The organism is Halobacillus rhizosphaerae, assembly GCF_046719735.1.
GTDB lineage: Bacteria > Bacillota > Bacilli > Bacillales > Halobacillaceae > Halobacillus_B > Halobacillus_B rhizosphaerae.
Window position 1 is genome coordinate 57,672 of record NZ_JAUTWQ010000014.1, and the last position, 57,671, is coordinate 115,342.

A 57,671-nucleotide genomic window follows, 5' to 3' on the forward strand; every position below is an offset into this window, starting at 1 on the left:
TTGCTTCCGGCAAACGGGCCGGCACTTAGAGCGTCAGCAAACTTCTCACCAGTTGCTACAAATACACCACTGTCATTTAGACCAAAACCTAGTGATCCAAGTTTGTTAACAACTGCGCGGTTGGTTTCGTAACGGTTGTCTCCTGACAGGCGCTCTACATCATTTGCATCCATACCCATGTCTCTTAATTGATCTACGACTTCGTCAGTAACAACTCCATCGCCGCCGACAATAAAGGCATTCTCTGCACCTAGGCGCTTGATTTCTTTAATAACTTCATCACTTAATGGTTCACCAGAGTCAGTTAGTAGAATTGGTGCATTCATTACATCCGCTAATGGACCGGCAGATAAAGCATCCGGGAAATTATTAGCGGTTGCAATAACCACTGATTTTTTCTTTACTTCATTTGGAATACCATCTGGATACATTTGTTTAGAAACAGCTACAGACGTTTCGATTCGGTTTGTCCCAGCAACTGTAGTTACTGAATTATCTTGTAAATAAACCGGAAGTGTTGTAATTGTTTCGTCCGTTTGAGCGTCTTTCACGAAAATTCCTGCATAGTACTGCTGGTTATCATCAGGAGTCACAATCTTGACATCAGTCTTAATGTTCCCTGAAACAGGAATATTGTACATTTTCTTCGGTACAGTAATGGAACCTTCTCCATCATCACCTGGATCTAATACTTTAACTTCTTTTGTCATTAGATCGACATTAATTTGACCTGAGAATCCAAAGACAGCAACACGATATTTTCCGTCTGCAAGTCCTTTGAAGGAAACACTTTCATCGGAAGATCCGCCTGCAGACATTGCATAATCCTCATATTTTCCTTTTTCTTTATTGAATTTTTGAACGTACAGATCTACGTCATCACTTGCCACACCTGGATTGTAGGTACGTACATCAAGAGATACGTTGTTCTTAATGTTTAATTCTTTGTAATAGTAATCTTTGCTTGGGGCAGTAATCCTTTTCTCTTCAACTTTTGGTTTGCTGAATTCTCCTGCTTGTAAATAAACGTTCTTATCCTTAGCGAAATAGTTCGTGAAGGATACCTGTTTAGTCAACGTTTTTTGTCCATCAGCCAGACCCAGTTTTAAGATTCCAGGTTCTTTCACCATGCCTTGTCCCATTGCTTTTAACTCAAAGTGGTTCATGGTTTGGTCTTCTTTCGGAGAGGCAGTTCCATAAACAGCAACTTCCCAAGTCCCTGGTTTTGGGCTCTTATATGTGTTTGTTTCTACACTTAATCCATCATCACCATAGCCTGCATAGCCTTTGAACTCATTTACTTGTTTTCCATCTGGATCGAAAACGATCATACGTACACGCCCTTGATAATCCCCATTGTTTTCCTGAAGGGCACGAAGATCGAAACGAACTTCATCAATTCCTCGTTTCACATCAAAGAAATAACTCTTCGTTTTAGAAGATTGGATCTGATCAGTCTTATCCCAGCGATAATGATTATTCTGAGTAAATTCATTTGGTTTTACTACGGTCTGCGGAATTCTTGCTTCGGCATATGGAGTAGATGGATCATTCACTGTGATCAGACCATCATTATATCCCATTGCCAGCTTGCTAGAATCATAGGTTGCAGTAATTGTTTTCCCTTCGCCAGGCTCTAAGGTTACTTGGTCCTGAGATAAGTTGAACCAATCTGCCTCATGAGAAAGCGTTAAGGTCTTCTTAACGTCTGAAGTGTTCTGCAATGTAATTGTTACTTCTTTAGGAAGTTCCTTATTGCGAACGTACAACCCTTTACCTCCAGAAACTTTCTCTCCGTAATTTACAGTGGTATCAACCGTTTTCATATCTTTAATGAAGTTATCTTTCAAATAATCGTAAGCATCTTGAACATTGACTAAACCTGCTCCCTGTGCAGCACGATTATATCCATCAAGAGGCTTTGCCGTCTGAATTAAAGCTTCACGTACTGTCTTGTAAGAATAAGGAACTCTATCTTTTGTAGTCGCATTTCTTAATAAAGAAACGACTCCGGTAACATAAGGGGACGCCATACTTGTTCCCTGAAGTACGGTATAGCTTCCTTGCTGAACCGGGTAGGTAGAATAGGCAGCACCTGGAGCGACAATGTCCGGCTTCTGCCCGCCGTCTTCACGTGGTCCATGGGAAGAAAAGTACCATAGCCCCTCGCCATCCTTGCGCTTTCCATCTTTATCTTTGCCATAAGGGAAGTAACCGTACTCGGTTTCCCACATTTCACTGTTAATATAAGCCCCAACAGAAATGGCATTTTCAGAAGTACCCGGAGAACCAACTGTATCTAATCCTGGTCCGTCGTTACCTGCGGCAATTACATACGTAATACCGAATTGTGCAGACAGCGTATCGATCAGAGAGTTGTAGGCATCTGCTCCATCATTAATATCCGGAAGTGAACCTAAACTCAAGTTTGCTACATCTGATCCATACCCTCCCATTTTTTCAGGAAGAGCGGCATCAACCATGGCACTCATAATAGAGTAACTGGAGGCACCTTCACCTGCACGGAAAACTTTTTGACCTACAAGCTCCGCACCTGGAGCAACCCCGTCCATGTCTGCTTCGTAAATATCATCCGCTGCATCCTCTGGAGAATTTGCTGCCGTTATACCTGATACATGTGTACCATGGCCGCCGCCAGTATCCGCAAAGAAGTTGATAGCTGGAAAGTTTTCTTCTGGTTTGGTAATATCTGGAGTAAATTTTTTATTAAAATGATTTAAACGGAAATTCGCTCCTGGAAGTTCATCTGTTGGGTCAACATCAAATGAATCAGTAGCATCCTTAGCCAGAGGTGTTTCATCTGAAAAGTCATTATCAAGATCTTTATCCACATAAATTTGGCCATCAGCTAATAGAACTCCGAATTTTTCTGTTTGGTCATCGTTCTTCTGACCATCAGCATTTAAATCTTCCGCCTCTTCAGGATCAGCGGCATATTGAAGTTCTCCGAAATAATAGGTATCATCTGCTGCGTCAATTCCTGTAGTATTATATGTACCTGATTCAGAGGTAGAGATTGAACCCCCTTCGTCGAATTGTTCATCAAAGTAAACTTCCCCATCTGACACATAATCACCATAAAATACATTCTGCATCGTATAGTCTTCTACAGCGACAATTTTTTCTTTACCAGATGTAGTCTTCTGAAATGCAGGGTGACCAGGATCAATACCTGTATCAATGATGGAAATTCGAGTACCCGTACCATCATATTTGTTTTTAAATGTATTTACTTCTGTCGGCTTGTGGGTTTCAATGGTGGCAGGCTTTACTACTTCTGCTGCATCTTTACCGACATTTGATTTTAAATCTGAATCCTGTTTTTCGACTGGTTTCATTATATTATTTTTAGAAACCGCAGAAACATGATCAAGATTATAGACTGAAATGACTTTCTCTGTTGGTATTTCCGCGAGATAAACGTATTTGTGCTGATTTTGTAATACTTTAGCACCTAAATCTATTAAAGAAGAAGTTATGTCTTTTTTACCATCTGAAACAACGATGAGAGTCTGGGTTTCCTGTTCACTCGTGGAGAGCGATAGTAATTCTGAACTTAAATGTGGTTTAACAATCTTCTTCGTATCATTTAAAGCTGCTTCTGCTTTCGGAGCATAGTAGCCTGAAAACGAAGAAAATACGAGTGCAGCACCTGCCGCTACGGTCAATGCCGTATTCTTAATTTTCACTAATGATTCCCTCCCAATAATTTTATACTAGAATAATTCTTTCGGGTCTTCCCCCTCCTTTCCAAATTCTATCAAATTACATTACTTTTACATTATATTTAAAATTCTGTCATTTTTCAATAATTAAGAATCTTTTATTTTATCAAACTATTTTATTAGACAATTAAATAGGATAATTTAGTAGAAAGTACGGAAAGAATGGAATATTATTCGACAAAAAACCCGAAACCAATTAATTTTCTGGTTCGGGTTTAATTATTTCTCCACTTATTTAAGTTTTCATCTTATTTAAAGGTGTTTACATTTGTTCTGCCATTATCTAATATCCATTTACATATCGATCAATCGTCCAGGCAGACTGAGGCGAAATAGCTCCCGGACCGCCTAAAATATGATAGGTCTGACCTTTGTGATAGTGAAGATAGGTAAGCTCTTGTTGAATAGTTTTATCTATTTTTTTCGGGGGTACTAGCAGAACTCTATCTTTTTGTTTTCCTGCTAATGCCGCTCCCGTCAGTGCATCATTATATTTCTCTCCAGTAGCAAAGTAAAGATTGCCTTCGCTTGGGGAAAAGTGGAGCAGAACTTGAAAGCTCGTTTCATAGCGATTGGTACCATTGACTCTGGAAGTAGTTATTCCCAGATCGCCAACTGCCCTATCACTAATGGCTCCCGACCCGCCAATCACTATTCCTGAATTAAATTTTTCAGATTGAATATAGTTTTTTACTACAGTCGGTACCTTATTTTCTTTTACAAAAATGATAGGCATTTGGGCATTTTGAGCATAAGCTGCCACTGAAACTGCATCGGGGAAATTTTCCCCGGTTACTATAATTGCTTTCTCACTGTTAAAGGTTAAGGTCTTGTCGATAGCAATTGATGTTTTATAACGCGTGTCGCCCGCTACTCTTATTGTTTTTATTCCATTTTCATTTAGTTTTTCTTTCACCTCAGAAGACAATGCTCCCGGACCGCCGGTAAGCACTACATAATCTGTCTTCAACCGTTTAAGTTCTTTCACATGCTCCGAAGTGATCTGATTATTTTTAACCAGCAGAATAGGCGACTTCAATTGATTAGCAAGAGGAGTAGCGGCTAAACTGTCTGGAAAACGATCTGCGGTCGCCATCACGACGAATTTTCCCGTGTAAGATTCCCCATTAGCCTTATAATTGGTCTCCTCTAAACTATCCCAGCCATTTTTCGAAATAGCTAGGGATGTTTCTACTGAGGTCGTACCGGCAATTCGATTATTCTCATTGATAAGCTGCTTTGACCGCCCGGCATTAATCAGTCCTTCGCCGAGCTGTGCTTCTTCTGTCAGCGGGTGGGCTCCTTTAGATAATAAAGTTTTTATTTGTTCACTCGTTAAATAAGGAGCTGCCGCTTTTAAGCGGGCTGCAAGAGAAACAACAATTGGAGTGGCCATACTCGTTCCATCTAAATATTCATAACTGCCATCCAAGTATGTACTGTAAATGTGAGAGCCAGGCGCAGCCACATCAATATTCGGTCCATAATTAGAGAAATCAGCCCGCTTCTGAGTTCCTGTTTCCGTGGCACCTACAGAAAGTACTGAAGAAAAAGCAGCCGGGAAGGTAGTGCGGTCTACGTCATCATTGCCTGCGGCAGCAATAACAAGCACTCCCGCATTATTCGCGTATTCCACTGCCTCTTGCATGTACTCTGAATTTGAATAGCCGCCAAGGCTCAAATTGATGATATCAGCACCATGGTCTACAGCATAATTGATCCCCTGTGCTACATCTGACATATATCCCTCACGCGCTTCTATCACTTTAATCGGCATGATCTTTGCTCCTTTGGATATAGAAGAAATTCCTATGCCATTAAATGTACCTGCTCCCACGAGTCCCGCTATGTGAGTCCCATGACCAAAATAATCTTCTGGGAGCTTTCCTGGCTCCAGCACGTTATATCCTTTAACCAAGCTGCCTTTAAGATCGGGGTGATCTTCATCTACTCCAGAGTCAATGACAGCAACCGTCACCCCTGTTGAATTCTGGTCGTTGTACCAGCTTTGATCAATATTTACATCTTTAAAGAACTGAAACTGCTTAGAAAATAAGGGATCTTTTTCAGCTTCTCCCCATGCGTAAACCGGAGTATCCAGCTCCGCAAACTGAACATCAGTTTCTTTTCTTAGTTCTTTTATTCTGCTGGATGCCTGTTTTTCAGCAACTTTTAATATGTAAACTTCCCCATCTTTATGAGGCGTCTTTTTTAATACTTTTTCATTGCTCTGTGTATGTATCTTTTGATCATGGTCCTGATTATATTTAACAATAATTCTCACTGTATCATCTGACTGCGCATAAACGGCACTCGTGCAGAGGCAGAAGCTCAATACAAGGCCAAACGTAACCAGAAAAAATGGAAGCCAATTTTTTCGTAACATCCCCACTATCCTCTCCGTTGAAATTACGGTGATTATAACACATTTAAAATTTGTTTAACTAGAGTTATTGGAAGGAATTACAAAAAAGGCCACAGAATATTTCATCTGAGCCTGGACTTACAAAGAGTTTTCTTTTTCAGTGGAGTTGGCCGTGTTTTCATCGTCAAGAGGCGTATCTATGCCTAAATGCTGTTTTAATTCATCTGCAGAATGCTTTAAACTTTGCTCATCCACAGAGTAATACCAGATTCCATCCAGAGTCATTGCTTCTCCTTTCAGCTGCATGGTATCAAATTGAAAATGATCTTGACTGAGAACATAATCTTTAAAGGTAACCAACTGATCAAATGACAAATTCGTTTTAAGATGCTTTCCTAAAGAATCAATCACATCTCCGTAGCTGCCAATCGAACCGGTTTGGGAAGCTTTTTGAACAATCGCTTCTAAGAGGTCCATTTGTCGATTTCCTCTTGCTAAATCACTATCATACTTTCTAGTCCGAGCAAGTGCTAAAGCTTCTTCACCGTTCAATTTCTGACTTCCTTCCTCAAGCACAATAGAATTTTTATTATCTTGACTGTTCTGTTCTTCTATATGGAAGGGCACATCGTAACGGATGCCTCCGAGTGCGTTTACTACATCCACAAAGGAATTAAAGTCCAATCGAACATAGTAGTCTACGGGGATATCCAGCATATTTTCTACAGTACTAACCGCAGCATCCATTCCACCGAACGCATGGGCATGAGTGATTTTATCTTTATAACCTACTTCTGGAATATACACATAGGAATCTCGAGGAATATTTAACATTTTGACGGAGTGATCTTCATTATTAAAGGTGGCTAATATCAATGAATCTGATCTTGAACTCACTTCACCTTCAGGGTTACGTTTATTACTACTGTCGATTCCAACGAATAGTATGGATGTATTATCAATGTCAGGATTAATCGAGGTTTGCCGTTTCTCTGAGGTTTCACCACGAGCTAATTCCATTTGTGATTGCTCCGTCACTTGTACTGCTTTATTTGTCAAATATGCAGAATATCCCAGGATAGATCCAACTCCAAAGAACAGTAAAATAACAGCGAGGCTTAAAATAATTTTCCACTTAGACATGGTATGATTACTCCTTTAAAACACTATGTACAGACTATTCCCTCATTTTTACATTTGTTAACATTTGGAAGTTTTAAAAAAGACATCCCTTAAGTAGGACTTAAAGGATGTCTTGAATATTAGGAAATACTATCTTTTATTTCGATCTCTTATAAAATTCAGTATCGGACGATAATCTTTGCCAATCAAACCTGTCATTTCAACAATTAACTCGATCATAACAATCAGGAAAAGAATGACAAATGCTGCACCAAACAAGGTGGTCTGAGAGAAAATAACTGCAGCTAAGCTGAACAATGCACTCATTGCATAAATCATCAGAACAGTTTCAGGATGGGTATATCCTAAATTTATTAAGCAATGATGCAAGTGAGATTTATCAGGCGCTGACAGCGGTTTTCGCTGAATTGTCCTTCTCACAATGGCAAAAATCGTATCTGAAATTGGAACTCCCAGAATAATTACTGGAATGATGAAGGAAAATAAGGTTACATTCTTAAACCCAAGTAAAGATAACACACCGATCATAAATCCTAAAAATAATGATCCCGTATCACCCATAAAAAGCTTTGCTGGGTAAAAGTTGTATATTAAAAATCCAAGCGTGCTTCCTAACATCATGAAGCCCATAAATACCACAAAAATATTCCCCATTGTGATGGCCATTCCTGAAATAGTCAGTAAAGCAATGGCCGATACGCCAGCGGCTAAGCCATCCAGTCCATCAATTAAGTTAATGGCATTTGTGATGGCAATAATCCAAATAATGGTGATTGGAATGCTTAACAATCCAAATTGTATTTCACCGCCAAAAGGTAAATTAATAAATTCTACTCTTACACCGCCTAATACAACAATTAACGCGGCCAATAATTGACCGGATAATTTCAGCTTGGGCGAAAGTTGAATTAAGTCGTCCAGAACTCCTGTCAGAATAATAATGCCTGCTCCAAATATTACCGGGAGCGCATATTTGCTGTCTGGGAAAAATAAGATAAATCCAACCAGAAAACTTATAAATATGGCAAGACCGCCTAAGCGGGGCATTAATTTCTTATGAACTTTTCTAGCATCGGGTTTATCTGTAGCACCAATTTTTACAGCTAATTTCTTCACAAATGGTGTGATAATCACTGATAATATAAAGCATATTAACAAGGCCTTATATTCCATAAGGACCCTCCTCAAAATTATTCTTTCCATTAATTCATGTAAACATTTGTGTTAGTTATTACCAAATGCCATACCCTGAATAATGCAAGGATTTATATTTTTTAAAACGAATGATCTTTTCTAAATATTAGACGTACCATTAAAGCTAATAGTTTCATATTTTTCATCAAATTCATGTATTTATTTTACATAATGCGACGTATAAACACAACAACAATCTCGCAAGTACCATTAAAAAGTATCCGTATCCCCTAGAGTAATCCACCAATCTTTCTTTCTATGAAACTTACTTGTTAATAGCGGATTTTGGATGACTAGAGTCGCAGCTTCTTTACCTGCCTTAAATCCAGTCGAATGTAAGGCTGCTATTGACACTTGATTTGTTAAATTACCCCACGTTTGAATAATGTCGCAATCACTCAAAAATTCAACGGCCGTCTTAAACAAATGAGGATATATATTCTCCTTTACAGCCAGCCAATCTAAAATAAAGCCCATATTCACGGTTCCCTCTTTATAGGGGACGACAGCTTTCCTGATAATTACATACCCCTTCAAGCATTCACCATCGCTCAAAGCGATTATCCGGTAAGTTCTTTCAGGATGATTGACATATCTCCAATTTAAATAGTTGGAGTCACGCTTTACCACCACATGCGAAAGCTTACGATTGTGTTCACTAAGTTTATCGAACCTAGAATCACATCTTTCTACTTCTTCTACTGTAAAAGGAGCAGGTTCATCAGCATTTTTCCTTATTCTACCTAATTTATTCCCTATATTGTGCAGTCTTGAAACATGGGACAATTTGGGATGGAAACAGGAAAGTAGAGAAAACGGTCTTAAAATAAGACGGAATTTCAATGCATCACCCAGCTCTTGAGCATTCGTGTGTTTAATCAGACCCGCTTTTGCACCCGAAGCTGGAAATCCATATAAATACTCAATACCTTCTTCTTGTGCCTTTTCCATCATTTTAGTAATTAATTGTTTGTATACACCTTTTCCTCTAGCTTTCGGGGAGACCATTGTATCTACTCGAAAACCTATCTTAGAGGATACACCATTGATATAGGCATCCACTACCCACAAAGCTGCATGTCCAAGAATTTCTCCTTGATCTTCATAAATCACACAAAAGGGATTGAAACGATTAGGTGCAGATTGATACTTCCAGTTCCAATGTTCCGCTGAAAAATTTTTGCGGAAGACTTCTTTAAAAAGCTTTCTTATCTTACCTTCATCACCGGGCAGATAGAATCGAACACTCATGATACCACCACGTTTAGTATATTCTTCGTCTATCATACCAGATGAAAAAGAGACAGAGTATAAAATTCCAAAAAAGTACTGGCACCCAGTTCTCTTTTCATAGAATACGACAAGCTTCGTTCGTTTTTGACCGTATTTTTTATAAAAAACGCCGGAACAAGCGTCCCGACGTTTCTTTTATCGTTTTAAATACGTTTCTATTTGATTTCTGGTCTTATTAGAAATAGCATTTTCACCGCCGATGTAATAAAGTTCAGGCTGTAAAACCGCTTTATTTAAATATCCTTCGGTAACCTTAGGAATCCCATCTGTTCTTGTAAGAAGGATAGGGGACTGATAATCGGCAGCTAAAGAAGATGCTGACAGGGCATCTACCGTTTCATCGCCTCTCGTAAATAGTACCTTATCCATCTTACTCTGATCATAATACTTTTGAGCGATGGCAATGCTTGTTTTATAACGATCCGTGCCATATACACGTGTAACTTTTCCGGTTAACTGCTCAAGCTCGCTCTTCACTTGATTGGAGACAGGTGTAGTCCCTCCGATAATCGTTGCTGAAGAAATTGAATTTTCCTTAATAAAATCCTTCACTGATTGACTTAAATGATTGGATTCAGTGAATAAGATTGGGATATTCTTTTCCCCTGCGTAAGGGGCAATGGATAACGCATCTGGGGAATTCTCATCACCAGTCGTTACAAAAATTTGATCAACGCTCGCATGATCGGCCACCTCTGATGCTATAGCATAAGAGGTCTTGTACCTTGTTTCTCCAGCAAGCCTCTTAATGTCACTAGCTGGAAGTAAATCATGCACCTCTTGTTCTACACTTTTCGAAACTGCTCCTGTTTCTCCGCCCAGCAAATAAACTTTCTTAGGGGAAAGACGGCTAAGTTCATGAGAAACCTCTGTTGGAAGTTGATCAGTTTCCGTTAGTAGTAAAGGTGAACTGAATTCAGATGCTAAAACACTTCCCGTTAATGAATCAATTGGTAAATCTCCCCGTCCAATGACTACAGCTTCCGGCTGATTCCAATGCCACCCAAAGTTTGCGAGTGAGGCACTTGTTTCATAACGACGGTCTCCTGACAGTTCATAGCTTGTTACGTCATCTGTTTGGTTTAAATAACTGCCCGCTACATAACCTCTAGTACCGTTACTTGCTTGCACGGGATACCATACAAAATGTGAGGTATTGCTAGAATTCGCTTTAAAATCACCAGTAATGGTTACTTTATCACCAGCATTTAGTTTCATTAGTTTATTGCCGCCTGGAGACGACCTTAAATTCAGATCGTTTACACTCGCGTAAGCAGTTTCCCCAGCAGTAAAGGTGTCCTTCGATTTATGGAGAGGACCATTCATCTTTACGTTTTCTAATCCAAAGTTTAACAATATACTATCCTGGGTAAATAATTTATGCGTTGGAAATGGGGTTACATCTACTAAACTGTAATCGCGAATATTTTTGAAAATATCTTCTTGGTACGCCATAGGGCTGTAGGCATTAGTGATTGGATTATTCCGATCTGATAATCCGTTATAAGCCATAACAGCAAAATACCAATTTTCTATAATATCACGGTCGTTATTATTAATGGTCGGAATATAAGGATAACCATTAGAATACTTTTTACTGCGGACATCATAATAATTCCATTTACTTTCAAGGATTTTTATTCCTTCTTCAATGTTAAAGCGAATATCTTCTTTTAATCGTTTAACGTACTTATTTTTAGATTGCCCTTCTGTTAAATAACGATAATCAGAGACTTGCATTATGCCGATTCCTATACAGTCATATCCCAGTTTCACATTTGTTCCGTCCCAATTACCACATTGATCTGAATACCAGTTTACTGGAGTATTGCCTTTAGACCAATACTGCTGCCACCCGCTTTCCTGAAAAGCAATAGCTTTCAGCACTTCAGCTGGGATGTCGGCTTTCTCTGCTTCTTCGGTTAAAATTCTGCTGATTTCCTGATAAGAAGGATTGGTATAGCGTTCATTAACTTGCGTACTCCCTCCGCTGGATTGTGTGGTTATAGCATTCTTGACTGGAGTTTTAGTTTCCTGCTTTAATTTCACCTTGTCACCATTAATAGTGAATTCCAGACTGGAAATGGAGCTTGGTTCTGATTTATTATCGCCTTGCTCATATGTTGGTACTTCCACTTGAACCTTGCTATTCTCTATGCTTAGTTTTGCTCTTGAATATGTAGAGGATTGATAAATTTCATCCACCTGGTCAGACTTAATGCTTAAAATACGAAAGAAAAGTGCCTGTCCGCTTCCATCCATCCGGTAAGCTACTGCTAAATACTGCTGGTTATCTTTATTAATAATATAAAGATCAGACAGCTTAGCGAATTCTTCGTTGGAGTAAACCTTTTCCCCATTCCGAGTGACAATTACACTCGCTTTCTCTTTATTATTCACTTTCACTTCTATTTGATTGGTTAATTTCACGGTGCGTTCTCCATTAGTAAAACTGTAATGGTTTTCTTTAGAAGCGGCTTCCGCGTGACTGTAAGACATCATACAAACAATAAATAACGTTACCAAAAATAATGGAATAATTTTTTTACTAGTCATCTTCATGTCTCTCATTATTCTCCCTCTCTTTCAATAGTCCCTAAATTTATTCAAGCAAGCAGACAATAAATGCAGCATTCCCAGCAGATCCTAAATACTCCTCTCTTGCCAAAAATTACACTTATGATAGATAGTAGTACATTTTTATTATTTCTTCTACATTCTTTTCGTAAATACGACAAAATTAAGTCTTTTTATCTAAGTGAATTTTTCCACTTATCTCTATTTTCGACACGTTTGTATCGGATGTTAATACCTGTATTCAAAAAAAATAAGCCTTCTCAAAAGAGAAGGCTTACATTCATTACACAATCGTGCTTAATTTGTCATTCACTGCTTGCTTTATGTCAGCGAGGCGTTTTTCACTATTTTCCCGAGAAGATGATTTTACTCCGAAATAGAACTTAATTTTCGGCTCCGTGCCGGAAGGACGAAGACAGAACCAGCAATTATCTTCTAAAATAAACTTAAGCACATTCGCTTTTGGCAGATTGATGGTTTCTGAAGAATGGTCCTCAGTGAATTCTCTTGTCAGGGTAGTATAATCCTCTACTGATAGAACCTTTACTCCTCCAACTTCATTCAAGGATTCATTACGGAAACTGTCCATAATATCCTGGATTTTCTCAGCTCCAGACTTTCCTTCCATTTTAATAGACTGAAGATCTTCAAGAAAATATCCGTGACGCTGATACAACTCATCTAAAGCTTCTAGCAGAGTTTTACCCTTAGATTTCCAGTAAGCAGCTAATTCAGCGGATAACATAGCTGCCTGGACAGCATCTTTATCTCTAGCAAATTCTTTAATTAAATATCCATAGCTCTCTTCATAACCGAAAATAAATTGGTATTCCCCAGACTCTTCATATTCTTTAATTTTTTCACCGATGAATTTAAATCCGGTCAGCGTATCAAGACTTGCTACATCATAGGAGTCTGCAATAATTCTGCCAAATTCTGAAGTTACAATGGTTTTAATCATGATCGCATTTTCAGGGAGATCTGTTTTTTGAGATAGCAAATAATCCAGCATAAGGGCACCAGTCTGATTTCCAGTCAGTACCTTATACTCTCCACTCTCATCAGGAACCGCAACCCCCATTCTATCAGCATCAGGATCAGTTCCGATCAAGATATCGGCACCGATAAGCTTCCCTTGCTCAATGGCCATCGTAAAAGCTTGATGTTCCTCAGGGTTAGGTGACTCCACTGTAGAGAATTCAGGATCAGGAGCTGCCTGCTCTTCTACAATATGAACGTTTTCCAGCCCCATTTGCTTTAGACCATCTTCTACTAAAGTACGGGCCGTTCCATGAAGTGGGGTGAAGACAATATTCAAATCTGAAGCTTGCTTGGTCAGCTGTGGATTAACATTCACACTCTTCAAGGCTTCCATATAAGGGTTATCTACTTCTTTATCAATCCACTTAAGCAGCCCTGAAGCTTCAAGCTCTTCTTGATCTGCTGCTTCGACGGAAAGTTCATTGTCTACTTGATTAACAAAATCAATCATTTCCTTCGCCTGATCGGGAGGAAGCTGTCCTCCGTCTTCATTGTACGCTTTGAAGCCGTTGTATTCAGGAGGATTGTGACTAGCAGTAATGACTACTCCGCCCGCAGCATGAAGGTATCGGACAGCAAAAGATAATTCAGGAGTAGGACGTAATGAAGTAAATACGTAAGCTTGAATACCATGCCTTCCAAGAACACGAGCTGTTTCTACTGAAAATTCTTTAGACATGTACCTGGAATCATACGCAATGACAACTCCACGACTTTTCCATTGTTCCCCTTTTTCACTTATGTAACGAGCCATTCCTTCAGCTGCACGCCGAATCGTATAAATATTCATCCGGTTTGTGCCCGGTCCTAATTTTCCTCGCATTCCTCCCGTTCCAAATTCGAGATTTTTATAGAATGCATCTTCCAGTGCCTGTTCATCATCGCTGATCGTAACCAGATTTTCTTTTAAATCAGCGTCCAAGTCCTCAAATTGATCCCATCGGGCATATTCGTTTTTCCACTCCATTTCATCACTCCTAAAGGTTTTTTTATATTATGTATTCTTTAGTTTAACATGTTTTCCACTCGCTTACATTTTTAAATTTTGATCTGCTTCTTGCTGTGTACACGATACGACTTGAATTTCCAAAAGCAATCCATTGGTAAATCCAGAAGACCCGGACCATAGTAATAAATGGTCCGGGTCTTCTAATGAATAAACTACTTCATTTCCAGTAATTGACTACAATACTTTCCATTTTAGAAATAGTGATCTCTGCTCAACCTATTCCAGGAAGATAGGTGAACCTTTGAACTTGCAAAAAGCTTCTCATTCCATTTCAGTCCATAGCCCGAATAATCAAATCTATGAATGTGCTTATAAATTACTTCCGTATCCGGTCCTTTATTTGAAAACGTATAGAAAACGATCACCGGATGTTGTAAAGAATCATAGAAAAAGACTGGATTTAGAGAGAAACTAAATAATTCAAATGGCCATTCGCCCAGTAGATCAAGATATCGGATAAAGGAGTCATCTACTAAGCTCTTCACATACCACCTTTCTCCCATTCCATTTGTGAAATGAAGAAGTTCATGGTAGCATATTGCCGCTTGAAGATAGGATAGTGGGGATTCATCCCCTATTATTCCTGCCATTACGTTCTTCTTTTGCTCGGGTTCTTTGTGGGAGAATGAGTAGACCTTTCCGTCATGAAGCCAAAGATTCCAGCCGGATTTCACGAGTAACTGCGAGAATTGATGTACGAATGAATCTAATTTACAGATGATGCCTTCTTCCTTTATAAAAGAGGGCATCCGTTTTCCAGCTACATTAGGTTCTGCAGCTTTTTTTGTAAAAAAGATTTTTTGTCTCATGACCATCCTCCTCAGCTGAATCTCATTACTCGCATTATGAATCTTGATTTTCCATATAATTCTGTATGTCCCTTATGCTGAGGCCAAGGTCTCTGGCTTCTTCTATAAGGACGAGCCATTCTTCATCTAATTGCTTCTGTTCACTAGAATCAGCCATATTTTCCCCCTTTCCCAACCATAGGAATTACTTGATGTCCTTTTGCTCATCCTGGTACTTATAGGTTAATAAGTCCTCTAATGACACTTCTAAAGTTGCCGCTAGTTTCCGCATAACGATCAAGGATGGATTTTTTTGAACTTCGCGCTCGATGTTGCTGATATATGACTTAGAAACCCCTGATTGGTTTGCGAGCTGATTTACTGACAGCCTCTTTCCTACTCTGAGTATCCTAATTCTTTCTCCAATGCCGCCCAAAGTTAATTTTCCCCTTCCTGGTACGTATCCACCTCAATTAATAGAGAGAAGATCCCTTTACTTAGTTTTTCATTATTTATTTCAATATGTTCTTTATAACGAATTTAATAAAAATTATAAAGGAGGTTTTACAAATTGAAAACCCTTAAAAATACCCTATATTTCTCTATAAAGAACACTTTCCGTCAATAACCTTATTTTTCCTTCTCTTTTCTCTATTTTTCTTTAAAAGAGCTGGGCCAGCTCCTGAATTATAAATTTCTCAACTGTTTTATTTATGAACTTGGACGTAATTTCTAAATTCAACCGGCCCCATGCCTACTTCTTTTTTAAAAACTCTCGTAAAATAACTTTGGCTGTTGTATCCAAGGAGAATACTAATTTCCAAAACGGTGTAATGAGAAATACTCAATAATTCTTTTGCTTCTTTAATTCTTTCCATATTAATAAACTGAGAAATAGAATCTCCCATTTCCTGTGCAAATACACTAGATAAATAATTTGGATGAACCTGTAGTTCGCTTGCAATTATTTTTAAACTGATGGGTTCCGTGAGATTTTTATAAATATAGCGTTTTGCCCGCTCTACAATGGGAGATTTTACTCTGATTTTGTGCAGTTCTTGTATCCGTTCCAGATAAGACTTGACCATGTATGTACCTAAATCTTTCATATTATTAAGCGTGGATTGCATTTCAATGTAATTTGTATAGAAATCGCTCAATGATAGAACTTCCTGCCTCTCCACCCCTGCTTCCATACAGCAGCGGGTAAGCTCAGCATTTAATACAATCATCCTGTTTTTCTCGGAACGCAAGGGATCACTGTTCACAATAGAACTCTCGTACTTCACCCTGGAAAATTGATCAACTGCCCGCGGATCGCCCTCTTTAAATAACTTCATAAATTCCTTTTCCGTTTCATAAGGATGGGCTTGATCTCTTACTGGCTCTAGATTTTCTTTATAAGCTCTTTTTTCAATAAACTCTTTTCCGGAAGAAAGGACAGACTTTTGGGATACGATCCCAGGGAGTACTCTCTCCAGCGCTCGCAGTTGATTTAAAGTATAGACAGGCAGTTGTCTGTAATATTTCACCAAAGTTTCTTCATAAGCAGCGTCTAAGTTATTCTGGATGAGAACCTTTTTAATCTGGTTAGGGCTGACTTCATCCATCACTACTGGACCCACGCAAATATATACCCAATCTTCCTTATTTTCCAATAAGGGATAGACAAAGAAATACTGATAATTAATGTTTGAAAACAGCTGCACTCTCCAAGGTGTCTGCTTGCTATCTTCTAAACATTGTTCAATCGATTGACGAATTATTTTAGGAGGCCATCGAAAGTGATGAGGAAATTGAACAAGCACTTCAAATTGATGACTGCATATAAAAGCAGGCGCCTTAAATAAAATGGCACTATCGCTTACTATTTGTTTGTACTGGTAAAAGCTTGTCATTCATACTTGGCCTCCTTCAAAAAATTTAAGTCCTCATTGAATATTCGTGCTATATAAAACAGCTGTAGTTTCAGGAGTAATGATACTTTGGAAAACAGGATTACTGGTAGTCTTTAATAAATTCTTTCACTTCCTCTAAAGTTAACCCCAGTTCTCTTGCTTCTTCCATAAGTATGATCCATTCTTCATCTAATATTTTTCTTACTGGCTGGATCCCCATAAAAAACCCTCCCCATTACAAGAAAGAATCAGGAGCTTCATTGCACATCCTGGCTGCAGGGTCCTTCTTCCTCTATTTACTATCCCTCTTCATATGTCAAATCTATTTCCATTATAATACATAATTTAGAAATTTCTTTAACTTTTTTAATATAATTTCCATTATAATAAGATTTTTTCAGAATTTACTAACAAAAAGAATGTAAGAGTATGTCGATTGTCGCACATATATGTATAAAGGATTTTTTTACATAGAAAAAAGAGGAGGGTATTATGGTCAATACCCTCCATCGCTTATTAAGAATAGATCCGTTTCCAAGTATCCGTTAAGTTCGTAAATGCTGTCTGGTCCTCTTTATCAATTGCTTGATCAATTAAACGTCTCAGATTATTCTTTTCCAACTCCTTAATAATTTCTCTCGTTTCTTCACTCTCTCCTGCAACTTCCTGTTCCTTGATAAAAGGAGAGATAATAGAATTTAAGCGAGCCAGAAAGTCCGGCATCTTCAGCAAGTCACCCACAGAGACGTAAATCATATTTTTCCCACGTTGAAATACGAAAATATCAAATACATTATGCACACGATTCCGTTCCCGATCAATAATAATCTCTCTGGCTTCCATGGGTACAAATTGGTACAGTTCCTCATCAATTAATAGAGAGAAATATTGATAGGCTAACACCACTCTGATAAAACGCTCATCCTCTTTAACATAATACGGCTTAAGCATCTTAACCAACACTGGCCCCACCCCTTTTTATTAAATCAGAATTTTCAGTATTTTATTCTATTATGCGGGATTTGCCAATAAAATGAAAGCGTTTTATTTAATGCGGGGAGGGTGTTTCCTAATCAAATTTTGTATTGGGATGCTTTTGGACCACAATCGCCTGGCTACCCATTTGTTTCCAAGCCTTTTCGAAATCGACTCTTGGCAATTGCTGATTCTTTTGTCCATAAGGGTTGTTGATGTAAACATACTTCTTCGAATATCCAGTAATCACTACGCTGTGTACACTGAAAGTCACATTTATTTCTCCCTGGGGAGTGGACCAGCGTTCCCAGTTATTCACCGGCTCAAATTCGGTATTGGTCATGATCCACACTGGGAAGCCACGATCAATCTGATCATACAATTCCTGTACGGGGCTACCCGTTAAATCTTTAACAGAGTTTCCTGCAAATTCTTTGGCCAGAGTAAAGATGGGTCCATGATAAACCGATAACCCCGGACCATCTTCAAGGTTGCCCACAAAACCTGCGTTTGGGTTTCCTTTTAAGCCATTGTCGTAAGTTAAGGGCACTCTCGGCAAACGGCGCGCTGCTTCGTTCTTTGATACATCGAATCCTGAATAATTTAAAATCATAGCAAGACTTGTGACTTCGCATCCATTGTACAGCCTTGGATCATCCATTTGATTCAATAAAGGAATATTCAACGGGTTTGAATATTCAGGTTCTTTTCCGATAGCGATGTTGGTCTTGGAACTCTTTTTGTTTATTTTAACTGGATACTTCAGTCGATCCTGAATAAATGAAACAGGCAGATAAAATACTTCATTTTCCACATAAATATTGTTTTGCCGTCTATTTCCTGAGTTTAAAGAGACACTTTTGCCATTTTTAAAAATCGTGCCGCTATCTGCTTCAAATTCCCAATGGTCAGAAGACGTTTGTATAGTCATTACGTTATCCAAAATATTATAATTGGCAGAGTCTCCCATTATTCTGACTACAGTGTCGGCAGGAAGATAATCTTCTCCTTGAATTTGGTACATATCCGCTGTCTCTCTTTTCTTTCCCTGTCCATGGAGAACGACCTCTTTTACTGGCCGGAAGTACGGAGGAAGTTTGGTGATTTGGGAGGAAGAATTTAATAGGTTAGGTAAGTCAATGACTAATTGTGGAGTTGGCCCTTCAGATAGGGAAGAAAAGTTATGGATGCTTTTTTCTTGAACGTTGTGATTAGAAGACCCGAGAAAGAGTCCATTGGATGCTGAGCCCAGAAGAAATAATAACGGAATTAAATATCTCATAGTGACCTCTTTTCTAAAAAATTAACAGTATAATAACACCCTTAAGAAAGAAGAGCCCTCTAAGTAGAAAAGCAGCTCTTCTTTCTTAACCAAACCTATTTTATTTGTTAGATTGCGACACAATAAATGAAGCTTTTCCTTCAAGAAGAAAATGATCGACCGTAGCTGGTACGATAAAATGATCTCCTTTAGTCATAGAGTATTCGTTTCCGCTTATTTCAATTGTGCCATTTCCGCTGAGCACACTTACCAAGAGGTACGAAGCAAGTTCGATATTAGGACTTTTCCCATCCAATTCCCAATGCCATACAGAGAAGTAGTTTTCTTCGACTAATGTTTCTTTAGTTAAACCTTCTTCAATCACTTGTACCCTCTCTATCTGAGGATCCTCATGAGGAACGTTGGTCACTGCAATCGAACGTTCCAGGTGAAGCTCCCGCTTATGACCGTCCTTTCCTACACGGTCATAATCATAAACCCGATAGGTAATATCAGAGCTCTGCTGAGTCTCCAATATTTGAATTCCTGCTCCAATTGCATGAATCGTTCCGCTCGGCACATAGAAAAAGTCCCCTGGCTTCACAGAAATTCTCCGGAGCAGCTGATCCCATCTGCCGTCCTTCACCATCTCAGTCAATTGTTCTTTGGATTCGGCATGATGACCAAATATTATTTCTGAACCTTCCTCACAATCTATCACATACCAGCACTCTGTTTTTCCATAATTCTCTCCCTCTACCTCACGCGCATATTGATCATCTGGATGAACTTGTACGGATAAATCCTTCTTCGAGTCTAGGATCTTAACCAGTAATGGAAATTCTTGTCCTTCTTCGTTACCAAATAATTCGCGATGCTTCTCCCAAGCATCTGCAAGTGTTTGGCCTTCAAGTTCTCCATTGAGGATTTGACTCGGTCCGTTCGTATGTCCTGAAATGCTCCATGCCTCACCTGTTTCATGAGAGGGAATCGCATAATTAAAGATTTCTTCTAGTTTGCTTCCTCCCCAAATTCTTTCTTTAAATTCAGGCTGTAAAAAAATTGGTTCATTATACATGATTCGCACCCCATTATGTAAGATTACTAGATGCATTGTATCACAAATTGCCGGAACATAGACTACGTATCTAATGGCCCTGCCACTCTATAGTAAACTGAGTGATAACTTCACTAAAAAAACCCGAACCAATGAATACAATTGATTCGAGTTTATAGAGGAATTTTCCCAAACGGGATATGTAATCATAAATATGAATTACATGGTATACCTAAAATACTTCTAAAATGTTCCCTGATTTTAAACTCAATGTAATCCTCTCTTGGAAAAATTCTTTGTTTACTATTAAACTGTACATTTTCTTTAACAGCAATCTTCAAACCTTCTTTTAAGAAGTCTTCTTCCTTTCCTGTAACTCCCATTTCACTAATAATAAATAAAATCAGTTTTTCATATTTCTTAATATACTGAGAAAATATGATCTTGCTTCCAAAAATCTCATCCATTTTTTCACCTCCTTTAATCCCGGGTATAATTGCTCATAAAATGCTTATAGATTACTTATAAGTTATTTTCCAAATTAAGTCAAGTAAGGAAATAAAAAGAATTTATGACAGAAGGTAAGAAAAAATAATCTTCCCTATAATAAACCTCAATTTTACAACGGAAATAAACTGTTTTTTAAAACGCTATATTGCACAGGCATTATTATTTTTTAAATTGAATTAATCATTAGAAAATTTAATCTATCTGATAATTCAGTCTTGTAGTCTATTGTTATTTTCGTTACAATGTCCTTTATACAAAGAATAATGTACTTTTGAAGTGGACAAGGAGTGTGAAGAATGAAAAATACCATTACCGTAGGATTATTGGGACTCGGCACCGTAGGATCCGGTGTGATTGAAATTCTTAATGATCATAAAGAAAGCATTCAACATAAAACCGGAAGCCAAGTAACGATCAAGTCCGTACTAGTGAATGATTTAAATAAACCTCGTGAGCTTCCAGGGGAAACAACTCAGCTGACGGATCGTTATGAAGATATTACGAGGGATCCAGAAATTGATGTAGTCGTTGAAGTAATGGGTGGAATCGATCACACACTCTCCATTTTGCTAGAAGCTATAGAGCATGGAAAACATATAGTCACTGCTAACAAAGATCTGATGGCTCAGCATGGGGCAGAGCTATTTGCTGCAAGTCAGAAGACTGGCTGCGATATTTATTATGAAGCCAGTGTAGCAGGCGGTATTCCCATTATCCGTTCAATTATTGACGGGCTATCATCTGACCGTATCCGAAAAATGATGGGTATTGTCAATGGAACGACCAATTATATCATGACGAAAATGACTCAGGATGGAACCGATTTTGACAGCGTATTAAAGGAAGCTCAGGAACTTGGATTTGCGGAGGCAGACCCTACCGCTGATGTTGACGGACTTGATGCGGCCAGGAAAATGACGATCCTTTCCATTCTAGGATTCTCCATGCCATTTAACCTGGAGGATGTAGAAGTGAAGGGAATTAGAGGTTTGTCTCTTTCAGATATTAAATATGCAGAGGAGCTTGGATATACCATTAAATTAATCGGAATCGCCGAAAATGATCATACAGGCGTTTCTGTCAGTGTAGAGCCTACTTTACTTCCCTCCACACACCCGCTTTCCTCTGTTCATAATGAATTTAACGCGGTCTATGTTTATGGTGACGCGGTGGGCGAGACGATGTTTTACGGTCCAGGTGCTGGTAAATTGCCTACGGCGACGGCTGTAGTGTCTGATTTAATCGCCGTTATTAAAAATATCCGGTTAGGAACTTCAGGGAAGGCTTATGTTCAGCCGCAATTCTCTAAACAGGTTAAGACAAAGAAAGAACAGCTGACTAAAAAGTACATTCGTCTTCACGTATTGGATCAACCGGGAATGCTTATGGAAATGACAACCATTTTTGCCCAATACGATATTTCTTTCGATCAAATTATTCAAAGGGCTAGTGATCAGGATAAGGAACGAGAACTCATTATGATTACTCACCAGGTTAGTGAAGAAGACTTTGCTAAAGCTCAAAGTGAATTACAAGAATTATCATCCGTTCGCAGGGTAGATAGTATCTTTCGTGTTGAAGGAGGCGAATAATTATGTGGCAGGGTTTACTGCACCACTATGCTGAGTTCCTACCAATCAGTGAAAAAACACCCAAGTTAACTTTATTAGAAGGAAACACTCCGCTGCTTCCTATACCCACCATTTCCAAAGAGCTTGGAATTGAAGCTTATGTGAAAATTGAAGGGGCAAATCCTACAGGTTCTTTCAAAGACCGAGGAATGGTTCTCGCCATGGCCAAAGCTATCGAAGAAGGATCAAAAGCTGTTATTTGTGCTTCCACCGGTAATACATCTGCCTCTGCTGCTGCATTCGCGGCAAGAGCGGGGCTGCGCTGTATTGTCGTCATTCCAGACGGAAAGATTGCTGAGGGGAAACTGGCCCAGGCAGTTATGTACGGAGCAGAGATATTTGCGATTAAAGGAAACTTTGACCAGGCGTTAACAATGGTACGCAAAATTGCTGAGGAGGAGCAGGTAACACTTGTAAATTCTGTGAATCCTTATCGAATTGAAGGTCAGAAAACAGGTGCCTTTGAAGTATGCGAGAGTCTGGGAGAAGCGCCTGATTTTCTTTCTATACCCGTCGGAAACGCGGGGAATATCACAGCATATTGGCGGGGATTTAAAGAATATCATGAACGGAATCATACGCAATTACCCCAAATGATTGGCTTTGAAGCTAGTGGTTCCGCCGCTATTGTTAGAAATGAGGTAGTGGAAAATCCTGAAACCTTAGCTACAGCCATTCGCATTGGAAATCCGGCAAGCTGGGGAAAAGCCGTTGACGCAGCTAAAGAATCCAAAGGGTTTATTGATGAAGTAACGGATGATGAAATTATAGAAGCGTACCAATTACTTGCTCAAAAAGAAGGCGTTTTTGCTGAACCAGCTTCCTGCGCTTCCATTGCCGGTACGATAAAAAAGGTAAAAGCAGGGATCATCCCATCTGGTTCAAAAGTGGTTCATGTGCTTACCGGAAACGGCCTGAAGGATCCTGCTACAGCGATTCAAACAAGCCCGGTAAAACCCACAGTCATTGAGAATAACATTGAGCAATTCGCTGAAGCGATCACTGGAGTGCGGTCATGAAGCCGTTCAAGATAAAAGTTCCGGCCACCTCTGCTAATCTAGGTCCGGGATTCGATTCAATCGGAATTGCACTATCTAAATATGTAACCTTAGATTGTCATTCTGCAGAAACTTGGGGATTCACTGTACCTGATAAGGACAAGAACTCCATTCCTGCAGGCAAAGATAATCTGATTTATAAATCAGCCCTGTATACAGCAAATTTATATAACCAGGAAACGCTGCCACCCTTCCACATCACTATGAAAAATGATGTTCCTGTGGCCAGGGGGTTAGGTAGTTCCTCTACCGCAGTCGTCGGCGGGATTGAAATTGCCAATCAAATTCTCAACCTGCAATTAACTGCCTATGAAAAGCTGAAGATTGCCTGTGAGATTGAAGGTCATCCCGATAATGTTGCCCCTGCCATCTATGGAGGCATCGTTGTGTCAAGCTATGATGGAAACCATTTAGATTTTGTTCATTTTACCAAAGGGTTGGATGAATTGACTTGGCTGGCCATTATTCCAGAGTATCATCTTGAAACCGAACAAGCCCGGGCTCTCCTCCCGCTGGAACTGAACTATAAGAAAGCTGTCCACGCGAGCGGCACTGCCAATGTATTAGTGGCCGCCCTAGCCCAGCAAAATTGGAAGCTGGCAGGAAAAATGATGCTGCAAGATCAATGGCATCAGCCTTATCGTAAAGAGATGATTCCGGGTTTTGATCAAGTCACTGATATCGTCAGAGCGCAAGGGGCGCTTGGATTATATTTAAGCGGGGCTGGACCGACTATGATTGCTCTATTTGACACGATCAGCCAGAAAGAACTTCAGAAAATCAAGAATCAACTGTCTGCTTATGAGGTAGAAGCATTGAAAATAAATAAAACTGGAGCAGAAGTAAATAGCAGCAGCCTGCAATCCAACGGAATGAAACTAAATTAAAGGAAACATTCTCAAGCTGCAAGCTCCTTGCTAATTTTTGCTTCCCCAAAAGACATCAACTTGTTCCCTGTGGAGATTGATTGATCTCACAAACACGTAAAACCCGAACCAATGTAAATGGTTCGGGTTTTATCATCTATTAAATTCTTAAGACTCCTCACTACAAATATCCTTGTTACTTAATATTTTCCTTTATTTTGCACCAGTAATTATTAAAAAATTGGTAATTTACTATCATATTCATTTAAATGTTTGCATTTTCACTATTCATTGGAAAGTAATTTGTATACAATGTAACTAGATAAATATACAAAGGGTGATTTATAAATGGCGAAGAAGAGTAAGCAATATGAATATGATTTAAATGAAGTAAAACGACTCATTAAAGAAACCGACAAAAATTACCGAGAAATATCCGCTGAAACCGGGTGTCCGTATGCAAGTGTGGTCTACCATGGCCGTAAGATCCGCGGGCGGGTTAATCGTACACAGAATAGTATTTTAGAAGAGGTTCCACAGACGTTTCTTCCTAAAACCGAAGAGACAAACGTTCAGTCCATCGGCGGTACTGGAACAACTCTAAATATCTCAAGGAATGATATTTCTATTGAGGATGCAGAACAAGAAGCTGCCAAGATGATTAACGCTGCAAGAGCATTGGGATTAAATAAAATTAACATTACCATTGAAAAGTAAAATATTCTGCCAGGCTGCTTAACCGCTGCCTGGCTTAATTTAAACGGCCGAGTCCTCTATCCGCCGAAGAAATTCTAGCTGCCTCAACTTTTTTTTAGCATGTCTTCCCCAGTTTTTCACAGCATCTCTTGTTACGTTTTCCAATTTAGCTATTTGTTCAATCGATAAGTCATGAACAATAAAATAATACACCCATTTCCACTGATTTTCTGTTAATTCTTTTTTCACCTGGTTCCAGAAATATGTATCTGCTATTTTATCTTCTGTTATGTAGGACAAGGCATGGATTTCTTTTTCAATATAAGAGGTTTCGTTAGCAAAACTCTTGGCACGCTTCCGAATTTCATCGATTAAACGATTTCTAATTTTCCAGCTTACATAGGTGGAAAATTTGCCTAGTTCAGGATTGTAGGTAAGATACGCCTCCCACAATGCGAACAAGCCCTCCGCAAAGAACTCCCCAGCGGAATCAATGATTTGTAAACTTCTAATGTGATAATGAATCAGTCTATCATTTTCATAGACGATCTTTTCGAATTCTTCCTCATTCTTCATTAAAGTTCCACCTCCTAAATTTATCCTTCTCATTCTATAATCGTATTAAAAATGATTTTTGGTGTCATTTTTTTATTAAAAATTGTTTTATCGCCTTTACTTTCTTAACAAAAATACAAATATAGCTTAATTTACAGCAAGATCCTCTCGCTTTTATAAATACTTTTCCAAAATAGAAAAAATAGTTTTTCTTTTTTGAATCTTTCGTTCATAATAATGAGTGAACACAAAATAATAATAGAAAGAGAGACCTATGAAAAAAGACTACCAATCTTTTCAAACTTATCATCCATACATTTACTTCGCTCTAAATAGACTTCGCATGCCCCGGCCATATGATGACTTCATTCAGGAATCCTATTTCATTTATCTTCAATGTATCCAGCAGTTTAATCCTGCCCTTTCAAAATTCTCCACTTATTTCACTCATCATCTCATCCACCACTTTCGAACCCTTCAACGAAATGACACCAATAGACACCAGCAGTTCAAGCAATTCGAAAACCATTGCTGCACGATTTCCTATCAGCCCGACCTCATAAATGAGCAATCCGTTTTCTATGATGTGTTCCACCATTGCGATTTAAATCGACTCGAAGCCGATATTGTCAAACTTTCCCTCGAAGAGCATACAATAGAAGAAATCGCATTACTTAAAGAAATAAGCGCCTCTACAGTCAAAAGAGCACGTAAAAGGATTAAGAAGAAAATCGAACGTCTTCTCCTGCCGAATGGTTAAGTTTGTTTTCCTGCTGGAAAGGGAAATTATTGTGAAAGAGTAAATTGTAACGGAGGCGTTTTGTTTGGATCAGTCCGCACGATCTCTAATTCCCTTGATGAAAATTTGGCTTGATGATACCCCAACCTCCTATACCCATGCTTTTATCGAAAGATTGGCGTATGAATGGATGGTAGAAATCGTTAACCCTTACCCCATTCCTTTAATGGAAAATAAAGATTACGTGATGCAAATTTCATTTGAACAGAGTGATGGAGCCCAGTTTCACTCCATTAATCTTGAATCCTATGATGTAGAAGAAGGGAATGAGTTTACAGTGTACCGCTTCTTTATGTACCAGCCTGAATAGAACCACGCTTGCAGCTGGTTCTATTTAACTTTGACTTTTTCTCCTTCATCTTCTAGGCTTTAAGATAACCGTTAAATACATAGAATTTGAAGACGCCTGGACAGATATGGTTTGAAACCATCACGGAAAGGGGGCAGCTTATGTTTTATTTAGCTTTTGCACTTTTATTTACTTGCTATTTAATTGCCGGCTATTTTACTAGCCTGGATATTTCTACAGTCGCAGCAACTTTATCGGTAGCTTTAATTCTGGTTAACCTTTATATGTTTGTGAAGGAAAGAAATAATAAAAAAAAGTCATAAAAAAGCTGTTTCCGTCACAGGAAACAGCTTTTTCTGCATAACAATGAATCACTAGAATGGTTACACGTTTCCAAGAGTAGAATTAGCGGAATGGTACTAATTCACCAACCTTCCCCTCGGTTTTTCTAGAAAACCGAGGGGCATCAAAAAATATATAACCTGAGGATATTTAAAACATCATATTCCAAGTATTCTTCCCGACAATACCATCTACCTGTAAATGATGCCTATCTTGGTAAGCACAAACTGCTGCCTTCGTTTTCTCACCAAATATTCCATCCGGAGCTGTTTTTATGGCTCGTTGTATTCTCTCAACATCCTTGCCTCGGCTACCCAATTGTATCGGTTGACCCGGATAGTCAACGAGGGGAAGCCCGCGGTAGAATTTATCGGCATTTTCTATTTCCACAATCGTGCGCTTGTCTGCCCTTCCATCTTCCTTAAGTTTATGATCATGCTGGAACTGTTTAACTGCCGCCAATGTCTCGGCACCATAGTTTCCATCACTGCCGAACTTTGGAAGCCGGTAACCTTGAGCGATTAATAGTTCCTGGATCCTTCTGACCTCAGGTCCATGAGACCCTTGTTGAATGGGGACTTCAGAAGTTTCACGAATAATCGCCGGCCGCTTCCCTTCACTTAATTCTCTCCATGACAACCCCTGAGTCAGCTCAAGATGAGGAAAATCCTTAAATGAATGCCAGTCCCCTCCCCAGGAAAAACCAAGATTTTTCGCTATTTGTGCTGTCTTTTTCCAGTCCTGATTAACTTCCCATAAAGCTTCTCTCCCGTCTTTACTTACGAGAAAAAAATCAATGGCCAGTCCATAATTGTGAACGCTTTGACCGGGTTCAGCATGAGTTACGATCTTGCCGCTTTTCCCATAAAACTTCCCTTTCCATACATAACATGGACGGCCTTGCCCAAACAGAACAGCTTGTTCCGAAAAAGTGCGGAACCCGGAAGAAATTTGTACGGGAATTTGGTCTCGATAACTTTTCTTAATCACTTCTATAGCTTTTTTCGAGACCATTGGATGGACCTTCCCCATGTTTTTAATACTGCGGTCAATTAAGATTTTTTCGTTAATCATCTCATCTCCCCCTCCGCTATTATAATCGAACAGAGAAACAAAAAAGGTGTTCCGCCTCATTCCTTTATTTCACTTATACCCGTTTTAATTTTATTAGAAGTACAGCAATCCCCAAGAACCTATGAATAGGATCCTTGGACTTACCAGCTGAGGAAACGTAAAATGGAAATAGAAGATTTGAAAGAGGTGTAAATAATGAAAATTGAAGTATGGTCGGATTTTGTCTGTCCGTTCTGCTATATAGGAAAACGTCATCTTGAAGCTGCCCTCTCGGATTTAAATGGAAACGAACAAAGCCCATGTGAAGTCATCTACAAGAGCTTTGAATTAGATCCTAATGCAGCCAAGAACAGTGGACAAACCATTCATGAGAAATTAGCTGAAAAATATGGCCGCACCTTTGAGGAAGCCAAAGAAATGACAAAAAATATGGAAACACAAGCATCGGAGGCGGGATTAGATTTTCACTTCGATACGATGATTCCAACGAATACTTTCGATGCACATCGTGCGGCGAAGCTGGCAGAAAGCAAAGGAATGGGCAAGGAAGCAGCAGAGAGGTTTTTCTCGGCTGTTTTTAAAGACTCTGTTGATATAAGTGATCACGATTCACTTATCCAGGCGGCAGCCGAAATCGGAGTGGAGCCGCAAGAAATGGAAGATCTGCTTAACGGTACTTCTTTTTCAGAAGTCGTACGTAGTGAGGAAGCAGAAGCACAGCAGCTTGGGGTCCAAGGCGTTCCCTTCTTTGTCATTAACCGTAAGTATGCCATTTCAGGGGCGCAGCCGATTGAAGTGTTTAAGAATGCTTTAACAAAAGTGCTGGAGGAGGAACAACAGTCACCTGCATTTGAAGATTTATCCGAAACTCACAACACGGCATGTACGGATGACGGCTGTGAAGTCCCTAAAGATTAACAATTGAAAGACAGCAGCTGCTCATTCAACTAGCCGTGCGGTATATTAGAAAGAGGGATAGCTATGAAGAATCCTACGGTCAGTGTAGTTGGAAGTATTAATATGGACTTGACGGTGTCTACCGATGTCATTCCAGATCAAGGCGAAACCGTATTAGGAAACCAGTTCGATACCTTTCCTGGAGGTAAAGGGGCCAATCAGGCAGTTGCCGCTGCCCGTCTCGGGGCGAACGTGCATTTCTTTGGAGCTGTAGGAGATGATGTTTTCGGCAGCAGTTTGACTAAGCATTTGCGGGATGAGGGGATTCATACGGACGGGATTGAGACGTTTCGCAATAAAGGGACAGGGACAGCTACGATTATTTTATCAGAACAGGATAATCGTATTATTGTGGCACGGGGAGCAAATGCCGAAGTCACCCCGGAGTTTGCAGAGCGCTTCCGTTCCACTATCCTCAAAAGCGATCTTATCCTGCTGCAACTGGAAATTCCAGTGGAAACGGTCTCTTATATAGTTAATCTGGCCAGTCAGCATCAAATACCAGTCATCCTGAATCCCGCTCCTTACCAACATCTAACTAAGGAAATTATTGAACAAGTGGCTTATCTTACCCCAAACGAAGCAGAGTGGCGTCAGTTAGCTAAACTGCCTGCAACAGAGGCAGCCCTTGATAAAATGATCATTACTAAAGGTCGTTACGGTGCAATCTATTATGAAAACAGGGAAAAGAGACGAGTGTCAGGATACCTCGTTGATGTTCAAGATACAACTGGAGCAGGCGATACATTCAATGGAGCTCTTGCTGCTCAACTTGCAGCAGGGCAATCGATTCAAGATGCTATCGAATTTGCTAATGCGGCCGCTGCCCTGTCGATTACTAAGCTCGGCGCCCAGAATGGCATGCCTGATCATGCAGCAGTTCAAAGATTCATGCAGAATAAATAGCAGATCAGAAATTATGGCAACAGATGCTAATTTTATAAGAAACCCGAACCGTTCATTAAATTTGGTTCGGGTTTTGGTACTTCAGCTTCTTAATTACAACTCATCGTCTTCCTGCTTTACTTCCTCTAAAATACTTAAATTTTCTCTATTTCCATCGTAAAGTCCCAATGATACACGCCATTAGCGGGAATTCTCGATCCTCTGCCTATTTTTTCAGCAACATACACGTCATCATACATCCCTGTACAAGGTTCTAGAGCTACGTTATAGTCTCCTCGGTATCCACCTCTTGTTTTCCAAACTCCTAAATAAGGCACTTTGTCTCTTGGAAAATGGTAGGTCAGCTTCCTGCCAATATTCGGCTGCACTAAACCGCACCACCCCTCGGACAATGGCTCAGTAAAATAAAACTTTTCTACCGTCCCATCATCCAATGGTTCTAGTTTAGACAGATCTAATTTATCGTTGGTAGACATGGACGTAGTTACTGGAAAATTATGATGAGTCCCCCACTTCCCCAGATGTCTGGTTTGATGTTCTACATTAATGACTTGATCCATATGTTCAGGAACAGCGATCCTTGTCATTTTATCAATATTCAACAAAGCGTGGGGCGTCCATATAAATGGAAAATCCACTTCGCTGTGATTTTCCGCTTGATATTCTATGCGCACACTTGCCCCTTCCAGAGTCAAATTCTTGCTCAAGGTATAAGGAAAAACAGGACTTTTTACATTTAATTGGAGTCTTCCGTTATCTTCTGAAAATTCCCAGGGCAGGGCCCATACTTCTCCATGATCCGGGATTTCCTTCCAGGAAGATGGATGAGGACCTAGATCAATACCAGGGAACATTTCATCAAATCCACTGGAGTCAAATTTGGAAAAGTCCGCACCATATTCGGGGATTTCGAGTGATAACCCAGGAGCCTGATAGAGCCATTCATATTGAGCTTTCTTATCAAACAGACGCACCATTTTCCCTCCGTAAGAAGGGAGAATGGTGCAGCTGATAGAATCATTTTCTATCGTTAAAGCAGGAATTCCTTTAAATGTATCCTTGTTCCAATGATTTGTATGCATTTCATCAAATTCCTTTCTCTTTCACAAGTTTAATAAATCGAAGGAAAGCTTCTCTGCCTTGTTCCGTTCGTTTAAAAACACCGGCGTGCTCTAATACTTTTGAAAACGTACGACCTATTTTCTGCTGAATAGCATGAGCTGCTTCCTCTTCAGACAAGGACCCATGCTCCCTTACCAGCTCCTTTGCCCAGGGGACGTGTTTAGCCGCCTCCTCGTCCTCAAGAGCTGCCGAATGAAGCTCGCCTTCTCTTATATAGTGACTTATCGTTTCCATTTCATCGATAAGCCGTCCAGGCAAAACAGCTAACCCCATCACTTCAATTAGCCCAATATTTTCTTTCTTTATATGATGCACTTCTTCATGGGGATGAAAAACCCCCAGTGGATGTTCATCACTCGTCCGATTATTACGCAGCACTAGATCAAGTTCAAATTTTGCCTCTCGCCTTCGTGCAATCGGCGTAATCGTATTATGTGCCTCTCCGTTAGAGTTTGATTTAATGTTGGCCGACTCATCATTATAGTTTCTCCAAGTGTTCAGGATAAGGTCGCCAAATTTAACCAAGCTCTCCTGGTTCTTGCCCTGCAGTCTGATCACTGACATTGGCCATTTAACGATCCCCGCTTTTATATCTTCAAATCCTTTTACGATAAACTCATCATGAACCTCCGCTTTGGCCATAGGAAATTCATGATGACCCGCTTGAAAATGATCGTGACTGAGAATAGAGCCCCCGACTATTGGAAGATCAGCATTTGATCCTGCACAATAATGAGGAAGCTGCTGGACCAAATCAAGTAAACGCTCAAACCCCTGCTTTGAGATTTCCATTGGACGATGCTCTCTTGATAAGACAATAGCATGTTCATTGTAATAAACATAGGGAGAGTATTGGAGAAACCAATGTTCCCCAGCTAAGTCCATGGGTATGATGCGGTGATTATCACGGGCAGGGTGATCTAGTCTCCCTGCATAGCCAACGTTTTCTTTGCAAAGCAGGCATTTAGGATAATCTGCAGAACTAGCTTTAGCAGCGGCGATAGCTTTGGGATCTTTTTCAGGCTTAGATCGATTAATTGTAATTTCAAGCTCTCCAAACTCTGTTTCACTAAACCAATGCCGATTTTTCGCGATTCGGCTGGTCCTAATATACTCGGAGTCTTTCGATAATTGATAAAAATAGTTCGTGGCAGCTACCGGACCGTTCACTTCATACGTTTGGTAAAAGGTTTGAATCACTTGTGACGGAGAAGGCATGAGGCAATCCATTATTTTCGGGTCAAACAAGTCGCGATCCGTAATCGTATTGTCTTCTAATAATCCTTTCTCTGCCGCGTAGTCTAGCATACGTTCAAGAATTGGACCCGGAGTTGATAGATTTCCAAGCTCCTGGATTTCTAGAGAAGGGGGAGTCTCGCCTGTTAAATCAAATAATTGAAACAGCCGATTCCGAGCATAGTCTCTATCCCACACCGTAATCATATTCTTCTTCTGGCCATAACTAAGGAGTCGTTCGATTTCCAAATATATATTCATCTTTACCGTCCTTTCCTTTTAGAAAATGAATTCCTCTCTAGCCCAGATCTACAAACGCTTTGCACCATCTCCGATTTCAACCACGTAAAATTCTGCTTCCAATCCTGTTTCTTGTTTATAAGCCTTGCCCACATGCTCCACAAAGTCCTCAGCTGCTCGTTTATTTACTATGTTGATCGTACAGCCGCCAAACCCAGCCCCAGTCATCCGGGATCCTATGGCTCCTTCCTTCCAAGCAGCTTCTGTTAACGCATCTAATTCTTTTCCTGTCACTTCATAATCATCACGCAAGGAAACATGAGATTCGTTCATTAAACGGCCAAAGCTCTCTATGTCGCCTGCATTCAGTTTATCGACTGCGTTCACTGTTCTTCTATTCTCATATACTACATGTTTTGCTCTTTTTTGAACCACGGGATCCTTTATTAAATACTTATAGTCTTCAAACTGGTCTGCCGTTATATCCCCTAGTTTATGTATATTCAAGTGCTGTTGGAGAAGCTGCAGAGCCTGGTCGCATTCAGCTATACGCTCGTTATACTTAGAGTCCGCCAGACCGCGCTGCTTATTAGTATTAGCGATAATTAACGTATGGCGGCTAAGGTCTAACGGCGTATATTGAAATTCAAGCGTTTCACAGTTCAAAAGGATGGCATAATCCTTCTTCCCCATTCCAATAGCAAACTGATCCATTATGCCGCAGTTCACTCCCACAAATTCGTTCTCAGCCCTTTGAGCAAGCTTCACCATGTCGACCATAGGGACATCTAATTGATATAAATCTCTTAAAGCAGCAGCCATTACTAGTTCAATAGAGGCGGATGAGGAAAGGCCTGCCCCATTGGGAATATTTCCATAAAAAGCTACATCAAATCCAACTGGAATTCTAAAGCCATGATTCCTAAAGACAGAAACGACACCCAGTGGATAATTCGCCCAGCCGTTCCGCTTCTTATAATGGGGATCATCTACCTGCTCTTGAATGATTCCTTCCTCTTTAAAATTTAAAGAAAACAAATTTATCTGCTTATCTTCACGTTTTCTAATGATCGCATAGGTACCGACACTTAAAGCACAAGGAAAAACATAACCGCCATTATAATCGGTGTGCTCTCCAATAAGGTTGACTCTTCCAGGGGCAAAAAACGTACTAAATTCTCCATGATCCCCATATTTTTCGATAAACGCTTGTTTCAATTCCTTCATTAATTCCACCTCATATCTATTCTTATTCTATAGTTTCTCAATTCAAATAACTCCCTTCGCCATTTGAATAAGTACCTCCATACTTTGTTAATTAATTTAATTTACTTAATAATAACATAAGCATCCGTTCTTTGTTAGTGAATTTTCTAAAAATTACAGAAATATGTGTGGTGTTTCACTTTAAGAATTTTATTTAAAATAACCTGTTGGATTTGGAATTGACTCCTTATTCTATAGGATGAAGAATACGAGCATTTAATGGTGAATTTCTAAAACTTATTTAATTATATTTATTATGTTGTGATATGATAAGACTAGTTGAAATGATGGGAGGATACCCTGCGATGACGAAATACACACGAGGAAGCTTTCAATTAATGAAATCGATTAATCGATCCATGATTTTAAATATGATTCGCGAAAAAGGCCCCATCTCAAGAGCAGAGATTGCTAAACAAACCAGCCTGACTCCCCCTACAGTCAGTAATATTGTGAAGGAACTAATCCATACAGAATTTGTTATAGAAACGACTCAAGGTGCATCTAAAGGTGGAAGAAAGCCTACTTTATTAGAAATAAATGCGGACAACTTCTATATCCTCGGCATTGATGTAGGACGATATAAAATGAATATTGTAGTGACAAATTTGTACGGTGCCCTAAAGGATGAGACCGTCATTCCAATTCCCGATTACCCTAGTAAAGAGGAATTAATTCATTCGATGAAAGAAGGCATTCATTCTATGCTGAATTCCAGCAGTCATAAGAGGGATAAGTTTGTTGGGATTGGCGTCGGGATGCACGGAATCGTTGACCCTGTTAACGGAATTTCATTATTCGCACCTTCCTTCCATCTCCATGACATCCCGATTAAAGAGGAATTAGAAAATGATTTTCAAATGATAGTGAAGGTGGAAAATGATGCCCGTACCATGACTTTAGGAGAATATTGGTTCGGAAACGGAAATGATTCTGACCATTTAGTTGGGGTAAACGTTGGAAATGGCATTGGAGCAGGGGTGATGATCAATGGCCAGCTCTTCCACGGAGAACACAATATTGCCGGGGAAATCGGTCATGTTACGATCGACTTATCAGGTCCCAAATGTACTTGTGGAAACTATGGGTGCTTGCAGACTTTCGCTGCCGGCCCATCCATAGCTGAACGAGCAAAAAAAGAATTAAAAACAGGCAAACCATCTCTTATCCACGAACTTGTGGACGGGGATTTTGAAAAGGTAAAAGGCGAGATTGTGTACCAAGCTGCATGTGAAGGGGATGCTTTCAGTATAGAACTGCTGAACCAGACAGGGAGATACCTGGGGATCGGTCTCACGAACCTCATTCATACGCTTAATCCTAAAAGGATCATAGTTGGCGGAGGAGTGGCAAATGCGGACCACTTCTTAATGAAGGGGATCAAAGAAACCATTCAAACACGGGGCCTGACAGCTAAAGCTAAAGACACGTCCATCATTTTTTCTAAACTCGGAAACTATGCCTCTGCAATCGGAGCGTGTGTATTGGTCTTAGAAGATTTTTTTGTTAGTGAGAACGGAGGCTCTTCTTAATCATAAAGATACTTTTACAGAAGAAGTTTATCCACTATGAAATCCGAACGATGATGATAGATTTTCGTTACCATTTCATCATCGTTCGGATTTTTTGTCCTGCATGAGCCAGGATTGCTATGCGCTATAAGTTTATTTCCCTATCTCCACTGGTGATAATGGAACGGAAAAAAAGATACTATCCCAATCTTGAGACATACACAGAGACTTCTGAGAAAAGATCCGTATGTAAATTCTATCTTTTCGCTAATTTAATAAAACCTCTTAGTAGAAAATAGCCTAAGGCAAATGCTAAAAATCCTAAAACACTTACAGCAGCATCTTGAAATTCCATATTGCCTCTATGGGTAATTTTCTGTTGAATTTCCACTGCAAACACGAAGACAAGAACCATAGATAATGTGAACAAGAACGAAATGGCGGAAATGCTCCATTTGGCTAATGCATGAAAAACTACTTCCACAACTAACAGCCCGATAATTCCCAGAATTCCAATCACCCAGAAATGTAAGTCTTTATCTGTTAAATCCCATCCCATAGAGCTTGCAAACTGAATAAGGAAATCATGAAATGCATTTACAATATCCGCTAATAATATAATAACTTCTTTCATTTCTACCACCTGCTTCCCCCTTAATCCTCTCGTGCTGATACCATACCACATTTTCCCTTTCTGATAGTAGCTTGATAGTCTAAAATTAAGATAGTGGACATACCTAAAACTGTATTCAAGAGAGGGGCGTTTTATGTTTCATAGAGTTGTGGTTTCTAAAGATAAGAAGCAATCACTTGAGCCATTAGGATCTTCAGCCCCTGATGGTGTACCTGGAACATGGTATATCGGTGACCCGCCTGTAAATCCGGCATCCGATGCTTCTCCGATTGTGTTTGTGCATGGATTAAACAGTTCCTCTAAGACGTGGATTCAGGACAATGACATGGATGAACTGGCTAATAGGCACGGCTGGCAGACGGTCTTTGTTGATGTCTTTCCTGACAAAGATATGTTTGACAACGGGGAAATTCTTACTCAAATGCTCAAAGAGATCACGGATTACTTCAAAGAGACCGTAGTGATCGTCGCTCATAGCAAGGGAGGAATTGATACACAAACTGCGCTCGTTTACTTTGATTCGTCTGACTATGTAGAACGAGTCATTACCCTTTCATCTCCTCATCTTGGCTCCCCTTTGGCCGATTTAGCTTACAGCAGCTGGGCGGGATGGCTTTCAGAATCATTGGGGAACAAAAATGCTGGGACCTACTGCCTTCAAACAGGCTATATGAGCAACTATCGTCGGGACACAGATCGTAGTCCGCTCATTCTAAATCATCCTTTTTACACTTTCGGAGGAACAGGGTGGGGTTCCTTTGGGACTTCCTTATTCTGGGGCGGTCTGTATTTAAAAAGCTACGGAGTGAATGATGGGGCCGTAACTGTCGACAGTTCCAGACTTTCTTACGCGAAAGAAATTTCCGTTCAGGATTGGAATCACTTTGAAATAAAACAAGGAAGCAGCACCTTCGCCTTATTTGAATCATTTCTCAATGAATCCTATCCAATTAAACAGCCTTTAACTGCTGCGGCAGGGGGAAACCTCCCCTCTTCCATTTCTGATACGTATCTTCACGGAGGGAACTATCGTGGTTCCACTACTGAACATTTTCTAGTCGAAGACGACGTGAATTCCATGGTGGTCAGCTGGACGAGCGATCAGGAATCAAGCTCGTTAACCTTAATTAGTCCTGATGGAACGGAACATGATCAGTTCGTTGTTCATAAGGATTCAGTGACCCCATTTGAAGGGGCTTATCATCATATGCTGTCCATTCAGCAACCCACTCCTGGAGAATGGAAGTTAACCGCCCGCTCTACTGAAGAGAACTATTTATTATCAGTAGTTTATGATAGCTTGATCAATCAATCGCTTGATTTGCATATTGATACTCAATTTAATGCAAACATTCATCCGAAGGGGTCCTTCGCGGTTCCTTCCATGTATAAGCAGCTGCAAGCGAAGCTTAAAGTTGATTTTTATAAAAAGGGAGTCAGTCTTCCTGACCAAATCAGCAGCTATCAGTTAACGGGAGTAGCAGCGAAGAACATCACCGACTATGGAAAAGGGGTCTACAACTTAACGATTGATATTCATGGCAGGACACTGACCGACCATGAATTTAATCGGACCATGATTAAAACTCTATACCTGGATGATGCCCGCATCCTTCATAAACGATAGTTGTAGAGAAATTGAAACAGATCCGAAGTGCCGTCATCTACAAGTAGATGACGATAACCCGAACCACGATACATTCATGGTTCGGGTTATCTGTTAAATCTATGATTCTATTGCTCTGCTAGTAGTGCTGCACCAATGACACCGCCCTCCCCTCCCAGGGAAGCAACCGTGATATTTATAGCAGGGACTAGTCCTGGATAGACGTAAGATTTCAATTTTTCCTTTAACGGAGTTAAAATTAAATCCTCTGATTTCATAACTCCGCCTCCCAAAACAAAAATGGCTGGATTTACTATGTGTGTGATATTCGCCAGCCCCATTGCCAGATAATCAATGGCTTCATTGACCACCATGACCGCCTGTTCATCACCTTGAGTGGCCAAACGAAACACTTCTTCCGCACCACCAGTTATATGATAGCGCTCCTCAGCAATTTTTCCAATGGCAGTGCCGCTTGAATGACTTTCCAAAGAGCCACGGTTCAGATTACTTTGCTGATAACCATGGGGATCTAGAATCATATTTCCGATTTCTCCTGTATAACCTTGAGCGCCATCAAAAACTGTCCCATCAATGACTAGCCCGCCGCCGATCCCCGTACTTACGGTTATATAAAATACACTTTCATACCCTTTCCCGCTTCCGAATTTCGCCTCTGCCAAAGCGGCAGCGTTCGCATCATTATTTAATTGCACTCTTGTTTCAAAGTGTGCCTCTAAATCATCTGTGATGTGAATATTATCCCATCCCGGTAAATTCGGAGGACTCAAGATAATACCCTCTTTCGGATCAAGCGGCCCGGGAGCACCAATCCCGATTCCATCAATCGATTTATTTCCGCGAATGTTTTCAATCATCTGGATCATTTTTTCTTTCGTATGTTCGTATCCTTTTTCTGCTTCTGTTGTTTCATGCAGAATTTCTTCAATCTCACCTTGTGCATTTATGATAGCCACTCGGACATTCGTCCCACCTAAGTCAATTCCAATATGAATCCCCAATTTACTGCCTCCTCTAATAATTCCATGCATCTTGCTTCTATAGACTATTTTAACAGGTTTTAAAAATCGGTCATAACAGTAAAGAGACAATATAGGATAAGATAAAGAAAATGCCGTACAATTGACTAGTGAAATCAAGATAAAAATAGGAAGCGTCATTTATATTAACACTAATAAAACCTGAACGATTGCAAAACAAAAGTTCAGGTTTAGGTAAGTGAATCTTTTTTAAATAATACCATCCTCAGCTTAGCTGCTTTTATTTAAAGATAGTAGAGCCTTTCAGCATTTCTGGTTTTGCGCCGAGGACCAGCAAAAATAATTTAGGATCCCCAACTTTTCGATGTCTTTTCATCGTATCTTTAATTACAGCAACATCTTTATGGGAGGTTAGTTTCTTCACTTCTGACTGATACAGAGAAAGAATCGATTCCTTTACATACTCAGGTTTATAAGGCGCAATTTCTTCTTCCATTAACAGAGAACCCATAAAGCCATATTTAATTTGCAGCTGACGCGTTAAACTCACGACATGCAGAAGCTGGTCATACAGGTCGGGATAATCCTTTTTTAATTGATCAAGATCCTCTTTTGCTTGATTGATTTCATTAAGACTGGCTAACGTTTTCAGCATCGTAAGCTCCCTCCTCTTCCCAAGGTTTTTCCAGACCGATGATCTCAGTTAGTTCTTTACTGTGCTGTCTCCTTACACGCCGTGTTTTTGCTCTTTCTTTACCGGACTCGTATAAGAATTTCTCCTCTTGTGATTCGGGAGTAATATCTGGAACCTGGACGGGTCTCTTATCTTCATCCAGTGCGACGAAGGTTAAAAAGGCAGTAGCCGCCATTCTTCTTTCACCTGTAATCATATCTTCAGCGATTACTTTGCAGAAGATCTCCATGGAACGGTTTCCTGTATAAGATACAAATGATTCCACACAAACAGAATCTGATTGCTGAATGGGATGAAGAAAATCAATGGAGTCCGTAGAAGCCGTCACACATTCTTTCACCCGGGCATGGCGTCGTGCGGATAAAGTGGCATTATTATCGAGCTTCTTCATAAGTACTCCACCGAATAAAGTGTTGTAGTTATTTAGATCGTTGATCATAACTTGGTCAGTATTTACGATTAAACTTTCTTTTGGACTTTTTGCTTGCATTTATGATCTATCCTCTCTTTAGTTGACTGAATAATAAGCTTCAAAAGCTTGCTATGAGTACAGTTTACGACTAGATCTGAAATATTGAAAATAGTTAATAATCATGTTAATCATAGACAATATCTATGAAAATGGTTACATAGATTCCCAGCATGCATAGGAATAGCTTATTGAAAGACAATAGGGTATGTAAAAAAGGGTATAAAAAAGAGCATCATAACCGTTTATTATTTTTTTCCATAAAAAAAAGAGAAAGCATTTCCCCCTTCTCTTTAATCATCAAAATTCTTTTTAATATAGTTTTCTTCCTCTTTGTCTGATAACAACCCGGTAGCTTTTCCGATAGAACCACCTTGAAGGTCCCATATCGCATTGTGGGCTTCAACTGCATTTGAGAAATTTCCTTTACTCCAAGGGATCAATATATTTTCATATAAATCAGGATGCTTAAAAGCATCGACTTCCTCCGCTTTTTTCAGAATCCCCAACAGTCGATCAATTTTCTTCTGAGTCATCCTTTCTGCTCCCCACTTGCGATCTGCTTCTACTTTCTGATGACTCATTGCATGAATGGTCGCTTGAAACTGAGCTTCGCCGGGAACTTCTTTAATATCAGCTATCTGTACTTTTACATCATTCAATGACTCCTTCTGGACGGGTACCTCTGCTATATAATTGGGATGATCTCCCGCCATACCTCCATTGACTATCTTAAATACTCCAATTCCTACACCTGCCATAAGTAAAAGAGCAACGGGCACTCCTATTAATAAAGTTTTTTTAAAACTCATGTAAAATCCGCTCCTCAAGTATTTAAGCTGTGAGTAATACGTTATACGCCATTCGTCTCATTTTCAAGTCAATCGGTAAAATTAGCCAAAAAAAAAGCAGATCATCTATCCATCTACTCTTTTCCCTCTTCTTACTTGAGCTGCTCTTATATTATTTTCTAGTGAGTAAATCCTGGGTAAACTTCAGCCACTCCTTTGTAGCGTAAGATAGATATTGATCTTTTCGCCAAATAATCGCCAGATCCCATTCAATTGTAGGCTTAACAACTTTAACCGTTCGCACTTCTTCTTTTAGTAACTGAGAAACACTGTAAGGCAAGATGGAAATCCCTAAATTAGCGGTAATCATTTTTCCAATGAAATCCCATTGAGAACTTTCTGATACCACTTTAGGAACGAAACCTGCTTCTTTACAGGCAGACGTAATCCGATCGTTTAAGACAAAATCCTTATTAAATAAGATGAACTGCTCCTCATGAAGCTCTTCCAGCTTCACTTGTTTGCGATTCGCCAAGCGGTGGTTAGGTGGGAGTACTACCTTCAGTTCTTCTTTCATGAACGAGAAAAAGTGAAATTCCTCCTGGGTGGGCAATACAGTAATTCCTACATCCAGTTCTTCTTGATTAATATTCTCTTCAATCTTTTTAGCGCCGTCTTCTACTAGCTGAAAGGTAATATTAGGATATTCGTTGTGGAAATCTCCAAGAATTTGAATAAACTCTGCTGCATCCATAATAGGCGGTAGCCCAATACGGATGTGTCCCTTTTGCAGTCCGAGCAGATCATCTAGCTCGGTCTGAAGATTGTTAAATGCTTTATCGATAATTTGTGCCTGCTCTAAGATGACTCTCCCTGCATCGGTAAGGACTAATTTCTTATGGGAGCGGTCAAATAGTTCAACCCCAAGCTCCGTTTCTAAATTCTTAATCATTTTACTGATCGTCGGCTGGGTAACAAATAAATGATCTGCTGCCCGGGTAAAGCTGTTAAAGCGTGAAACTTCTATAAAATACTGCAAATGATGAATATCCATACAATCGTAACTGCCTCTTTTCCTACAATAGGTTATACTTAATAATAGAGAAAAGAGCCATTAAATTTCAACAGCTGAGGGCCGTTTGTTACATCCTTTCTTATTAAAATCTCTATACCCTCTTGCCAACCATAGAAATTAGCTATAAAATCCATGATGACTGCAATGTTTGATAACACATAGACTCAGTCAAGTCACAAGCAAGGATAAGGGGCACAAAGTATGAAACGATCGTACTTATTAAATTTAAGCCATTTGTTTGATCGGCTTTCACCATTTCAAATTATCGTACTTTTTTACATATCTGCTGTAATGATTTCCACCCTGCTTGTCAGCCTGCCATTTCTCCATACGGATGGAGCGACGATCAGCTTCATTGATTGTCTCTTTACGGCGGTAAGCGCCGTAAGTGTTACAGGCTTAACTGTCGTTCCCACTGAAAGTACCTTCAATACAGGGGGTTACTTTGTTATTATGTTCATTCTTCAGTTCGGCGGAATCGGAATCATGACGCTCGGCACCTTTATTTGGATGCTGATGGGGAAGAAAATCGGGTTAAAGCGAAGGCAATTAATTAAAACGGATCAGAACCGGACAACGTTCTCGGGGCTGGTGCGATTAATCAGACAAATTCTTATTATTGTCATTGCGATTGAAGTAGTGGGGGCTATAGTTCTCGGCATTTACTTTACGGAATATTTCCCTACTATTGGCGAGGCATTCGTTCAAGGGATGTTTGCTTCCGTAAGTGCGACTACGAACGCCGGATTTGATATTACCGGTTCTTCCTTAGTAATGTTTGAGCATGATTATTTTGTTCAATTTGTTAATATGCTGCTTCTTACACTGGGTGCAATTGGATTTCCAGTTCTGATCGAAGTGAAGGATTACTTAACGAAAAAGCCTGGTGATTTCTTTAACTTTTCCTTATTTACCAAACTTACATCAACTACTTTTGGCGCACTGGTACTCGTCGGAGCCATTGCCATTTACTTTTTTGACCGAACGCATTTCTTTGCAGATAAATCATGGCACGAATCCCTTTTTTACTCATTATTTCAATCCGTCACTACGAGAAATGGCGGACTGGCAACTATGGATGTTAGTGAATTCTCTATTCCTACTTTATTAGTTATCTCTGTCCTCATGTTTATCGGGGCCTCCCCCAGCAGTGTAGGTGGCGGGATCCGTACGACTACTTTTGCCATTATGATTATCAGCATAGTGGCGTATGCCCGTGGTAAAAGCAGGGTACGAATCTTCAAGCGGGAGATCGACACAGAAGACATCTTCCGCTCCTTTATCGTCATTAATACGGCCATTATTATCTGCGGGATATCGATCATCTTCTTAAATGTGCTGGAACCTCAATTTACATTGATTCAAGTCGCGTTTGAGGCTTGTTCCGCATTCGGAACAACAGGTTTGTCCATGGGAATCACACCTGATCTCCACACGGCAGGCAAGCTTATCATTATCGCATTAATGTTTATTGGAAGGATTGGGATCTTCTCCTTCTTATTCATTATTCGAGGGAAAGTAACAAAAGACAATTACCGTTATCCTAAAGAAGCCGTTATTATTGGATAGTCACAAAGCCCGCAGATTCTCTTAAGAGAGTCCGCGGGCTTTCGCATACCTAGATAATTTTGTCGATCAATCCATATTCTTTTGCTTCTTCAGCGCTCATAAAGTAATCCCGTTCCATATCCTCGCGAACCTTTTCCAAAGATTGACCGGTTCTATCCGAAATTATCTTTGTTAGATGTTCTTTAAGTTTCAAAATTCTTTTCGCAGATATCTCAATATCTGTCGCCTGACCCTTCACTCCACCTAAAGGCTGATGAATCATCACCTCACTATTGGGCAGGGCATAACGCTTTCCTTTGGCACCGGCAAGCAATAGAACCGCCCCAAATGAAGCCGCCATTCCCGTACAAATAGTCCTTACATCTGGTTTAATGTGCTGCATCGTGTCAAAAATAGCAAATCCTGCTGAAGTAGAACCTCCTGGGCTGTTTATATAAAGAGATATATCTTTCTCAGGATCATTCGCAGATAAGAAGAGCAGCTGTGCGACAATAATATTTGCCGTTTGATCATTAATTTCATCACCTAGTATTACAATCCTGTCTTTAAGCAGTCTGGAATAAACGTCATAGGACCGTTCTCCATTTGCCGATTGTTCAATAACATAGGGAATTGCCGTCATTATGAGTCCTCCTTATCCTATGGCTTAAGCAGCCACGAGGGAGAGGGTTGGGGTGTTGGAAAGTGTCTTAGCAGCAAAGACTTCAAAAGCAGGCAAAGCTTGAAGGAGACGGGTGGGATCGTTAAGTTTTAATGCCTCATAAAACAGCGCATACACCTCTTCATTTACGTCCCGATCGATGAGCTTTATTCCTACGTCGTGCTTCTTTCTCAGACGATTTCTCGCTCTCATCAATCCAGCTTTCACTGCTTCTTCAGAAGTGTCTAAAGCTTCAGCTATTTCTTTCGCCTGATATTGAAACGTTTCTTTTAGAAAAAGGATAACCGCCTGCTTGGGGGTCAGTTTACTAAGCAGCTCTTCTATGGACTCCATCCAGTCGTCACAGCTAAACTGCTTTTCCTTAGAGACTAGAGGCAGCGGAGAGTCCCGAAGCTCTTCCTTCTTACGCTTTCGGATCGTGTCTATCCACAAATGGTAAGTCATCTTCCTGAGAAGAGCCATTGTCATATCGTGCTCCGGATAATACTGATAAGCTTTAGTGGCTGCCTCCTGTACTAAATCCTCTCCATCCCAATCGTTTTTAGCTAGAAACCGGCCGTAATTTTTCAATTGCTCATACCAGTCATCTGGAAGCTTTGTCACTTTGTTCTCCTTTTGGGTCCGTGAATGATTCATTCTGCTCGACTCCTTTCCACCCTCTCATAATAACTAACGCATTCATGTATGAAAAAGATATGGGCAGTGGCACTTTTTTTCATTTTATCATGCTTTATTAGTAAGTATTCACTGAAACTGCTGAAGTGAATACAAAACGTGAAGCGATGCAATAATCACTTCACGGCGGTTACTTTATGATTTTAAAGAAGGCTAGAATAGCTAAAATCCAGAGTGGGATAGACAGGAGCGTCCCCCACAAACAGCCTTTCGCAAAGTTAGGTTCTTCCAATACTACCCCTCCCTCCCTTCCTTTACTTCCATTTATAGGAACTATTTGTATTGTTCCCTTATGTAAAAAATTATAATCTATCCTCTTTATTTTAGCACTTTTTTTAAGGGGTATTTCTGATAAGACATGGGAGGGAGGGATAAAGTAATTTGCTTGGTAACAAGTCTTTAAGTACAGTGGAGGATTATGGAAGACTCGATTTAGAGATGTTTGGGTCCGCTATTAACAATTAGAGTTGGGCGGCGCAGGAAATAACTCGCTTTCCTGTGGGGGCGCCGGCAAGCCTCCTCGTTCGTTTCACTCTCTGTGGGGTCTCGCCTACCACCTTCTCCCACTGGAGTCTCGTCATTTCCTTCGCCACCCATCATATGAAAAATGTACGGACCCATCCAAGTCAGCAAAAACAATTCTAACCACGCTATAATCATGATAATTACCCAGTGAGACTTTTTATCCACTGCCCCCCTATCTCGAAACTGAGACTTCAACAATTGGGAGATTTAGTGGAATAACTAGCCATCAATTTTTTCAGCAGAAAAACCTCCTGCTGAACATTAGCAGGAGGTTCCATCTATTATAAAACTTTACTTAAAAATTCCTGAGTTCGTGGGTTCTGAGGGTTGGAAAAAATATTATCGGGAACATCTTCTTCCATGACAATCCCTTCATCCATAAAGATTACTCGATGACCGACTTCACGAGCAAATCCCATCTCGTGAGTAACTACAACCATCGTCATTCCTTCTTTTGCCAGATCCTTCATTACTTTCAACACATCCCCCACTAGTTCAGGGTCAAGGGCTGAGGTTGGCTCATCAAATAGCATTATCTTCGGGTTCATGGCTAGAGACCGCGCGATTGCTACCCTTTGTTTCTGACCGCCCGAGAGACTTTCAGGATAGACATGTGCTTTATCGCTCAGCCCTACTTTTTCCAGCAAAGGTAAAGCGGCTTTTTCCGCTTCACTTTTACTGATCTTTTTAATCTTTTTAGGACCAAGTGTGATGTTTTCAAGCACGGTCATGTGAGGAAATAGGTTAAAGTGCTGAAAAACCATCCCCACTCTGGACCGGACTTCATTAATATTAACTTTAGGATCTGTTAAATTATCTCCTTCGATATAAACGTCTCCACCCGTAACTTCTTCTAGAAGATTTAAACAGCGAAGCAAGGTGCTTTTACCAGAGCCAGAGGGTCCAATCACACACACCACTTCTTGTTCTTTAACTTCTAAATCGATTCCTTTTAATACTTCATTCGAACCGAAAGATTTATGCAAATCATTTACTCTAATCATCATTATACATCCAGTCTCCTTTCAACTCTTCTCAAATAAACAGAAGTTGGAATGGTAATGATGAGGTACATAATACATACCATGGTTAATGCCTGAAATGCAGCAAAAGTTTTCCCATAATACTGCTGACCCATATAAAGCATTTCTCCAACAGCTATTACAGAGAAAAGAGTGGTATCTTTAAGACTGATAACAAATTGGTTGCCGAGTGGGGGAATCATACGCCTAAAGGCTTGCGGCCAAATAATATACCGCATCGTTTGTGCTTTCGTTAAGCCGATCGAGCGGCCAGCTTCATTCTGGCCTTTATCAATAGAGTACACCGCACCACGTACGATCTCTGCAATGTAAGCCCCTGCGTTAATCGCAATTGCAATTATCGACGCCGTAATCTTATCTATGTTCAGCTCTAATAAATCTGACAAACCGAAGTAGATAAAAAGAATCTGGGCAAGAATAGGAGTCCCTCTGACAACTTCCACATAGACAGTCGCCAATCCATAAATAAGTTTATTATTGGATAAGCGCGCAAGTCCAAAGATGGCACCTAGTATAAATCCAAAAATTAATCCGACAATCGTAATTAATAACGTGTATTTTAAACCCTCTAACAAAAAAGGCATGACCCTGATATAGTGAGAGTTGGCTATTGCTTCCATCATCCCTTATCTCTCCTTGTGCATGTAGTAGGTATCTGTTAATGGTTTGATTTGAAAAGCGCAACAAGGGACTGCCTTGCTACGCTTTACATTAGGTTGAATTTGTTACTCTGATTTCTTAGTATCGTATTTCCGTTCACCAAACCATTTTTCATAGATATCATCATACTTTCCATTATCGATAAGGGTTTGAAGCGCATCGTTTACATCAGGAGTTAATTCAGAACCTTTTGGAAATGCGATTCCGTATTGTTCACCCTGAAGCACATCCCCCACAGTTTTCAATTTGCCTTTTGCATCGTGATTTACGTAGTATTTTACGTTAGGTACGTCATACATAACGGCATCCACACGCCCGGACTGCAAATCCATATAGGCCTCTACAATACCAGGGAACGTAACAACTTCGGCATCGGGATGATTCTTATCTAAGTAATCCTCACTGGTTGTCCCTGAGCGGGTTCCCACTTTCTTACCTGCTAGATCATCTTCGGATTTTATATCATTATTTCCATCTTGAACTGCTATGATAAGACCTGCATCATAATAGGGATCAGAAAAGTCAATCGTTTCCTTACGTTTATCCGTAATTGTCATTCCTGCAATTCCGATGTCGAAACGATCGGACTGCATTCCAGCTACCACACCATCAAATTTCATGGATTGGATGTCGATATCAAATCCAGCTTCGTCAGCAATCGCACGAATTAAATCCATATCAAATCCTTCCATTTTACCAGTATCTTCATTCATAGATTCAAACGGTACAAAGTTATTATCGGTGGCAACTGTATATTTGCTGCCTGAATCTGAATCGCCACTGCTGTCACCGCTGTCGCCACTGGAAGAATCATCACTCGATCCACAGCCTGCGAGCAGGATAATAAATAAAATAGTAGACAAAATAAATCCAAATTTCGTTTTCTTCATTCTCTATTTCCCCCTTTTTTTGTTGTCTCCTTTTCATTATCTCAAAGTTTGCTACTATAATAAATATTCTGAATTCTCTCAATTTTAGTGAATTCCGCTTTATTTCCTGAAAAAATAGCAATTATTACTAGATTACTAATAAATATGAGAAATTAGTCACATTTTCTCTATTTAGCTCTAATTTATCACTTTAAAGTATAATTGTGAAAGTTTGATAGAAGCAAATAGCCCTGCCTCCGTAAATCGGAAGCAGGGCATAAAATTTATACCTATTTATGACTGATACATAAACCTCAGCATCACGTGAGCAGCCAATCTGCTGGTAATATCACGAACATCCTTTGAAGGATCTATCTCAACAATATCCATGGCTTTCACTTTAGGTTTACTCGCCGCAACGGAAATACTGTTTAATAATTCTCTACTGGTAAATCCTCCTGGTCCGACTGCCGGACACCCTGGAGCAAACGCCTGGTCCACAGCATCCATATCAACGGACAAGTAAATCATGTCTACCTCTTTGCTCAGTCGTTCGATTTCAGCAGTAATAATATCATTCAGACCCGTTTTATCTACATCTGCCATCGTATAAACATGAATTCCCTGTTCTTTGGCATAATCTGCATAAGCTTTCGCATTTGAAAAATCACGTATGCCGACCTGAACAAGGTTACTCCCTTGAAGCACTCCTGATTCAAGCAGACTCCTGAATGGGGTGCCATTCGTCCTTCCCCCATCCTCTAGATTACGTAAATCATGATGCGCGTCCCATTGAATGACCCCGATACGGCCGTAGTGTTTATGAAAAGCAGATATCGATGGATAGCTAATTCCATGGTCTCCACCAAGCACCACATATCTTTCACAAGCGCGGGTTTCCAGCATTTCGGACACACTCACTTGCAATCGGTGCAGGGTCTCTTCGAGTGAAGTGGGATGGACCGCCACATCTCCATAATCCAGTAATTTCATGTCCGCATAATCCTCGTCTTTATCACCAGAATACGTACTGAATGACCCCAGAGCAGAGCGAATTGAACTTGGTGCTTCAGCGGCCATCGAAAATGAAATCGATGATTTGGAAGAGGGCAACCCAATCATCCCTATCTCTCCAGTGTCTCCTGTTTCAAATTTGGTCAAATTTTCATCTGCTTTCGTCGTATAACGATCCTTAAATCGTGTCGATCCCCGTGGTTTGAGATACTGAAAAGACACGGCTTTCACCTCGCTTCCAAACAATCTGACCAGCCTTCATCACTAAGGAAGCATGGTTTACTCCATAATGGTAAGGAATGTATTTATAATTAGGAACATCCCATAGCACGAGATCCGCTTGGCTTCCCGTTTTTAGGGTTCCTGCTGTTTTCCCTCTTCCGATCGCATGAGCTGAATTGACTGTTACTGCATTCCAAATTTCTTCCGGTGTCATTTTTAATTTTAACGCAGCAAGGGACATGATCAGCTGAAGGTTTTCTGTAACACAGCTGCCCGGGTTAAAATCGGTTGCCAGCGCCACCGATGCCCCGGAATCAATCATTGCACGGGCATTCGCATACGTATCTTTCCCAAGGTAAAAAGTGGTACCTGGCAAAAGAACTGCCACTGTATCAGATGTGGCTAAAGCTTTAATACCTTCATCGGATGCCGCTACCAGATGATCAGCAGATATGGAGCCTGTTTCACATGCCAGTTCCGTTCCGCCTAATGGATCAATTTCGTCAGCGTGAATTTTGGTCTGGAACCCCAGTTTATGAGATGCTTCCATAAACTTTCGAGATTGCTCAATCGTAAATACACCCGTTTCACAAAAGATATCTGTGAATTCAGCAAGCTGCTCTTGTTTTATTTCTGGCAGCAGGTCAATCATCTCCTGTAAAAAAGCCTCCGGATCTGCTTTAGATTCCGGCGGGATAGCGTGCGGACCTAAAAAAGTGGGCACAATATCTAGCACACCGCTTTGATTGAGCCGCTTTACAACTCGAAGCTGCTTTAGTTCTGTTTCTTTATTTAGGCCGTATCCGCTTTTTGCTTCCATCGTAGTCACTCCATACGATAGAATCCGCTCCACAGATCGCTTTGCTTTTTCAAACAGCGCCTCTTCTGATTCGCTTCTGGTTGATCTGACTGTCGATAAAATGCCGCCTCCCTGTTTTAATATATCCAGGTAAGGGACACCTGCTTGCTTTAAAGCCATTTCTTCTTCTCGAGAACCGCCAAATACCAGATGGGTGTGTGGATCTACTAATCCCGGTGAAACTACTTTGCCCTTCGCATCCAAGACCTCTTGAGCGTCTATGGCTCCCGCCTCTTCATTCGAACCGATCCATTTGATTTCTCCTTCAGCGATAGCTAGCGCTGCCCCTTCTTTCACTTCTAATTGCCCCATTCGTTCACCTTTAAGGGGCTGTTCAGATAATGCTGGCAGAATAAGCTGCCCGATATTTCGGATTACTGTATCAAATGACATGGAAATCCACCTTTTCTATGTTTTATTTCATGGGAATATCAATATTATGTTGTTCAGCCATTTCACGAGCTGTCTCGTAGCCTGCATCTGCGTGCCGCATAATGCCCATACCTGGATCCGTCGTTAATACACGTTCTAGTCTTTCTTTAGCAAGATCTGTACCATCAGCTACAATCACCATACCTGCGTGCAGCGAATAGCCCATTCCAACTCCGCCGCCGTGGTGGAAGGAAATCCAGGAACCACCTGCTGCAGTATTAATCATCGCATTCAGTACCGCCCAATCCCCAACAGCATCACTGCCATCCTTCATCGCTTCCGTTTCTCGGTTTGGAGAGGCCACCGATCCGCAATCTAAATGATCGCGTCCAATCACAACTGGGGCTTTAAGTTCGCCATTCCTGACTAGTTCGTTTATAGCAAGACCCATTTTAGCCCGTTCCCCGTATCCAAGCCAGCAAATTCGGGAAGGAAGTCCTTGAAACTGAACTTTTTCCTGAGCCATATCAATCCATCGCAGCAGCTTGTCATTTTCCGGAAAGAGTTCCTTAATTAAACGATCTGTACGGTAAATATCCTCTTCATCACCAGAGAGAGCCACCCAGCGAAATGGTCCTTTTCCTTCACAGAACAATGGACGTATATAGGCCGGAACAAAACCAGGAAAATCGAAAGCATGTTTGACTCCTTGATCAAATGCCACCTGGCGGATATTATTGCCATAATCAAACACAATCGAGCCGCGTTTCTGAAACTCCAGCATGGACTCCACATGAGACGCCATAGATTCAGAGGCAAGTTGAACGTATTGCTTGGAATCATTTTTCCTTAAGTCTGCTGCTTCTTCTAACGTATAAGAAACCGGAATATATCCATTAAGTGGATCGTGTGCTGAAGTTTGGTCGGTGACTACGTCTATATTTACTCCACTATGCAAAATTTCACGGTGAACTTCTGCCGCGTTGCCTAACAATCCGATCGACAAAGCTTCTCCATTCTGTTTCGCCTCCTGCGCCCAGGAAAGAGATTCTTCAAGAGACGTGGTCATGCGGTCACAATAACCGGAATCAATTCGCTTCTGGATGCGGTCCGGATCTACTTCTACAGTAATGACAACGCCGCCATTCATGGTCACAGCAAGCGGCTGAGCACCGCCCATTCCTCCAAGTCCTGCCGTTAGGGTAATGGTTCCAGCAAGCGATCCTTGAAAATGCTTATCTGCGAGAGCGGCGAAAGTTTCATAGGTTCCTTGTAATATTCCTTGAGACCCGATGTAAATCCAGCTGCCGGCAGTCATCTGACCATACATCATCAAACCTTTACGGTCTAATTCGTGGAAGTGGTCCCAATTGGCCCATTTAGGTACAAGAACAGAATTTGAAAGTAAAACACGCGGTGCTGCTGAATGCGTTTTAAAGACTCCGACAGGTTTTCCCGATTGAACAAGCATGGTTTCGTCATTTTCCAGCCGTTTTAAAGTAGCGACCAAGGCATCAAAAGCTTCCCAGTTTCTTGCAGCTTTTCCTATGCCCCCATAAACGACTAATTCCTCTGGTTTCTCTGCTACTTGCGGATCCAAATTATTATGAAGCATACGGAGCACTGCTTCCTGTTCCCATCCCTTACATTCTAACTTTGTACCGCGATTCGCTTGTAATTTACGCGTGGTCGACATAGTATGTGCCTCCTTCTATAGACTTCTTGATTTCTTTCCAAGCAAAATGATCCCCTTTCAGCCATTCGGCGAGCCGTTCAATATCCTCAGAAAAAATGCGATCCTCGGTGATTGACGGCACTACGGTGCGTGCAGAGGAAAACAGTTTCTGTGTAGCTGCTGCTGCTTTTTCTACGCCGCGATATTCCAGTGCCTGCATGGAGCAAATGAGTTCAACGGCCAAAACACGGTATGCATTCGCTATAATTTGCGAAGCGTGACGCGCCCCTATTGTCCCCATACTGACATGGTCCTCCTGGTTAGCAGAAGAAGGAATGGAATCTACGCTAGCGGGATGAGCAAGGGTCTTATTTTCCGAAACTAAGGAAGCTGCGGAATACTGCATAATCATTGCTCCAGACTGTAAGCCGGGATTCGGACTTAGAAATGCCGGCAAGTCATTGAGCTGCGGATTGACTAACCTTTCAATTCTGCGTTCCGATATGTTGGCAAGCTCTGCCACTCCTATTTTCAGGAAATCCATGGCAAGAGCGATCGGCTGTCCATGAAAGTTACCGCCAGAAACCACAACACTCCCATTTTCAAGAATTAGAGGATTATCAGTGGCCGCATTCATCTCAATAAGAAGCTTCTCTTTTACATAATTTAAGCTTTGCATAGAAGCACCGTGAACCTGCGGGATGCAGCGCAGCGAATAAGCATCCTGAACTCTCTTTTCTCCTTGATGCGTAATCAGTTTGCTCCCTTGAGTAATGGAGCGGATTGTATCGGCAGATTCGATTTGCTCTGGATAACCTCGTGCTGCATGGATAGCTGGATGAAAGGCATCGATAATACCTTCCAAAGCTTCTAAACTCATGGAAGCAATCCAGTGACTTTCCTGGGCAAGTTGTTCGGCTTCTAGATAATTAATAACCCCCATAGCTGTCATGGCCTGCGTCCCGTTAATCAGCGCAAGCCCTTCTTTAGCTTTTAACTGCAGAGGTTTCATTTGTAATCTATGATACACATTCTCTGTTTTTTCTCTTTTTCCTTTGTAATAGACTTCTCCTTCGCCAATCAACACCAGAGCAAGGTGCGAGAGCGGTGCTAAATCTCCAGATGCCCCCAGCGACCCTTGACTAGGGACTACGGGATGAATGCCTCTATTGACGAGTTCGGCAAGTCTTTGAACGAGAACTTCTCGAACACCCGAATATCCTTTTAACAAAGCATTTAACCGTAAGACTACCATTGCACGGCCAACCTTTTCGGGAAAAGGATCACCTATGCCGCAAGCATGTGAACGTATTAAATGAAGCTGAAGTAAATCCACATCCCCATCCGCAATAGCCACGTCGCTGAATTTGCCAAAACCGGTATTTATGCCATAAACCTGATCTCCACGCAAGACAATATCTTCTACTACTTTTCGGCTTTCTCTTACTCTATCTAAACTTTCTGCCGCGATCGTAACGGACTCCTGTTCGAAACAAATCTTTTTCATTTCATCTAAATTTAAATCCCAACCATTTAATTCAACCATTTCAATCCCCCATTTCCTACAAAGCAGGCACTCTGCATGCCGCTGACCATGCATAAAAAAGAGACGACAATGGCATAGAAATACCACTGTCGCCTCCTCATAACTTATGACTATAGGCGCCATACTGTTTATATATGATTGATACCCAGTCCAAATGTCTCATGCTCTAAACCTTTTACCGGAGCTCCAATTGTTCCGTAAAAGGCAACCGCGATCCACTCGCCTTCGTTCGCATGTTCGTAAGGAGTGCCGCGAACGATAGCAAAACGCAGTCCCACTGTCCGCATCATATTCCCTACACCAAGCTGTCCACGCATAACACCTTCAAGCGATTCTAAAATCGCGTGGTACAAGGAATGAGTTTCGCGGTAGACGTTTTCTGCAATAATTCCATTTCGTTTCGCTGCGGTTTCCACTGCTGCAATCACTTTTTGAATTTCCATGGACCCTGCTTTCCCCTGACAATAATTTACCTCTTCTAAAGCAGGAGAAAATGGCTCTAATTCATCGGGTGTGAGCGATGCAACAAGCATTGCGAGCTTTCCGATTTGAATCTTCTGTGTCATGAATTTCACCTAAAATCACTGTAATTTAGTTCTCTGATAACTAGTCACTACTTTAATTGTAACCGCTTTCTCTAAAAGGTGTCAATCTTTATTAGAAGTGCGTCTCTGCATCTTTAGCTGTTAAAGGAACCAATTATTATTTCCTCCGTTTCCTCACCTTAAAACTATAAACGGCCCCTAACAAATTAGCGTTATGGTGAAATTGGCAGGGAGCTAGAATTGGTTTGATTTTGGCTAAATCTATCTTATCTACTAATTTAGTTACCTTTTTATTAATGTTTTCAATTAAATCCGGGCGGGCACTCACCCCTCCGCCAATAAGAATAACCTCCGGGTCATGAAGGTACTGCAAGTTATAAATTCCAACCGCTAATAAATGATAGAATTCGTCTATTGCCTGCAAGCATTCTCTATCTCCTTGTTCAGCCATTCGAAATATTTGTTCTCCATTTAGCTCTTTAGCTGCCAGTCCTTTTTTGCGGCAAACCTTTCGTACCATGGCTTGAGTAGAAGCTACACGGCTCCATACATCATTACTATCTTGAACATCCTCTGTCAGCAGCATAAATCCGAATTCCCCTCCATGAAGATGAGTTCCTTTGTAAATTTCTCCATTTCTAATAACTGCTCCGCCAATACCGGTACCAACCACAACCACTAATGCATTTTCCTTTCCTCTCGCAGCTCCTTTCCAGACTTCGGCATACCCTGCACAGTTAGCATCGTTTTCAATATGAACAGGGAGATTGGTTTTTGTTTCAATGATATTCTTTAGATTAGGACCATGGTTATACCGAATTGCGCTGGACCCATAAACAAAACCATCTTCAGAAACCGCTCCTGGACAACTCACCGCTATTCCATAGCTGTCAGGATGGTTCGATACGTAAAGGTCAATCAATTTCACTAAACCGCCAAGCGAATCAGGGGTAGGTTTTTTTTCGCTTTCTATTATGTCAGCGTTTTCTCCTATGACAGCGCATTTTATATAGGTTCCTCCAAAATCAAAGGCAATGTAAGATTCCATACAATCTCCTCTTCTTTCTTTATGAATAGTTCAATAAATGAAGAGGGAAGCACTCCTGCCCCCCTCTGCTGGTTTTAAGTTTATTTATAGATGTCGTCTCTTGAGGCTTCGAATTGTTTCGATTGAATGAGTTGCTTATACCACGAAGCTGATTTTTTTAATGAGCGATTTCTATCATTCTCTAAATCTATCTCTACTAATCCATAGCGATTTTTAAATGCATTCATAGGAGAAACATTATCGGAGAATGCCCATAGCATGTAGCCTTTGCAATTTACTCCCTCTTCCACAGCTTTTATCAGCCACTTTAAATGTTCACTAATGAATTCAATTCGATAGTCATCTTGTATAATTCCATCTTCGTTCTTAAATCGCTTCTCGTTCTCTACCCCCATACCATTCTCTGCAATAAACCATTCAATATTTCCGTATTCTTCTTTCATTCGGATTCCCATGTCATACATAAGCTCAGGGTATATTTCCCATCCTCTGTATGGATTCATCTTTTTACCTGGCAGATCAAATTTCTCATAATAATATTCTGGATGAAAGGGAACTTCGTCATTCCAAAGAGAGGTACGCGCCTTTACTCTATGGGGGAAGTATAAATTTAAACCGACATAATCAACTGTATTCTCTTTAATGATCTGAAGCTCCTCATGTGTATACTCGAATGTAATTTCATGCTTATTCATTACATCGAACAATTCTTGTGGATACTCTCCTTTAATAGCCGGATCCAGAAACACTCGATTAAAAAACAAATCATACATTTGTGCCGCTTGTTGGTCATGTTCAGCTGAAGATCTTGGATAAGTAACTTCAGGATTTAAAATAACTCCAATTTTAGCGTTATATTTATCATTCAATTCCATTTCTTTAAACAACTTCACAACTTTAGCTGTTGCTAACCCTTTATTGTAATTCCACTGCATCCATTTTTTTGTGTTTTGCTCGAATGGGTAACGGATGGCATCTAAATACACACGAGTTTGAACGACAACCGGTTCGTTAAATGTAAACCAATGCTTCACACGGTCCCCATACCGTTCCATTACCTTTTCCGCATATTTCAGGTAAAGTTCTACGATGTGTTTAGATCCCCATCCCCCGTGTTCTTCAAATAATACGGCTGGAACTTCATAATGCTCTAAGCAAATCATAGGTTCTACACCGTTTTCAATTAGTTCATTGATCATGTCATCCACGTAGCTTGCGTAATCTTCATCGACAATTGCATTCTCATAGTCTGTTAAAAAACGCGCCCAATTAATGGAGGTTCTAAAATGAGTCAGGCCAATTTCTTTCATGTAGCCAATATCTTCTTTATAACGATTGATGAAATCAGTAGCAACGGCTGGTCCATAGCCGTTATGCCATACATGTTTGTTGTTTTTATACCACAGATCTAGAAAAGAATCCTGAGACTCTTTTTTACCTGACCATCCTTCTGACTGCCATGCAGAAATAGCTGCTCCAATAATAAAGTCTTCTGGTACCTGAATTGTTTTCTTTTCCATCTATGATCTCTCCCTCTATCATTTCTACGATTTTATGGTCATAAGTCTTCTATACTTTGTGGGCGTCATCCCCGTGTATCTCTTGAAAACTTTGACAAAATATTTATACTCTTGATAGCCAACTTGTTCCGCAATCTCAATTACTTTAAATGGAGTTTCTTCAAGCAATGATTTTGCTTTATTTACTCTCAGTTCATTAACATACTCGTTAAATTTCTTGCCAGTCTTCTGCTTAAATAAGGAACTGAAATAATTAGGTGATATATTAATCACATTTGCTACTTCATGAGCCTTAACATCGGAGGTGAAATAAGAGTGGATGTAAGTTACTGCTCTCTCAATTAACCAATCATTACTTTCAGTTTGAGATAACTTTAACTCCTTAATCAGAAGGTCTAAATCTTCTATAAAAAGTTCCTTTAATAATTGATAATCATTGAATAGATAAACATCGATTCCTTTTCTAAAATTTAGACTTGGATACACTGGTTCCTGCCGAAACAGGTTTTCATAACGTTGAATAAGACTAGAAAAAAAGGTACGCCCCGTCTTCACTACATCTTCTAAAAAAAATTGATTCTCTTTAAAATAAGCAAACAATTGATTAGTTAAATTCCTGACTTGGAGATCATTTAATTGGAAAAAGGCGTTTAAAAGATCTGTCTCCAATTGGGAAGGATAAACTTTTTCTTCTTTAATCGGCTCATCAGATTGGGATAAAGTAACACTCCGATCTTCCTTTAATGGAAGATACTTTATAGATTGAATGAGTTCGGCGTGCGCTCTAAATAACTGACCCAATTGGGTTCGCCTTTGATAAATTATTCCCGTTATATCTTTTTCAGATTGATGTATGAAAGCTTTCACCTGATTAGAAGTGAGCGTGCCCGTTGGATCTATGATACAAGTTAATAAAATATTATCGCCGGTAAATACAGATGTGACCTCATAGCCTTCATGGAGGATTCTGCTTTCGAGGTCATTCTTCCAATCTCGTTTCACCTGTTGAATTCTTTCTTTTGTCAGCCCATAAGTTACAGAGGCGTACTTTTTCAGCATGGTTATGAACGGGTAAATCGATACCTTGCCATATCGTTTTAATTCTTGAGGAACCTTTACAGGAAAATTCCATATCTGATGAAAGATCGCATTATTTATTTGCGTTTTTCTTAGTTCTTCACTTTCATTACGCT

At 40.3% G+C, this 57,671-nt stretch carries 52 protein-coding genes (2 of these 52 cut by a window edge); 12 read left to right on the top strand and 40 right to left on the bottom strand.

From position 1 onward, the window contains the following. From Q7A53_RS15105 to Q7A53_RS15180, 16 genes are all read right to left on the bottom strand, one after another. Positions 1-3,710 carry the 5' portion of a cell wall-binding repeat-containing protein gene (locus Q7A53_RS15105; RefSeq protein ID WP_411790016.1) on the bottom strand. The gene continues 460 nt to the left of window position 1, outside the view, so the window shows 3,710 of its 4,170 coding nt (coding positions 1-3,710); it begins with the start codon at positions 3,708-3,710; its stop codon lies beyond the left edge, outside the window. A 319-nt stretch (positions 3,711-4,029) separates the two neighbouring features. Then, on the bottom strand, positions 4,030-6,132 hold the full coding sequence (locus tag Q7A53_RS15110; RefSeq protein ID WP_411790017.1) for a S8 family serine peptidase: 2,103 nt from the start codon (positions 6,130-6,132) through the stop codon (positions 4,030-4,032). Between the two features lie 117 nt (positions 6,133-6,249). Continuing rightward, positions 6,250-7,254, bottom strand: a complete 1,005-nt coding sequence (locus Q7A53_RS15115; protein WP_411790018.1) for an LCP family protein — start codon at positions 7,252-7,254, stop codon at positions 6,250-6,252. Positions 7,255-7,383: 129 nt separating this feature from the next. Beyond that, positions 7,384-8,427 carry a glycosyltransferase family 4 protein gene (locus Q7A53_RS15120; protein WP_411790019.1) on the bottom strand — a complete coding sequence of 348 codons (1,044 nt, stop codon included), beginning with the start codon at positions 8,425-8,427 and terminating at the stop codon, positions 7,384-7,386. Positions 8,428-8,658: 231 nt separating this feature from the next. Further along, positions 8,659-9,699, bottom strand: a complete 1,041-nt coding sequence (locus Q7A53_RS15125) for a GNAT family N-acetyltransferase (protein ID WP_411790020.1) — start codon at positions 9,697-9,699, stop codon at positions 8,659-8,661. Positions 9,700-9,876: 177 nt separating this feature from the next. Further along, positions 9,877-12,312, bottom strand: coding sequence for a cell wall-binding repeat-containing protein (locus tag Q7A53_RS15130; RefSeq protein WP_411790021.1), 2,436 nt, complete (start codon positions 12,310-12,312; stop codon positions 9,877-9,879). A gap of 289 nt (positions 12,313-12,601) precedes the next feature. Further along, positions 12,602-14,326: a phospho-sugar mutase gene (locus Q7A53_RS15135; RefSeq protein WP_411790022.1), complete on the bottom strand. Its 1,725-nt coding sequence runs from the start codon at positions 14,324-14,326 to the stop codon at positions 12,602-12,604. A 233-nt stretch (positions 14,327-14,559) separates the two neighbouring features. Then, entirely contained in the window at positions 14,560-15,177 is a 618-nt protein-coding gene (locus Q7A53_RS15140; RefSeq protein ID WP_411790023.1) for a hypothetical protein, read from the bottom strand. A gap of 34 nt (positions 15,178-15,211) precedes the next feature. Next, positions 15,212-15,334: a DNA-binding anti-repressor SinI gene (gene sinI / locus Q7A53_RS15145; RefSeq protein ID WP_411790024.1), complete on the bottom strand. Its 123-nt coding sequence runs from the start codon at positions 15,332-15,334 to the stop codon at positions 15,212-15,214. A 27-nt stretch (positions 15,335-15,361) separates the two neighbouring features. Continuing rightward, the gene (locus Q7A53_RS15150; RefSeq protein WP_411790025.1) at positions 15,362-15,592 is read right to left on the bottom strand and encodes a helix-turn-helix domain-containing protein; all 231 of its coding nucleotides are present in this window, start codon (positions 15,590-15,592) and stop codon (positions 15,362-15,364) included. 271 nt (positions 15,593-15,863) lie between these two features. Next, entirely contained in the window at positions 15,864-17,054 is a 1,191-nt protein-coding gene (locus Q7A53_RS15155) for an AraC family transcriptional regulator (protein ID WP_411790026.1), read from the bottom strand. Positions 17,055-17,154: 100 nt separating this feature from the next. Then, complete coding sequence (locus Q7A53_RS15160) at positions 17,155-17,274, bottom strand: anti-repressor SinI family protein (RefSeq protein ID WP_411790027.1); 120 nt, start codon at positions 17,272-17,274, stop codon at positions 17,155-17,157. Between the two features lie 296 nt (positions 17,275-17,570). Beyond that, positions 17,571-18,017: a hypothetical protein gene (locus tag Q7A53_RS15165; protein WP_411790028.1), complete on the bottom strand. Its 447-nt coding sequence runs from the start codon at positions 18,015-18,017 to the stop codon at positions 17,571-17,573. A 106-nt stretch (positions 18,018-18,123) separates the two neighbouring features. Beyond that, complete coding sequence (locus tag Q7A53_RS15170; protein ID WP_411790029.1) at positions 18,124-19,311, bottom strand: C39 family peptidase; 1,188 nt, start codon at positions 19,309-19,311, stop codon at positions 18,124-18,126. A 100-nt stretch (positions 19,312-19,411) separates the two neighbouring features. Continuing rightward, a complete protein-coding gene (gene manA, locus Q7A53_RS15175; RefSeq protein WP_411790030.1) occupies positions 19,412-20,368 on the bottom strand; it encodes a mannose-6-phosphate isomerase, class I in 957 nt (318 codons plus the stop codon). Positions 20,369-20,553: 185 nt separating this feature from the next. Beyond that, positions 20,554-20,814 carry a hypothetical protein gene (locus Q7A53_RS15180; protein ID WP_411790031.1) on the bottom strand — a complete coding sequence of 87 codons (261 nt, stop codon included), beginning with the start codon at positions 20,812-20,814 and terminating at the stop codon, positions 20,554-20,556. A gap of 339 nt (positions 20,815-21,153) precedes the next feature. On the opposite strand from Q7A53_RS15180, the gene Q7A53_RS15185 reads away from it, so the two are divergent. The 4 genes from Q7A53_RS15185 (at position 21,154) to Q7A53_RS15200 (ending at position 25,129) form a co-directional block, all read left to right on the top strand. Continuing rightward, positions 21,154-22,449 (top strand): homoserine dehydrogenase, encoded by a 1,296-nt coding sequence (locus Q7A53_RS15185; RefSeq protein WP_411790032.1) that lies wholly within the window; start codon positions 21,154-21,156, stop codon positions 22,447-22,449. A gap of 2 nt (positions 22,450-22,451) precedes the next feature. After that, positions 22,452-23,507 (top strand): threonine synthase, encoded by a 1,056-nt coding sequence (gene thrC / locus Q7A53_RS15190; protein ID WP_411790033.1) that lies wholly within the window; start codon positions 22,452-22,454, stop codon positions 23,505-23,507. Next, the gene (thrB, locus tag Q7A53_RS15195; RefSeq protein ID WP_411790034.1) at positions 23,504-24,433 is read left to right on the top strand and encodes a homoserine kinase; all 930 of its coding nucleotides are present in this window, start codon (positions 23,504-23,506) and stop codon (positions 24,431-24,433) included. The genes thrC and thrB overlap by 4 nt, the downstream gene beginning before the upstream one ends. Before the next feature lie 327 nt (positions 24,434-24,760). Next, a complete protein-coding gene (locus Q7A53_RS15200; RefSeq protein WP_411790035.1) occupies positions 24,761-25,129 on the top strand; it encodes a hypothetical protein in 369 nt (122 codons plus the stop codon). A gap of 39 nt (positions 25,130-25,168) precedes the next feature. On the opposite strand, the gene Q7A53_RS15205 is transcribed toward Q7A53_RS15200, so the two are convergent. After that, positions 25,169-25,684: a sigma-70 family RNA polymerase sigma factor gene (locus tag Q7A53_RS15205; protein ID WP_411790036.1), complete on the bottom strand. Its 516-nt coding sequence runs from the start codon at positions 25,682-25,684 to the stop codon at positions 25,169-25,171. Between the two features lie 253 nt (positions 25,685-25,937). Here Q7A53_RS15205 and Q7A53_RS15210 point away from each other — a divergent pair, with 253 nt between their 5' ends. The 3 genes from Q7A53_RS15210 to Q7A53_RS15220 all read left to right on the top strand — a co-directional run bounded on the left by Q7A53_RS15210 (position 25,938) and on the right by Q7A53_RS15220 (position 27,074). Next, complete coding sequence (locus tag Q7A53_RS15210) at positions 25,938-26,423, top strand: RNA polymerase sigma factor (RefSeq protein ID WP_411790037.1); 486 nt, start codon at positions 25,938-25,940, stop codon at positions 26,421-26,423. 64 nt (positions 26,424-26,487) lie between these two features. Further along, positions 26,488-26,772 (top strand): hypothetical protein, encoded by a 285-nt coding sequence (locus Q7A53_RS15215; RefSeq protein ID WP_411790038.1) that lies wholly within the window; start codon positions 26,488-26,490, stop codon positions 26,770-26,772. Between the two features lie 140 nt (positions 26,773-26,912). Then, positions 26,913-27,074 carry a hypothetical protein gene (locus tag Q7A53_RS15220; protein ID WP_411790039.1) on the top strand — a complete coding sequence of 54 codons (162 nt, stop codon included), beginning with the start codon at positions 26,913-26,915 and terminating at the stop codon, positions 27,072-27,074. A gap of 169 nt (positions 27,075-27,243) precedes the next feature. Here the strand turns inward: Q7A53_RS15220 and Q7A53_RS15225 are convergent, their stop codons facing one another. Further along, a complete protein-coding gene (locus Q7A53_RS15225; protein WP_411790040.1) occupies positions 27,244-28,167 on the bottom strand; it encodes a peptidoglycan-binding protein in 924 nt (307 codons plus the stop codon). 195 nt (positions 28,168-28,362) lie between these two features. Here Q7A53_RS15225 and Q7A53_RS15230 point away from each other — a divergent pair, with 195 nt between their 5' ends. Both Q7A53_RS15230 and rbsK read left to right on the top strand, forming a co-directional pair. Beyond that, positions 28,363-29,085: a DsbA family oxidoreductase gene (locus Q7A53_RS15230; RefSeq protein ID WP_411790041.1), complete on the top strand. Its 723-nt coding sequence runs from the start codon at positions 28,363-28,365 to the stop codon at positions 29,083-29,085. A 63-nt stretch (positions 29,086-29,148) separates the two neighbouring features. After that, on the top strand, positions 29,149-30,030 hold the full coding sequence (gene rbsK / locus Q7A53_RS15235) for a ribokinase (protein ID WP_411790042.1): 882 nt from the start codon (positions 29,149-29,151) through the stop codon (positions 30,028-30,030). A 134-nt stretch (positions 30,031-30,164) separates the two neighbouring features. Here the strand turns inward: rbsK and Q7A53_RS15240 are convergent, their stop codons facing one another. The 3 genes from Q7A53_RS15240 to Q7A53_RS15250 are packed head-to-tail and all read right to left on the bottom strand — an operon-like array spanning position 30,165 to position 33,855. Further along, a complete protein-coding gene (locus Q7A53_RS15240; RefSeq protein WP_411790043.1) occupies positions 30,165-31,112 on the bottom strand; it encodes a DUF5107 domain-containing protein in 948 nt (315 codons plus the stop codon). 4 nt (positions 31,113-31,116) lie between these two features. Next, entirely contained in the window at positions 31,117-32,649 is a 1,533-nt protein-coding gene (gene galT, locus Q7A53_RS15245) for a UDP-glucose--hexose-1-phosphate uridylyltransferase (protein WP_411790044.1), read from the bottom strand. A gap of 48 nt (positions 32,650-32,697) precedes the next feature. Then, positions 32,698-33,855 (bottom strand): galactokinase, encoded by a 1,158-nt coding sequence (locus Q7A53_RS15250; RefSeq protein ID WP_411790045.1) that lies wholly within the window; start codon positions 33,853-33,855, stop codon positions 32,698-32,700. A gap of 344 nt (positions 33,856-34,199) precedes the next feature. Here Q7A53_RS15250 and Q7A53_RS15255 point away from each other — a divergent pair, with 344 nt between their 5' ends. Continuing rightward, positions 34,200-35,426 carry an ROK family transcriptional regulator gene (locus tag Q7A53_RS15255; protein WP_411790046.1) on the top strand — a complete coding sequence of 409 codons (1,227 nt, stop codon included), beginning with the start codon at positions 34,200-34,202 and terminating at the stop codon, positions 35,424-35,426. A gap of 235 nt (positions 35,427-35,661) precedes the next feature. On the opposite strand, the gene Q7A53_RS15260 is transcribed toward Q7A53_RS15255, so the two are convergent. After that, positions 35,662-36,039: a hypothetical protein gene (locus Q7A53_RS15260; RefSeq protein ID WP_411790111.1), complete on the bottom strand. Its 378-nt coding sequence runs from the start codon at positions 36,037-36,039 to the stop codon at positions 35,662-35,664. Between the two features lie 133 nt (positions 36,040-36,172). Here Q7A53_RS15260 and Q7A53_RS15265 point away from each other — a divergent pair, with 133 nt between their 5' ends. Continuing rightward, the gene (locus Q7A53_RS15265) at positions 36,173-37,666 is read left to right on the top strand and encodes an esterase/lipase family protein (protein ID WP_411790047.1); all 1,494 of its coding nucleotides are present in this window, start codon (positions 36,173-36,175) and stop codon (positions 37,664-37,666) included. Between the two features lie 107 nt (positions 37,667-37,773). Here Q7A53_RS15265 and Q7A53_RS15270 read toward each other — a convergent pair whose 3' ends face one another. The 5 genes from Q7A53_RS15270 to cidR form a co-directional block, all read right to left on the bottom strand. Beyond that, positions 37,774-38,667: an ROK family protein gene (locus tag Q7A53_RS15270; RefSeq protein ID WP_411790048.1), complete on the bottom strand. Its 894-nt coding sequence runs from the start codon at positions 38,665-38,667 to the stop codon at positions 37,774-37,776. Positions 38,668-38,926: 259 nt separating this feature from the next. Further along, on the bottom strand, positions 38,927-39,301 hold the full coding sequence (locus Q7A53_RS15275; protein ID WP_411790049.1) for a hypothetical protein: 375 nt from the start codon (positions 39,299-39,301) through the stop codon (positions 38,927-38,929). Continuing rightward, positions 39,276-39,830 (bottom strand): acyl-CoA thioesterase, encoded by a 555-nt coding sequence (locus Q7A53_RS15280; RefSeq protein WP_411790050.1) that lies wholly within the window; start codon positions 39,828-39,830, stop codon positions 39,276-39,278. The genes Q7A53_RS15275 and Q7A53_RS15280 overlap by 26 nt, the downstream gene beginning before the upstream one ends. Positions 39,831-40,102: 272 nt before the next feature. After that, positions 40,103-40,621: a DUF6241 domain-containing protein gene (locus tag Q7A53_RS15285; protein WP_411790051.1), complete on the bottom strand. Its 519-nt coding sequence runs from the start codon at positions 40,619-40,621 to the stop codon at positions 40,103-40,105. Between the two features lie 151 nt (positions 40,622-40,772). Continuing rightward, a complete protein-coding gene (gene cidR, locus Q7A53_RS15290; RefSeq protein ID WP_411790052.1) occupies positions 40,773-41,654 on the bottom strand; it encodes a cidABC operon transcriptional activator CidR in 882 nt (293 codons plus the stop codon). Positions 41,655-41,876: 222 nt separating this feature from the next. Here cidR and Q7A53_RS15295 point away from each other — a divergent pair, with 222 nt between their 5' ends. After that, complete coding sequence (locus Q7A53_RS15295; RefSeq protein ID WP_411790053.1) at positions 41,877-43,244, top strand: TrkH family potassium uptake protein; 1,368 nt, start codon at positions 41,877-41,879, stop codon at positions 43,242-43,244. A 49-nt stretch (positions 43,245-43,293) separates the two neighbouring features. Here the strand turns inward: Q7A53_RS15295 and clpP are convergent, their stop codons facing one another. The 13 genes from clpP to Q7A53_RS15360 form a co-directional block, all read right to left on the bottom strand. Beyond that, positions 43,294-43,866, bottom strand: coding sequence for an ATP-dependent Clp endopeptidase proteolytic subunit ClpP (clpP, locus tag Q7A53_RS15300; protein ID WP_411790054.1), 573 nt, complete (start codon positions 43,864-43,866; stop codon positions 43,294-43,296). 24 nt (positions 43,867-43,890) lie between these two features. Continuing rightward, a complete protein-coding gene (locus tag Q7A53_RS15305) occupies positions 43,891-44,541 on the bottom strand; it encodes a sigma-70 family RNA polymerase sigma factor (RefSeq protein ID WP_411790055.1) in 651 nt (216 codons plus the stop codon). A gap of 845 nt (positions 44,542-45,386) precedes the next feature. Further along, complete coding sequence (locus Q7A53_RS15310; protein ID WP_411790112.1) at positions 45,387-46,109, bottom strand: amino acid ABC transporter ATP-binding protein; 723 nt, start codon at positions 46,107-46,109, stop codon at positions 45,387-45,389. A gap of 2 nt (positions 46,110-46,111) precedes the next feature. Further along, on the bottom strand, positions 46,112-46,768 hold the full coding sequence (locus tag Q7A53_RS15315; RefSeq protein WP_411790113.1) for an amino acid ABC transporter permease: 657 nt from the start codon (positions 46,766-46,768) through the stop codon (positions 46,112-46,114). A gap of 105 nt (positions 46,769-46,873) precedes the next feature. Next, positions 46,874-47,698: a glutamine ABC transporter substrate-binding protein gene (locus tag Q7A53_RS15320; protein WP_411790056.1), complete on the bottom strand. Its 825-nt coding sequence runs from the start codon at positions 47,696-47,698 to the stop codon at positions 46,874-46,876. 273 nt (positions 47,699-47,971) lie between these two features. Continuing rightward, a complete protein-coding gene (gene hutG / locus Q7A53_RS15325) occupies positions 47,972-48,913 on the bottom strand; it encodes a formimidoylglutamase (RefSeq protein ID WP_411790057.1) in 942 nt (313 codons plus the stop codon). After that, positions 48,870-50,165 (bottom strand): imidazolonepropionase, encoded by a 1,296-nt coding sequence (gene hutI / locus Q7A53_RS15330; protein WP_411790058.1) that lies wholly within the window; start codon positions 50,163-50,165, stop codon positions 48,870-48,872. Before hutI ends, hutG begins: the two co-directional genes overlap by 44 nt. Before the next feature lie 22 nt (positions 50,166-50,187). Further along, positions 50,188-51,840: a urocanate hydratase gene (gene hutU / locus Q7A53_RS15335; protein ID WP_411790059.1), complete on the bottom strand. Its 1,653-nt coding sequence runs from the start codon at positions 51,838-51,840 to the stop codon at positions 50,188-50,190. Continuing rightward, a complete protein-coding gene (gene hutH / locus Q7A53_RS15340; RefSeq protein WP_411790060.1) occupies positions 51,824-53,365 on the bottom strand; it encodes a histidine ammonia-lyase in 1,542 nt (513 codons plus the stop codon). Before hutH ends, hutU begins: the two co-directional genes overlap by 17 nt. Positions 53,366-53,493: 128 nt before the next feature. Then, positions 53,494-53,931 carry a hut operon transcriptional regulator HutP gene (gene hutP, locus Q7A53_RS15345; RefSeq protein WP_411790061.1) on the bottom strand — a complete coding sequence of 146 codons (438 nt, stop codon included), beginning with the start codon at positions 53,929-53,931 and terminating at the stop codon, positions 53,494-53,496. Positions 53,932-54,067: 136 nt separating this feature from the next. Further along, on the bottom strand, positions 54,068-54,958 hold the full coding sequence (locus Q7A53_RS15350) for an ROK family protein (RefSeq protein ID WP_411790062.1): 891 nt from the start codon (positions 54,956-54,958) through the stop codon (positions 54,068-54,070). An 80-nt stretch (positions 54,959-55,038) separates the two neighbouring features. After that, on the bottom strand, positions 55,039-56,478 hold the full coding sequence (locus tag Q7A53_RS15355; protein WP_411790063.1) for a glycoside hydrolase family 1 protein: 1,440 nt from the start codon (positions 56,476-56,478) through the stop codon (positions 55,039-55,041). A gap of 24 nt (positions 56,479-56,502) precedes the next feature. After that, a protein-coding gene (locus Q7A53_RS15360; RefSeq protein WP_411790064.1) for a response regulator transcription factor crosses the window boundary here: on the bottom strand, positions 56,503-57,671 show its 3' portion. Its footprint extends 382 nt past the window's final position; only the last 1,169 of its 1,551 coding nucleotides appear in the window; the start codon falls outside the window, past its right edge; the stop codon is at positions 56,503-56,505.

What these genes read in the sequence shown, in the direction of transcription:
- Q7A53_RS15315 (WP_411790113.1), bottom strand. Translation starts at nt 46,768, where the DNA reads ATGGAAGCAATAGCCAACTCTCACTATATCAGGGTCATGCCTTTTTTG.
- Q7A53_RS15305 (WP_411790055.1), bottom strand. Translation starts at nt 44,541, where the DNA reads ATGAATCATTCACGGACCCAAAAGGAGAACAAAGTGACAAAGCTTCCA.
- Q7A53_RS15205 (WP_411790036.1), bottom strand. Translation starts at nt 25,684, where the DNA reads ATGAAGAATGAGGAAGAATTCGAAAAGATCGTCTATGAAAATGATAGA.
- Q7A53_RS15225 (WP_411790040.1), bottom strand. Translation starts at nt 28,167, where the DNA reads ATGATTAACGAAAAAATCTTAATTGACCGCAGTATTAAAAACATGGGG.
- hutI (WP_411790058.1), bottom strand. Translation starts at nt 50,165, where the DNA reads ATGTCATTTGATACAGTAATCCGAAATATCGGGCAGCTTATTCTGCCA.
- Q7A53_RS15155 (WP_411790026.1), bottom strand. Translation starts at nt 17,054, where the DNA reads ATGACAAGCTTTTACCAGTACAAACAAATAGTAAGCGATAGTGCCATT.
- Q7A53_RS15280 (WP_411790050.1), bottom strand. Translation starts at nt 39,830, where the DNA reads ATGCAAGCAAAAAGTCCAAAAGAAAGTTTAATCGTAAATACTGACCAA.
- Q7A53_RS15135 (WP_411790022.1), bottom strand. Translation starts at nt 14,326, where the DNA reads ATGGAGTGGAAAAACGAATATGCCCGATGGGATCAATTTGAGGACTTG.
- Q7A53_RS15355 (WP_411790063.1), bottom strand. Translation starts at nt 56,478, where the DNA reads ATGGAAAAGAAAACAATTCAGGTACCAGAAGACTTTATTATTGGAGCA.
- galT (WP_411790044.1), bottom strand. Translation starts at nt 32,649, where the DNA reads ATGAATATATATTTGGAAATCGAACGACTCCTTAGTTATGGCCAGAAG.
- Q7A53_RS15310 (WP_411790112.1), bottom strand. Translation starts at nt 46,109, where the DNA reads ATGATTAGAGTAAATGATTTGCATAAATCTTTCGGTTCGAATGAAGTA.
- Q7A53_RS15130 (WP_411790021.1), bottom strand. Translation starts at nt 12,312, where the DNA reads ATGAGAGACATGAAGATGACTAGTAAAAAAATTATTCCATTATTTTTG.
- Q7A53_RS15140 (WP_411790023.1), bottom strand. Translation starts at nt 15,177, where the DNA reads ATGAGACAAAAAATCTTTTTTACAAAAAAAGCTGCAGAACCTAATGTA.
- Q7A53_RS15260 (WP_411790111.1), bottom strand. Translation starts at nt 36,039, where the DNA reads ATGAAAGAAGTTATTATATTATTAGCGGATATTGTAAATGCATTTCAT.
- hutH (WP_411790060.1), bottom strand. Translation starts at nt 53,365, where the DNA reads ATGGTTGAATTAAATGGTTGGGATTTAAATTTAGATGAAATGAAAAAG.
- hutP (WP_411790061.1), bottom strand. Translation starts at nt 53,931, where the DNA reads ATGACACAGAAGATTCAAATCGGAAAGCTCGCAATGCTTGTTGCATCG.
- Q7A53_RS15285 (WP_411790051.1), bottom strand. Translation starts at nt 40,621, where the DNA reads ATGAGTTTTAAAAAAACTTTATTAATAGGAGTGCCCGTTGCTCTTTTA.
- cidR (WP_411790052.1), bottom strand. Translation starts at nt 41,654, where the DNA reads ATGGATATTCATCATTTGCAGTATTTTATAGAAGTTTCACGCTTTAAC.
- rbsK (WP_411790042.1), top strand. Translation starts at nt 29,149, where the DNA reads ATGAAGAATCCTACGGTCAGTGTAGTTGGAAGTATTAATATGGACTTG.
- Q7A53_RS15255 (WP_411790046.1), top strand. Translation starts at nt 34,200, where the DNA reads ATGACGAAATACACACGAGGAAGCTTTCAATTAATGAAATCGATTAAT.
- manA (WP_411790030.1), bottom strand. Translation starts at nt 20,368, where the DNA reads ATGTATAATGAACCAATTTTTTTACAGCCTGAATTTAAAGAAAGAATT.
- hutU (WP_411790059.1), bottom strand. Translation starts at nt 51,840, where the DNA reads ATGTCGACCACGCGTAAATTACAAGCGAATCGCGGTACAAAGTTAGAA.
- Q7A53_RS15210 (WP_411790037.1), top strand. Translation starts at nt 25,938, where the DNA reads ATGAAAAAAGACTACCAATCTTTTCAAACTTATCATCCATACATTTAC.
- Q7A53_RS15185 (WP_411790032.1), top strand. Translation starts at nt 21,154, where the DNA reads ATGAAAAATACCATTACCGTAGGATTATTGGGACTCGGCACCGTAGGA.
- sinI (WP_411790024.1), bottom strand. Translation starts at nt 15,334, where the DNA reads ATGGCTGATTCTAGTGAACAGAAGCAATTAGATGAAGAATGGCTCGTC.
- Q7A53_RS15275 (WP_411790049.1), bottom strand. Translation starts at nt 39,301, where the DNA reads ATGCTGAAAACGTTAGCCAGTCTTAATGAAATCAATCAAGCAAAAGAG.
- Q7A53_RS15170 (WP_411790029.1), bottom strand. Translation starts at nt 19,311, where the DNA reads ATGAGATATTTAATTCCGTTATTATTTCTTCTGGGCTCAGCATCCAAT.
- Q7A53_RS15220 (WP_411790039.1), top strand. Translation starts at nt 26,913, where the DNA reads ATGTTTTATTTAGCTTTTGCACTTTTATTTACTTGCTATTTAATTGCC.
- Q7A53_RS15230 (WP_411790041.1), top strand. Translation starts at nt 28,363, where the DNA reads ATGAAAATTGAAGTATGGTCGGATTTTGTCTGTCCGTTCTGCTATATA.
- Q7A53_RS15320 (WP_411790056.1), bottom strand. Translation starts at nt 47,698, where the DNA reads ATGAAGAAAACGAAATTTGGATTTATTTTGTCTACTATTTTATTTATT.
- Q7A53_RS15240 (WP_411790043.1), bottom strand. Translation starts at nt 31,112, where the DNA reads ATGCATACAAATCATTGGAACAAGGATACATTTAAAGGAATTCCTGCT.
- Q7A53_RS15115 (WP_411790018.1), bottom strand. Translation starts at nt 7,254, where the DNA reads ATGTCTAAGTGGAAAATTATTTTAAGCCTCGCTGTTATTTTACTGTTC.
- clpP (WP_411790054.1), bottom strand. Translation starts at nt 43,866, where the DNA reads ATGACGGCAATTCCCTATGTTATTGAACAATCGGCAAATGGAGAACGG.
- Q7A53_RS15120 (WP_411790019.1), bottom strand. Translation starts at nt 8,427, where the DNA reads ATGGAATATAAGGCCTTGTTAATATGCTTTATATTATCAGTGATTATC.
- Q7A53_RS15350 (WP_411790062.1), bottom strand. Translation starts at nt 54,958, where the DNA reads ATGGAATCTTACATTGCCTTTGATTTTGGAGGAACCTATATAAAATGC.
- Q7A53_RS15295 (WP_411790053.1), top strand. Translation starts at nt 41,877, where the DNA reads ATGAAACGATCGTACTTATTAAATTTAAGCCATTTGTTTGATCGGCTT.
- Q7A53_RS15265 (WP_411790047.1), top strand. Translation starts at nt 36,173, where the DNA reads ATGTTTCATAGAGTTGTGGTTTCTAAAGATAAGAAGCAATCACTTGAG.
- Q7A53_RS15110 (WP_411790017.1), bottom strand. Translation starts at nt 6,132, where the DNA reads ATGTTACGAAAAAATTGGCTTCCATTTTTTCTGGTTACGTTTGGCCTT.
- Q7A53_RS15180 (WP_411790031.1), bottom strand. Translation starts at nt 20,814, where the DNA reads ATGGATGAGATTTTTGGAAGCAAGATCATATTTTCTCAGTATATTAAG.
- Q7A53_RS15250 (WP_411790045.1), bottom strand. Translation starts at nt 33,855, where the DNA reads ATGAAGGAATTGAAACAAGCGTTTATCGAAAAATATGGGGATCATGGA.
- thrB (WP_411790034.1), top strand. Translation starts at nt 23,504, where the DNA reads ATGAAGCCGTTCAAGATAAAAGTTCCGGCCACCTCTGCTAATCTAGGT.
- Q7A53_RS15200 (WP_411790035.1), top strand. Translation starts at nt 24,761, where the DNA reads ATGGCGAAGAAGAGTAAGCAATATGAATATGATTTAAATGAAGTAAAA.
- Q7A53_RS15125 (WP_411790020.1), bottom strand. Translation starts at nt 9,699, where the DNA reads ATGAGTGTTCGATTCTATCTGCCCGGTGATGAAGGTAAGATAAGAAAG.
- thrC (WP_411790033.1), top strand. Translation starts at nt 22,452, where the DNA reads ATGTGGCAGGGTTTACTGCACCACTATGCTGAGTTCCTACCAATCAGT.
- Q7A53_RS15160 (WP_411790027.1), bottom strand. Translation starts at nt 17,274, where the DNA reads ATGGGGATCCAGCCAGTAAGAAAAATATTAGATGAAGAATGGATCATA.